General features: G+C 71.9%; 63 protein-coding genes and 1 tRNA gene (1 of these 64 only partly in view). 26 read left to right on the top strand and 38 right to left on the bottom strand.

Features of this window, described 5'->3' with window-relative positions; translation table 11 throughout:
• The 4 genes in view from ACFVTR_RS09270 to ACFVTR_RS09255 are tightly spaced (at most 10 nt apart) and all read right to left on the bottom strand, a layout consistent with a single transcriptional unit that may run on beyond the window.
• Positions 1–262 carry the 5' portion of a MerR family transcriptional regulator gene (locus ACFVTR_RS09270; protein WP_376944775.1) on the bottom strand. It extends 431 nt beyond the left edge of the window, so the window shows 262 of its 693 coding nt (coding positions 1–262); its start codon is at positions 260–262; its stop codon lies off the left edge, out of view.
• Positions 262–777: an FHA domain-containing protein gene (locus ACFVTR_RS09265; RefSeq protein ID WP_387036716.1), complete on the bottom strand. Its 516-nt coding sequence runs from the start codon at positions 775–777 to the stop codon at positions 262–264. Before ACFVTR_RS09265 ends, ACFVTR_RS09270 begins: the two co-directional genes overlap by 1 nt.
• A 2-nt stretch (positions 778–779) precedes the next feature.
• Positions 780–1,403: a CDP-alcohol phosphatidyltransferase family protein gene (locus ACFVTR_RS09260; protein ID WP_376944771.1), complete on the bottom strand. Its 624-nt coding sequence runs from the start codon at positions 1,401–1,403 to the stop codon at positions 780–782.
• A gap of 10 nt (positions 1,404–1,413) precedes the next feature.
• Positions 1,414–1,890, bottom strand: coding sequence for an NUDIX domain-containing protein (locus ACFVTR_RS09255; RefSeq protein WP_387036714.1), 477 nt, complete (start codon positions 1,888–1,890; stop codon positions 1,414–1,416).
• Between the two features lie 55 nt (positions 1,891–1,945).
• On the opposite strand from ACFVTR_RS09255, the gene ACFVTR_RS09250 reads away from it, so the two are divergent.
• The gene (locus ACFVTR_RS09250; protein WP_376944769.1) at positions 1,946–2,317 is read left to right on the top strand and encodes an RNA-binding S4 domain-containing protein; all 372 of its coding nucleotides are present in this window, start codon (positions 1,946–1,948) and stop codon (positions 2,315–2,317) included.
• Positions 2,318–2,385: 68 nt separating this feature from the next.
• Positions 2,386–2,679, top strand: coding sequence for a GNAT family N-acetyltransferase (locus tag ACFVTR_RS09245; RefSeq protein WP_387036713.1), 294 nt, complete (start codon positions 2,386–2,388; stop codon positions 2,677–2,679).
• A gap of 98 nt (positions 2,680–2,777) precedes the next feature.
• On the opposite strand, the gene ACFVTR_RS09240 is transcribed toward ACFVTR_RS09245, so the two are convergent.
• Positions 2,778–3,614, bottom strand: coding sequence for a hypothetical protein (locus ACFVTR_RS09240; RefSeq protein WP_387036711.1), 837 nt, complete (start codon positions 3,612–3,614; stop codon positions 2,778–2,780).
• Between the two features lie 167 nt (positions 3,615–3,781).
• Here ACFVTR_RS09240 and ACFVTR_RS09235 point away from each other — a divergent pair, with 167 nt between their 5' ends.
• Both ACFVTR_RS09235 and ACFVTR_RS09230 read left to right on the top strand, forming a co-directional pair.
• Entirely contained in the window at positions 3,782–4,198 is a 417-nt protein-coding gene (locus ACFVTR_RS09235) for a YchJ family protein (protein WP_387036710.1), read from the top strand.
• 187 nt (positions 4,199–4,385) lie between these two features.
• Positions 4,386–5,030 carry a GTP pyrophosphokinase family protein gene (locus tag ACFVTR_RS09230; RefSeq protein ID WP_387037733.1) on the top strand — a complete coding sequence of 215 codons (645 nt, stop codon included), beginning with the start codon at positions 4,386–4,388 and terminating at the stop codon, positions 5,028–5,030.
• A 63-nt stretch (positions 5,031–5,093) separates the two neighbouring features.
• Here ACFVTR_RS09230 and ACFVTR_RS09225 read toward each other — a convergent pair whose 3' ends face one another.
• The gene (locus tag ACFVTR_RS09225) at positions 5,094–5,765 is read right to left on the bottom strand and encodes an ArsR/SmtB family transcription factor (protein WP_387036708.1); all 672 of its coding nucleotides are present in this window, start codon (positions 5,763–5,765) and stop codon (positions 5,094–5,096) included.
• Positions 5,766–5,829: 64 nt separating this feature from the next.
• Here ACFVTR_RS09225 and ACFVTR_RS09220 point away from each other — a divergent pair, with 64 nt between their 5' ends.
• Positions 5,830–6,645 carry a hypothetical protein gene (locus ACFVTR_RS09220; RefSeq protein WP_387036706.1) on the top strand — a complete coding sequence of 272 codons (816 nt, stop codon included), beginning with the start codon at positions 5,830–5,832 and terminating at the stop codon, positions 6,643–6,645.
• Entirely contained in the window at positions 6,639–7,469 is an 831-nt protein-coding gene (locus ACFVTR_RS09215; RefSeq protein ID WP_387036704.1) for an isocitrate lyase/phosphoenolpyruvate mutase family protein, read from the top strand. Before ACFVTR_RS09220 ends, ACFVTR_RS09215 begins: the two co-directional genes overlap by 7 nt.
• Here ACFVTR_RS09215 and ligD read toward each other — a convergent pair.
• From ligD to ACFVTR_RS09195, 4 genes are all read right to left on the bottom strand, one after another.
• Positions 7,458–8,495: a non-homologous end-joining DNA ligase gene (gene ligD / locus ACFVTR_RS09210; protein WP_387036703.1), complete on the bottom strand. Its 1,038-nt coding sequence runs from the start codon at positions 8,493–8,495 to the stop codon at positions 7,458–7,460. The genes ACFVTR_RS09215 and ligD overlap by 12 nt on opposite strands.
• A gap of 52 nt (positions 8,496–8,547) precedes the next feature.
• The gene (locus ACFVTR_RS09205; protein WP_387036701.1) at positions 8,548–8,826 is read right to left on the bottom strand and encodes a DUF2277 domain-containing protein; all 279 of its coding nucleotides are present in this window, start codon (positions 8,824–8,826) and stop codon (positions 8,548–8,550) included.
• A 94-nt stretch (positions 8,827–8,920) separates the two neighbouring features.
• Positions 8,921–9,418, bottom strand: a complete 498-nt coding sequence (locus ACFVTR_RS09200; RefSeq protein ID WP_387036698.1) for a nitroreductase family deazaflavin-dependent oxidoreductase — start codon at positions 9,416–9,418, stop codon at positions 8,921–8,923.
• Positions 9,419–9,484: 66 nt separating this feature from the next.
• Positions 9,485–10,402 (bottom strand): YihY/virulence factor BrkB family protein, encoded by a 918-nt coding sequence (locus ACFVTR_RS09195; protein WP_387036696.1) that lies wholly within the window; start codon positions 10,400–10,402, stop codon positions 9,485–9,487.
• 96 nt (positions 10,403–10,498) lie between these two features.
• Between ACFVTR_RS09195 and msrA the strand changes: the two genes are divergently transcribed.
• Positions 10,499–11,020 (top strand): peptide-methionine (S)-S-oxide reductase MsrA, encoded by a 522-nt coding sequence (gene msrA, locus ACFVTR_RS09190; protein WP_387036694.1) that lies wholly within the window; start codon positions 10,499–10,501, stop codon positions 11,018–11,020.
• A gap of 82 nt (positions 11,021–11,102) precedes the next feature.
• Here the strand turns inward: msrA and ACFVTR_RS09185 are convergent, their stop codons facing one another.
• Complete coding sequence (locus tag ACFVTR_RS09185) at positions 11,103–11,963, bottom strand: hypothetical protein (protein WP_387036692.1); 861 nt, start codon at positions 11,961–11,963, stop codon at positions 11,103–11,105.
• 392 nt (positions 11,964–12,355) lie between these two features.
• Here ACFVTR_RS09185 and ACFVTR_RS09180 point away from each other — a divergent pair, with 392 nt between their 5' ends.
• Genes ACFVTR_RS09180 through ACFVTR_RS09155 form a run of 6 tightly spaced genes read left to right on the top strand, consistent with a single transcriptional unit; the run spans position 12,356 to position 20,050 of the window.
• Positions 12,356–13,693, top strand: a complete 1,338-nt coding sequence (locus ACFVTR_RS09180; RefSeq protein WP_387036690.1) for a purine-cytosine permease family protein — start codon at positions 12,356–12,358, stop codon at positions 13,691–13,693.
• 49 nt (positions 13,694–13,742) lie between these two features.
• On the top strand, positions 13,743–15,290 hold the full coding sequence (locus tag ACFVTR_RS09175; protein ID WP_387036688.1) for a hydantoinase/oxoprolinase N-terminal domain-containing protein: 1,548 nt from the start codon (positions 13,743–13,745) through the stop codon (positions 15,288–15,290).
• A gap of 1 nt (position 15,291) precedes the next feature.
• Positions 15,292–16,383, top strand: a complete 1,092-nt coding sequence (locus ACFVTR_RS09170) for a DUF917 domain-containing protein (protein ID WP_387036685.1) — start codon at positions 15,292–15,294, stop codon at positions 16,381–16,383.
• Entirely contained in the window at positions 16,380–17,495 is a 1,116-nt protein-coding gene (locus tag ACFVTR_RS09165) for a DUF917 domain-containing protein (protein ID WP_387036683.1), read from the top strand. The genes ACFVTR_RS09170 and ACFVTR_RS09165 overlap by 4 nt, the downstream gene beginning before the upstream one ends.
• A 9-nt stretch (positions 17,496–17,504) precedes the next feature.
• Entirely contained in the window at positions 17,505–18,542 is a 1,038-nt protein-coding gene (locus ACFVTR_RS09160; RefSeq protein WP_387036681.1) for a DUF917 family protein, read from the top strand.
• Positions 18,539–20,050, top strand: coding sequence for a PucR family transcriptional regulator (locus ACFVTR_RS09155; RefSeq protein WP_387036679.1), 1,512 nt, complete (start codon positions 18,539–18,541; stop codon positions 20,048–20,050). Before ACFVTR_RS09160 ends, ACFVTR_RS09155 begins: the two co-directional genes overlap by 4 nt.
• A 3-nt stretch (positions 20,051–20,053) precedes the next feature.
• Here the strand turns inward: ACFVTR_RS09155 and soxR are convergent, their stop codons facing one another.
• Complete coding sequence (gene soxR / locus ACFVTR_RS09150; protein WP_387036677.1) at positions 20,054–20,626, bottom strand: redox-sensitive transcriptional activator SoxR; 573 nt, start codon at positions 20,624–20,626, stop codon at positions 20,054–20,056.
• Between the two features lie 81 nt (positions 20,627–20,707).
• Between soxR and fdxA the strand changes: the two genes are divergently transcribed.
• The 6 genes from fdxA to ACFVTR_RS09120 all read left to right on the top strand — a co-directional run bounded on the left by fdxA (position 20,708) and on the right by ACFVTR_RS09120 (position 24,615).
• Positions 20,708–21,055: a ferredoxin gene (gene fdxA, locus ACFVTR_RS09145; RefSeq protein ID WP_387036674.1), complete on the top strand. Its 348-nt coding sequence runs from the start codon at positions 20,708–20,710 to the stop codon at positions 21,053–21,055.
• Between the two features lie 44 nt (positions 21,056–21,099).
• A complete protein-coding gene (locus ACFVTR_RS09140) occupies positions 21,100–21,594 on the top strand; it encodes a flavin reductase family protein (RefSeq protein ID WP_376945828.1) in 495 nt (164 codons plus the stop codon).
• Positions 21,595–21,648: 54 nt separating this feature from the next.
• Positions 21,649–22,281, top strand: coding sequence for a superoxide dismutase (locus ACFVTR_RS09135; RefSeq protein ID WP_376944727.1), 633 nt, complete (start codon positions 21,649–21,651; stop codon positions 22,279–22,281).
• A 2-nt stretch (positions 22,282–22,283) separates the two neighbouring features.
• Positions 22,284–22,430, top strand: a complete 147-nt coding sequence (locus tag ACFVTR_RS09130) for a hypothetical protein (RefSeq protein WP_387036672.1) — start codon at positions 22,284–22,286, stop codon at positions 22,428–22,430.
• A 68-nt stretch (positions 22,431–22,498) separates the two neighbouring features.
• Entirely contained in the window at positions 22,499–23,791 is a 1,293-nt protein-coding gene (locus ACFVTR_RS09125) for a molybdopterin molybdotransferase MoeA (RefSeq protein ID WP_387036670.1), read from the top strand.
• The gene (locus ACFVTR_RS09120) at positions 23,788–24,615 is read left to right on the top strand and encodes an NTP transferase domain-containing protein (RefSeq protein WP_387036668.1); all 828 of its coding nucleotides are present in this window, start codon (positions 23,788–23,790) and stop codon (positions 24,613–24,615) included. The genes ACFVTR_RS09125 and ACFVTR_RS09120 overlap by 4 nt, the downstream gene beginning before the upstream one ends.
• A gap of 3 nt (positions 24,616–24,618) precedes the next feature.
• Here the strand turns inward: ACFVTR_RS09120 and rlmN are convergent, their stop codons facing one another.
• Positions 24,619–25,848: a 23S rRNA (adenine(2503)-C(2))-methyltransferase RlmN gene (rlmN, locus tag ACFVTR_RS09115; protein ID WP_376944719.1), complete on the bottom strand. Its 1,230-nt coding sequence runs from the start codon at positions 25,846–25,848 to the stop codon at positions 24,619–24,621.
• Positions 25,849–25,958: 110 nt separating this feature from the next.
• Between rlmN and ACFVTR_RS09110 the strand changes: the two genes are divergently transcribed.
• Positions 25,959–26,465 (top strand): O-acetyl-ADP-ribose deacetylase, encoded by a 507-nt coding sequence (locus ACFVTR_RS09110; RefSeq protein ID WP_387036665.1) that lies wholly within the window; start codon positions 25,959–25,961, stop codon positions 26,463–26,465.
• Positions 26,466–26,468: 3 nt separating this feature from the next.
• Here the strand turns inward: ACFVTR_RS09110 and helR are convergent, their stop codons facing one another.
• Positions 26,469–28,670 carry an RNA polymerase recycling motor ATPase HelR gene (helR, locus tag ACFVTR_RS09105; protein WP_387036663.1) on the bottom strand — a complete coding sequence of 734 codons (2,202 nt, stop codon included), beginning with the start codon at positions 28,668–28,670 and terminating at the stop codon, positions 26,469–26,471.
• 191 nt (positions 28,671–28,861) lie between these two features.
• Between helR and ACFVTR_RS09100 the strand changes: the two genes are divergently transcribed.
• On the top strand, positions 28,862–29,680 hold the full coding sequence (locus ACFVTR_RS09100; protein WP_387036661.1) for an alpha/beta fold hydrolase: 819 nt from the start codon (positions 28,862–28,864) through the stop codon (positions 29,678–29,680).
• A 25-nt stretch (positions 29,681–29,705) separates the two neighbouring features.
• Here the strand turns inward: ACFVTR_RS09100 and ACFVTR_RS09095 are convergent, their stop codons facing one another.
• Both ACFVTR_RS09095 and ACFVTR_RS09090 read right to left on the bottom strand, forming a co-directional pair.
• Positions 29,706–30,518: an SDR family NAD(P)-dependent oxidoreductase gene (locus ACFVTR_RS09095; RefSeq protein WP_387036659.1), complete on the bottom strand. Its 813-nt coding sequence runs from the start codon at positions 30,516–30,518 to the stop codon at positions 29,706–29,708.
• Between the two features lie 140 nt (positions 30,519–30,658).
• Positions 30,659–30,892 (bottom strand): hypothetical protein, encoded by a 234-nt coding sequence (locus ACFVTR_RS09090; RefSeq protein ID WP_387036657.1) that lies wholly within the window; start codon positions 30,890–30,892, stop codon positions 30,659–30,661.
• Between the two features lie 40 nt (positions 30,893–30,932).
• Here ACFVTR_RS09090 and ACFVTR_RS09085 point away from each other — a divergent pair, with 40 nt between their 5' ends.
• Complete coding sequence (locus tag ACFVTR_RS09085; protein WP_387036656.1) at positions 30,933–31,478, top strand: hypothetical protein; 546 nt, start codon at positions 30,933–30,935, stop codon at positions 31,476–31,478.
• A gap of 65 nt (positions 31,479–31,543) precedes the next feature.
• Here ACFVTR_RS09085 and ACFVTR_RS09080 read toward each other — a convergent pair.
• The 3 genes from ACFVTR_RS09080 to ACFVTR_RS09070 form a co-directional block, all read right to left on the bottom strand.
• Positions 31,544–31,620 (bottom strand) — tRNA-Pro (locus ACFVTR_RS09080).
• A gap of 97 nt (positions 31,621–31,717) precedes the next feature.
• On the bottom strand, positions 31,718–32,389 hold the full coding sequence (locus ACFVTR_RS09075; RefSeq protein ID WP_387036655.1) for a hypothetical protein: 672 nt from the start codon (positions 32,387–32,389) through the stop codon (positions 31,718–31,720).
• Entirely contained in the window at positions 32,386–32,835 is a 450-nt protein-coding gene (locus ACFVTR_RS09070; protein ID WP_387036654.1) for a MarR family winged helix-turn-helix transcriptional regulator, read from the bottom strand. Before ACFVTR_RS09070 ends, ACFVTR_RS09075 begins: the two co-directional genes overlap by 4 nt.
• Positions 32,836–32,957: 122 nt before the next feature.
• Here ACFVTR_RS09070 and ACFVTR_RS09065 point away from each other — a divergent pair, with 122 nt between their 5' ends.
• Both ACFVTR_RS09065 and ACFVTR_RS09060 read left to right on the top strand, forming a co-directional pair.
• Positions 32,958–33,581, top strand: coding sequence for a GNAT family N-acetyltransferase (locus ACFVTR_RS09065; RefSeq protein ID WP_387036652.1), 624 nt, complete (start codon positions 32,958–32,960; stop codon positions 33,579–33,581).
• A gap of 18 nt (positions 33,582–33,599) precedes the next feature.
• Positions 33,600–33,896, top strand: a complete 297-nt coding sequence (locus tag ACFVTR_RS09060) for an SHOCT domain-containing protein (protein ID WP_387036650.1) — start codon at positions 33,600–33,602, stop codon at positions 33,894–33,896.
• Positions 33,897–33,994: 98 nt separating this feature from the next.
• Here the strand turns inward: ACFVTR_RS09060 and ACFVTR_RS09055 are convergent, their stop codons facing one another.
• From ACFVTR_RS09055 to ACFVTR_RS09040, 4 genes are all read right to left on the bottom strand, one after another.
• Positions 33,995–34,240: a DUF167 domain-containing protein gene (locus ACFVTR_RS09055; RefSeq protein ID WP_387036649.1), complete on the bottom strand. Its 246-nt coding sequence runs from the start codon at positions 34,238–34,240 to the stop codon at positions 33,995–33,997.
• A gap of 99 nt (positions 34,241–34,339) precedes the next feature.
• Positions 34,340–35,848 (bottom strand): ribosome biogenesis GTPase Der, encoded by a 1,509-nt coding sequence (gene der, locus ACFVTR_RS09050; protein WP_387036647.1) that lies wholly within the window; start codon positions 35,846–35,848, stop codon positions 34,340–34,342.
• A gap of 133 nt (positions 35,849–35,981) precedes the next feature.
• Complete coding sequence (locus tag ACFVTR_RS09045) at positions 35,982–36,671, bottom strand: response regulator (protein WP_387036645.1); 690 nt, start codon at positions 36,669–36,671, stop codon at positions 35,982–35,984.
• Positions 36,668–37,930, bottom strand: a complete 1,263-nt coding sequence (locus ACFVTR_RS09040; RefSeq protein ID WP_387036643.1) for a sensor histidine kinase — start codon at positions 37,928–37,930, stop codon at positions 36,668–36,670. The genes ACFVTR_RS09045 and ACFVTR_RS09040 overlap by 4 nt, the downstream gene beginning before the upstream one ends.
• Positions 37,931–37,990: 60 nt before the next feature.
• Here ACFVTR_RS09040 and ACFVTR_RS09035 point away from each other — a divergent pair, with 60 nt between their 5' ends.
• A complete protein-coding gene (locus ACFVTR_RS09035; RefSeq protein WP_387036642.1) occupies positions 37,991–38,848 on the top strand; it encodes a GAP family protein in 858 nt (285 codons plus the stop codon).
• Between the two features lie 51 nt (positions 38,849–38,899).
• On the opposite strand, the gene cmk is transcribed toward ACFVTR_RS09035, so the two are convergent.
• The 15 genes from cmk to ACFVTR_RS08960 all read right to left on the bottom strand — a co-directional run bounded on the left by cmk (position 38,900) and on the right by ACFVTR_RS08960 (position 52,878).
• The gene (gene cmk / locus ACFVTR_RS09030) at positions 38,900–39,571 is read right to left on the bottom strand and encodes a (d)CMP kinase (protein WP_387036640.1); all 672 of its coding nucleotides are present in this window, start codon (positions 39,569–39,571) and stop codon (positions 38,900–38,902) included.
• A gap of 34 nt (positions 39,572–39,605) precedes the next feature.
• Positions 39,606–40,691, bottom strand: coding sequence for a prephenate dehydrogenase (locus tag ACFVTR_RS09025; RefSeq protein ID WP_387036638.1), 1,086 nt, complete (start codon positions 40,689–40,691; stop codon positions 39,606–39,608).
• The gene (locus ACFVTR_RS09020) at positions 40,691–41,503 is read right to left on the bottom strand and encodes a pseudouridine synthase (protein ID WP_387036636.1); all 813 of its coding nucleotides are present in this window, start codon (positions 41,501–41,503) and stop codon (positions 40,691–40,693) included. The genes ACFVTR_RS09025 and ACFVTR_RS09020 overlap by 1 nt, the downstream gene beginning before the upstream one ends.
• On the bottom strand, positions 41,493–42,263 hold the full coding sequence (gene scpB / locus ACFVTR_RS09015; RefSeq protein ID WP_387036635.1) for an SMC-Scp complex subunit ScpB: 771 nt from the start codon (positions 42,261–42,263) through the stop codon (positions 41,493–41,495). Before scpB ends, ACFVTR_RS09020 begins: the two co-directional genes overlap by 11 nt.
• The gene (locus tag ACFVTR_RS09010; protein ID WP_387036633.1) at positions 42,253–43,104 is read right to left on the bottom strand and encodes a segregation and condensation protein A; all 852 of its coding nucleotides are present in this window, start codon (positions 43,102–43,104) and stop codon (positions 42,253–42,255) included. Before ACFVTR_RS09010 ends, scpB begins: the two co-directional genes overlap by 11 nt.
• Positions 43,088–43,975 carry a ParA family protein gene (locus tag ACFVTR_RS09005; RefSeq protein ID WP_387036632.1) on the bottom strand — a complete coding sequence of 296 codons (888 nt, stop codon included), beginning with the start codon at positions 43,973–43,975 and terminating at the stop codon, positions 43,088–43,090. Before ACFVTR_RS09005 ends, ACFVTR_RS09010 begins: the two co-directional genes overlap by 17 nt.
• Positions 43,976–44,032: 57 nt before the next feature.
• Positions 44,033–44,938: a site-specific tyrosine recombinase XerD gene (gene xerD, locus ACFVTR_RS09000; RefSeq protein ID WP_387037730.1), complete on the bottom strand. Its 906-nt coding sequence runs from the start codon at positions 44,936–44,938 to the stop codon at positions 44,033–44,035.
• Positions 44,935–45,609, bottom strand: coding sequence for an NUDIX domain-containing protein (locus tag ACFVTR_RS08995; protein WP_387036630.1), 675 nt, complete (start codon positions 45,607–45,609; stop codon positions 44,935–44,937). Before ACFVTR_RS08995 ends, xerD begins: the two co-directional genes overlap by 4 nt.
• Positions 45,602–47,260 carry a CTP synthase gene (locus tag ACFVTR_RS08990; RefSeq protein WP_387036628.1) on the bottom strand — a complete coding sequence of 553 codons (1,659 nt, stop codon included), beginning with the start codon at positions 47,258–47,260 and terminating at the stop codon, positions 45,602–45,604. The genes ACFVTR_RS08995 and ACFVTR_RS08990 overlap by 8 nt, the downstream gene beginning before the upstream one ends.
• Positions 47,261–47,427: 167 nt before the next feature.
• A complete protein-coding gene (gene recN / locus ACFVTR_RS08985; protein WP_387036627.1) occupies positions 47,428–49,128 on the bottom strand; it encodes a DNA repair protein RecN in 1,701 nt (566 codons plus the stop codon).
• A 24-nt stretch (positions 49,129–49,152) separates the two neighbouring features.
• Positions 49,153–50,067 carry an NAD kinase gene (locus ACFVTR_RS08980; RefSeq protein WP_387036625.1) on the bottom strand — a complete coding sequence of 305 codons (915 nt, stop codon included), beginning with the start codon at positions 50,065–50,067 and terminating at the stop codon, positions 49,153–49,155.
• Complete coding sequence (locus ACFVTR_RS08975; protein ID WP_387036622.1) at positions 50,064–50,873, bottom strand: TlyA family RNA methyltransferase; 810 nt, start codon at positions 50,871–50,873, stop codon at positions 50,064–50,066. Before ACFVTR_RS08975 ends, ACFVTR_RS08980 begins: the two co-directional genes overlap by 4 nt.
• The gene (locus tag ACFVTR_RS08970) at positions 50,873–51,064 is read right to left on the bottom strand and encodes a hypothetical protein (protein WP_387036620.1); all 192 of its coding nucleotides are present in this window, start codon (positions 51,062–51,064) and stop codon (positions 50,873–50,875) included. Before ACFVTR_RS08970 ends, ACFVTR_RS08975 begins: the two co-directional genes overlap by 1 nt.
• 40 nt (positions 51,065–51,104) lie before the next feature.
• Complete coding sequence (locus ACFVTR_RS08965; protein WP_387037728.1) at positions 51,105–52,139, bottom strand: HAD-IIA family hydrolase; 1,035 nt, start codon at positions 52,137–52,139, stop codon at positions 51,105–51,107.
• Positions 52,114–52,878 carry a hypothetical protein gene (locus ACFVTR_RS08960; RefSeq protein WP_387036618.1) on the bottom strand — a complete coding sequence of 255 codons (765 nt, stop codon included), beginning with the start codon at positions 52,876–52,878 and terminating at the stop codon, positions 52,114–52,116. The genes ACFVTR_RS08965 and ACFVTR_RS08960 overlap by 26 nt, the downstream gene beginning before the upstream one ends.
• A gap of 3 nt (positions 52,879–52,881) precedes the next feature.
• Between ACFVTR_RS08960 and ACFVTR_RS08955 the strand changes: the two genes are divergently transcribed.
• On the top strand, positions 52,882–53,716 hold an 835-nt coding region (locus tag ACFVTR_RS08955; protein WP_387036616.1), incomplete at its 3' end, for a hypothetical protein.

The following is a 53,716-nucleotide window of genomic DNA, read 5'->3' as shown; positions in this document are numbered from 1 at the left end:
GGTGGGAACGGATCACCTTGAGCGGCAGGTAGTGGTCGCGCTGCATCGAGAGCACGACCGTGATGCGCTCGACGTCGGCGGTCGAGAACTTGCGGTACCCGGCTGCAGTCCGCGCCGGTGCGACGAGCCGCTGCTCCTCGAGGAACCGCAGCTTCGACGGCGTCAGCTCGGGGAACTCGGGCTGAAGCCTGGCGAGGACCTGGCCGATGCCGAGAAGTGGTGCCTGGCCGCTCGCGCGCGACGACGCAGCGGTGCTCGCCACTAGTCGCTCGCCACCGGAGCCAGGTCGCGTCGGGAGGCGTAGAACGTGAGTCGGAACTTGCCGATCTGCACCTCGGCGCCGTCGGACAGGAGCGCTGTCTCGATGCGGACCCCGTCGAAGTAGGTGCCGTTCAGCGAGCTCAGGTCTTTCACCTCGAATGCGGTGCGGTGACGGACGAACTCGGCGTGCTTGCGCGACACGGTGACGTCGTCGAGGAAGATCTCGGCGTCGGGGTGACGCCCGACCACCGTGACGTCGGTGTCGAGGAGGAAGCGGGCGCCGGTGTTCGGGCCGCGGCGAACGATCAGCAGCGCGGACCCGGAGGGCAGCGCGGCGATCGCCTCGTGCTCCTCGGCCGTGATGTCGGCGTCGATCGCGCCGAGCTGCGCAGCCGCCTCGCGGCTGAACCCGATGGTCGCGTCGCCGACGCCGTCGACGACGGGTTGCGACGACGTGTGCGCCTGCTCGGGCACCTCGTTCGCCCCGTCGGCCTGAGTGTTGTCGGAATCAACCACGGCTAACCTCCCTCTTCAAGCGTATCGGATCGAGCGTCGCCTGCCACCCGCGGCATACGAATCACCCGCGCGGTCTCGATCGCGTAGATGACCCCCGCCCACCAGTAGAGGAACGCGCCCCACAGGGTGATGGCCCAGCCGACGGGTTCGCTCACCGGGGCGACCGCGGGGAACGCGAGTCCCAGCATGATCACGGGCAGCCCGAAGAAGAGCGCGAAGGTCGCGACCTTGCCGAGCTGGTGCACCGGGAGCGGGCCGAATCCGTGGTTCGCGAGCACGATGCCGAGGGCGAGGAGGTACACGTCGCGGGCGACGATGACGACGACGATCCACCACGGCACCAGCTCCTGCGCGGCGAGCCCGACGAGCGCGGCGAAGATGTACAGCCGGTCGGCCGCGGGGTCGAGGAGCTGCCCGAGACGGGTGATCTGGTCGAGCCGCCGCGCGAGATAGCCGTCGAGGAGGTCGGTGAGGCTCGCGACGACGAGCACCACGAGTGCGAGCACGTAGTCGCCGGCGACGATGAGGACGAGGAAGACCGGCACCAGCGCCAGCCTGAGCATGCTGAGGATGTTCGGGATCGTCCAGATCTCCGAACCGCCGCCCCCAGCGCGCTCCCCAGCCACGCTGTCGATCCTATCCGTCGGCGGGGATGCCTCGCGGTCGCAGTCGCTCGGCCAGTCGGGGCCAGGACTCGGAGAATCTCGGGTGCAGCGGCATCCGGCCGACCTCGTCGACGGGCACCCAGCGCAGCTCGATGCTCTCGGGGTCGCTCACCACCGGCTCGAACCGGACGAGCGCGTCGGCGACGACCGTGGTGTACGACCAGTAGCCGAGGTCGAGCACGCTCGTGAAGCGCACCGCGAGCGACTCGGGCGGGACACCCGCCTCCTCCTGGGCTTCGCGCACGGCGGCATCGACCGCGGACTCCCCTTGGTGCCGGGCTCCGCCCGGCAGGCCCCAGGTGCCGCCGAAATGGCTCCACACGGCGCGATGCTGCAGCAGGACCTCGGCACCTGGACTGAGCGCGAGCAGCCCGGCCGCGCCGAATCGACCCCAGTACCGCTCCCCGCCGGGGCCCTCGACCCAGGCATCACCGTTCGCTCCGACCATGAGACCAGCATGACGCACCCGCGCCCGGGTGTCGCCACGGCCGTAGGCTTGGCGCATGGAGGAACAGGCCCCGGTGCGCGTCGACGCCTGGCTGTGGGCGGTTCGACGCTTCAAGACGCGGTCGGCCGCGACGGCGGCATGCCGGGCCGGGCATGTTCGGGTCAACGGCGAGCGGGTGAAGGCGGCACAGCCGGTGCGGCCCGGCGACGAGGTCCGCGTCCGGGTCGCGGGTTTCGACCAGCAGCTCGTCGTGCGGCGCACGATCGCCAAGCGGGTCTCGGCGACGCTGGCCGCCGAGGCCGCCGAGGACCGAACGCCCGCCCCGCCCCCGCGCGAGGAGGTCGCGGCGGTCGTCGTGCGCGACCGCGGCGCGGGCCGCCCGACCAAGCGAGAGCGGCGCGACATCGAGCGCCTCCGCGGACGATGACTCCCCCGCCGCGTGTCGCGGCGGGTCGCCGCGGCCGTCGGCGCCTGCGCCGGGCGTAGCCTGAGGTCGTGCCGCAGGAACTCAGCCATGAACCCGACGCCCGACGATACGTGCTCCGCATCGACGGCACGATCGCGAGCGTGCTCGACTACCGGGTGCTCGGCGATGCGGTCGCCTTCACCCGCACGTTCACGAACCCCAGCTACCGCGGCAGCGGACTGGCCGCAGAGGTCGTGCGGTTCGCGGTCGACGACGTCGAGGCGAACTCCGACCGGCACATCGTGCCGAGCTGCTGGTACGTGGGCGAGTGGTTCGACCGGCATCCAGAACGACGGGCCCTGCTCGACCCGCGGCTCGACTGACGCTCATCGGCGATCGCGGGCCGCTCGGCGAAGCCCGGAGGACGGCGCGAGCCCGACGCGAGGTGCGTCGGGCTCGCGGACGAGGTCGGCTCAGGCGCTCAGTACCAGTTGACCGACTGGGAGTGTCCCCACGCGCTGCACGGGCTGCCGTAGCCGCGCGCGATGTAGTCGAGGCCCCAGGCGACCTGGGTGGCGGCGTTGGTCTGCCAGTCCGCGCCGGCGCTGGCCATCTTGCTGCCGGGGAGCGACTGCGGGATGCCCGTCGCACCGCTCGAGGCGTTGTAGGCGGTGTACGACCAGCCCGACTCCTTCTGCCAGAGCTGCACGAGGCACTGGAACTCGCCCTCGCCCCAGCCGTAACTCGACGAAGCCATCTCGCGTGCGATCGCCTGGGCGCCCTCGGGCGTGTTGGCACGAGCGCGCGCCTCGGCGGCCTCCTGCGCTTTCACGGCCTGGACCCGGTCGTACTCGGCTGCGGCGGCGGTGGCCTTGGCGGCTTCCGAACGGGTCTGCTTGGCGAGGTCGACGATCTCGTCGACCTCGAGCACCTCGTAGTCGCCGAGCGAAGCCACCGAGGCGGCGAGCCCGGCGGTGTCGGTCTTGCCGTCGACCGCGGCGAGCGTCGCATTGGCCGCGGAGATCGTGTCCTCCGCGTCGGCGCGGGTGCGCGCCTCGGCGATCGCGCTGTACGCGCCGAGCTGCTCGGAGTGGACGCCGCTGCCCTGGGTGAGGGCGGTGGTCGCATCGATGCTCGCCTGCGTGGCGACAGCCGACTGGACGGTGAATCCGGTGCCGATCAGCAGCGCGATGCCGGCGACGGCGCCGCCGGCGAGCAGTCGGCGACGTGAGACGCGGCGGCGACGGTTCGCTCGGCGGGCGTGCTCGGGGAGTTCGGCGGCGGTGTTCTCGGGCGTGGGGGAAGTCTGGTTTCGCATAAGTTCTGGAGGCTGCTCGGCATCTGGCTTTCGTTCAGGGGACGGCCCCGAGCACAGGCACAAGTCAGACACTCTGCCTGTCGAATCTGAACAGATCCTCATTTCCACCTGTGCGCTTCATGGGTGGACCTCGGCGAGCGCGGGCCCTCGCACGCGATACTGGGTGGATGCCAGAGGCAGTCCCCGCCCGTTTCCCGTCGCCCGATCCGGGTGAGCGCTGCCCGTGCCTCAGCGGCCTGACGTTCGGCGAATGCTGCCGGCGCCACCTCACCGGGGCGTCGCCCGCACCCACCGCGGTGCAGCTGATGCGCTCCCGCTACACCGCGTTCGCGACCGGCGACGCGGACTATCTCCTGGCCACGTGGCATCCGTCGACGCGGCCGACCGAGCTCGAGCTCGACCCCTCGATCCGGTGGTACCGGCTCGACGTCCTCCGCAGCGAGCGCGGGGGGCCGCTCGACCGCGACGGAGTCGTCGAGTTCGCCGCGTTCTACCGCCACGAGGGCGAGCGAGGCGAGCAGCACGAGGTGAGCCGCTTCGAGCGCACCGACGGAGGCTGGCGGTACGTCGACGCCGTGGCGTGAACCCGCTCCTCCGCTCCCGGCGAACGTCGTCGGGAATCAAAGGGAATGCAGAGTTTCACCGCCTACGGTGAGACACGTGACTCCGCTCGACGGCACTCGTCCCACGAGGCATCCCGACTCCCCCTCCATGCTGACCGCCCGCGCGCAGCGAACGCTCGAGACGATCGACGGCCAGACGCTCGACGAGATGCGGGCGCTGCGCGACGAGACGGAGCGCTTCATGCTGCGCTACAAGTTCGGCATGGACGAGGTGATCACGAAGCTCTCCATCCTCCGGGAGGAGTTCAGCCAGACGCACGACTACAACCCCATCGAGCACATCTCGAGCCGGCTGAAGAGCCTCGACAGCGTGATCGAGAAGATGTCGCGCAAGGGCGTCGAGCCGAGCTTCGACTCGATCCGCGACACGGTGACCGACATCGCGGGCGTGCGGGTCACGTGCAGCTTCGTCTCGGACGCGTACCGCATCTTCGAGCTGCTGACCGCCCAGCGCGACATCCGCGTGCTCAAGGTCAAGGACTACATCAAGGATCCGAAGCCGAACGGCTACCAGAGCCTGCACGTCATCGTCGAGGTGCCCGTGTTCCTCTCGACGGGGCCGCACCCGGTCGCCGTCGAGGTGCAGATCCGCACGATCGCCATGGACTTCTGGGCGAGCCTCGAGCACAAGATCTACTACAAGTACGACCGCCGTGTGCCGCAGGAGCTCCTGGACGGCCTCACGGACGCCGCGCACACCGCCGCGGAGCTCGACGTGCGCATGGAGCGCCTGCACCGCGAGGTGCACGGGGCGCCTCGTCCGGCGCGCGTCCTGCGCGACATCGAAGTCTGATCGGTCGCGGCGCGGCTCCTCGGCTGCCGGTCCGGGCGTCGGCGTGCGCCCCCGTACTGCGGGTCAGCTCTCGAGCGTCGCCCGCAGCTCGTCGCTGACGAGCAGCGATCGGTCTCCCGGTACCCGGGAGACCCATCCGCCGTCGAGCAGTACCTCGAGCACGTGCGCCCCGAGCGAGCCGGCGAGGTGGGGTCGCCGCTCGGTCCAGTCGAGGCATCCCCGCACGGCCGGGCGGCGACCCGCGGCGGGCGCTTCGTCGAGGCGCAGCCGTCGGGCGAGCGGTCCGTCGGTCGCGAGGACCGCGCCGGGCGCACCGGCCTCGAGCGGCGCGATCGCCCGCTCCGCGACGAGTCGGTCGGCGAGGCCGAGCGCGAGCCGACCGGCCAGGTGGTCGTAGCACGACCGGGCCTCGGCGAGCCGCCGGGCGGTGGCGGACTGCGCGTAGGAGGTCACCGGCCGACGCGGCCCGAGCCGCTGGAGCGCCTCGACCGCGTCGGCGACCTCGGACCCCGCGAGCTCGAAGTAGCGGTGGCGGCCGAGCGAGCGGGCCCGCAGGAGCCCGCCGTCGACGAGCCGGGCCAGGTGCGCGCTCGCGGTCGCCGCCGACACCCGCGCGATCTTCGCGAGCTCGCCCGCCGGCAGTGCGCGGCCGTCGAGCAGGGCGACGAGCATCGCCGCGCGCGCCGGTTCGCCCATCAACCGGGCCGGGATCGAGAGATCGGCGTCACCGTCCATGCCTTCACGATACGACGACGACACTTCGACGCCCGACGAACGATCGGCGCCGTAGCGTCGGAGCATGTCCGTCATCCACGATCGTGCCGACGTCGCGCGAATCCTCCACGACCCCGCCTGGCTCGTCCCGGAGGCCGAGCCCGGCGCGAACGCCTTCGAGCGGCTGCGGAGCGGGGCATCCCGGTTCGTCAACGGGCCCGTGCACGACGAGCGCCGCACCTCGATCGAATCACGCCTCGCGGAGCTCGATCCCGCGCGACTCGCCCGCGACGCGGGAGCGCGGGCGCGGGCGGCCCGTGCCGACGGTCGCGACGCCTCCGAGATCGCGCGCCGCATCCCCGTGCTCACGCTCGCCGCCGCGCTGGGCGTCGCCGACGGCGCCGCCGCCCCCGAGGATGCCGCGACCGTGGCGGTGCCCTACGCGGTCGGCGTCGTCGACGACGCGGACGCCGCCGTCGTGAACGCGGCGGCGGAGCGGCTGCTCTGCGCGGTTCCGGCGGGACGCCGTGCGGCGCTCGACGCGCAGCTGCTCGTGCAGGCCCACGCTGCGACCGGCGGGCTCATCGCCGCGGTGCTGCACCGGGCCGCCGAGTCGCCGGAGGCGACGACCGGGCAGCTCATCGACGACGTCCTCCGCCACGCGCCGCCCGTCGTCGCCACCCGCCGCGTCGCACCGACGAACGGAGGCGAGACGCCCGGCGATGACGGCGCGGCTCCCCTCGTCGAGCTCCGACTCGACGGCCCCGATCGCGACGCGACCGAGGGGTCGCCGGCCCGCGTGCTCGCCTTCGGTGCCGGCCCGCGCCGCTGCCCGGCGTCGCCGCACGCTGTCGCGATCGCCGCCGCGGTCGTCGACGCGCTCCGGGAGCCGGCGTGCTGAGCCCGGCCGGGTTCGCGGCGCTGCACCGCGCGGGCGATCCGCTGCTGCTGCCGAACGCCTGGGATCTCGCCTCCGCACGATGGCTCGTCGAGCAGGGGGCCGCGGTCGTCGGGACGACGAGCCTCGGCGTCGCCGTCGCGGCCGGCGAGGAGGACGGAGCCGGCGCGACGCTCGTCCCGACGATCGAGCTCGCCCGTCGCCTCACCGCGGTGGGGATCACCGTGACCGTCGACCTGGAGTCGGGGTTCTCTGACGATCCCGTCGCGGTCGCCGAACTCGTCGCCGAGCTCGCCGGCCTCGGCGTGGTCGGGGTGAACCTCGAGGACTCGACCGCCGACGGCCGGTTCGTCGCTCCCGCGGTCTTCGCCGCGAAGGTCGCCGCCGTCGCCGCTGCCGCGCCCGGGGTGTACCTCAATGCGCGCACCGACGGATTCTGGGTCGACGCCCCCGCCGATGCGGGCGCCGTCGCGGAACGGGCGACGGCGAGCCTCGAGCGGGCACGACGCTACCTCGATGCCGGCGCCTCGGGGATCTTCGTGCCGGGCGCCCTCGACGACCGCACCGTCGCCGAACTCGCGGAGGGCGTCGCCGCTCCCCTGAACGTGCTCGCGCAGCCCGGCCGCAGCGTCCGTGCGCTCGGCGAGCTCGGGGTCGCCCGGGTGAGCACGGGGTCCCTGCTGTTCCGGGCGGCGCTCGCCGCGCTCGGATCCGTGCTGGAAGAGGTCCGCCGAGGCATCCCGCCGGGGTCGACGGCGCTCACGATCCCCGGCTACGCGGCGGTGGCGGAGCTCGGCGGCGGCACCGGCGCCCCGTCAGTCGGCTGAGTCGCCGTCGGGCTTCTTCGCCCGGCTCGGCTGCACCCGCATCGGCTCCCCCGGCATCTTCGGGAAGTCGGGCGGGAACGGCAGCTCGCCGAGCCCGTCGTCGAGGTCGCGCCGCCACCACTCGAGCAGGGTGTCGATGCGCCCCGGCTTGTCGTGCATGCCCGCCCACGGGTCGCCCTGCTCGGCGAGGCGGGCCGGCACGGTGCGGACGGTGTGCACGGTGGGATCGGTGCGCTCGAGCTCGCTCCACTCGAGCGGGCAGGAGACGGTCGCCGCGGGCGTCGGTCGCGGGCTGTAGGCCCCCGCCATCGTGCGGTCGCGGTTCGCCTGGTTGTAGTCGATGAAGATGCGGTCGCCCCGCTCCTCCTTCCACCAGTTCGTCGTCACCTCGTCGGGCAGGCGGCGCTCGAGCTCGCGGCCGAGGGCGATCACCGCGTGACGCACGTCGAGGAACTCGTGCTCGGGCTCGATGGGCGCGAAGACGTGGATGCCGCGACTCCCCGAGCTCTTGACGTACCCCGTGAGCCCGACCTCCTCGAGGAGCTCTCGGAGGGCGAGCGCGACCGGCACGGCCTCCGTGAAGCCGGTGCCGGGCTGCGGGTCGAGGTCGATGCGGAGCTCGTCGGGGAGGTCCGAGCGGTCGGCGCGCGACGCCCAGGGGTGGAAGACGATCGTGTTCATCTGCGCCGCCCAGACCGCGGCGGCGGGCTCATCGAGCACGAGCTGCGGATGCCGGCGCCCGCTCGGGTAGGTGACCGTGACGGATCGCACCCACTCGGGTGCGCCCTTCGGCGGGTTCTTGGAGAAGAACTGCTCGCCGTCGATGCCTCCGGGGAAGCGCTGGAGCGAGACCGGCCGGTCGCCGTTCGCCTCGACGAAGGCGTCGCCCACGGCGACGAGGTACTCGGCGAGTTCGCGTTTCGTGACGCCGGCCTCGGGCCAGATCACGCGCGTCGGACTCGACAGGCGCACCGTGCGGTCGCCGTGCGGTCCTGGGACAGTGAGCTCGATCGCGTCGCCGGCCATGGCTGCGACGCTACTCCGTCGCGGCGGGGAGCGCAGCAGGCGCGCGCAGCGCTCAGGCGGGCACGCGCTGGTACCTGACGGCGGCTCTGGCCCGCGCCTTCGCCGCCTCGACCTCACGATCCTTCGGCGGCGCTTGTGTGACGAGGTCGTCGAGCAGGTGTCTCGTGATGTGGGCGATCTCGACGACGGCCCGGTCGAACGCCTCCGCGTTGGCCTTGGAGGGCTTCGTCGAACCGCTCACCTTGCGGACGAACTGCAGCGCGGCGGCGTGCACCTCGTCGTCGGTCGCGGCCGGCTCGAAATTGTGAAGGGTGTGGATGTTCCTGCACATGGCTCGAGCCTACGCCCTGCTCTCGAGGCTCGCTCAGCTTCGGGACTCGGGGGCCGGGGCTTCGAGACTCGGCGACCGGGGCCCCGAGGGTCGCTCAGCTTCGGGGATCGGCGAGCGGCTGCAGTCGGAACAGGCGCACCACCCGGCCCGACTCGCGCTCGTAGCCTCGGTAGCCCGGCCACTGCGCCTCGATGCGCGCCCAGGCGGTGTCGCGCTCGTCGTCGCCGATGAGGCTCGCCCGGACCCGCATCCGGCGACCGCGCACCGTGATCGCGGCGTCGGGGTCCGCGAGCAGGTTGTACGTCCAGGCGGGATGGCGGTCGCGGGCGAAGCTCGTGCCGGCGACGATGGCCCTCCCGACGCCGTCGGGGGTGTACATGAGCGCCGTCTCGCGCGGCTCGCCCGATCGCGCGCCCGTGGTGTGCAGGACGAGCGACGGCACGAGCAGGGCGCTCAACTGCACCCTGCCGCCGCTCAGTGCCGCGACGACGCGCTCGATCGGCGGCAGCAGCCACGGGGCCGCCCAGCGGAAGGCACGGGTGCGGGTGATCGGCGAGACCACGGAGCGGACGATCTGGAGCACGGACGGCATGCGCCCCATTCTGCAGGGGCGCCGACTCGGACGTCGAGATCGAACCGCGTCGCCGAACGCCGCGACTCAGGACTCGCCCGCGCGCGCGGTGACGACGCGGTGGTCGGCGACGATGTAGGCCCCCGCGATCAGGATGACCTGACTCGAGAGGTTGAGCCAGATGAGGAGGGCGATGAGCGTGGCGAAGGAGGCGAGCAGCGGGTTGGCCATCGCTCCCCCGACGAACAGGCCCGAGAGCACTTGGAGGCCGGTGAGGCCGAGCCCGCCGACGAGCGCGCCCCGCCAGAGCGAGCGGGCGCGCACGCGGATCCCGGACAGCAGCCGGAACATCGCCGCGATCGCGCAGGAGTCGATGGCGAACGCCAGCATCACCGACACGGTGCGCGTGAGCGCATCGAACCAGGGCGATCTCGTCGAGACCCCCAGCCAGTCGAACATCGTGCCGAGGGCCGCGGTGCTGGCCACCATGATGATCGCCGAGACGGCGAACGCGGCGCCGAAGGCGATCGCGAACACGAAGTCGCGGAACATCAGCCAGCCGAAGAACCTCGGATCGTCGGGCTGCTCGGCGAGCTCGCGGAACGCGACCCGGAGCGACCCGATCGCGCCGATCGCCGCGCCGACGAGGCCGCCGAGCGCGAGGACGCTTGCGACGCTCAACGTCACGGGCTGTACGAGCTGGTCGGGGGTGATCAGGCCGTCTTCGCCCACGAGCCCGGGGATCACCGCGTCGAGGGCCTCGACGAGCGCCTCGATGGCCTCGGGCCGACCGGCGAGCCAGACCCCCGCGACGGCGAATCCGAGGAAGACGCCCGCGAACACGGAGAACAACGCACGGTAGGTCACGCTGTCGGCGAGCATCGGGCCGTGGAGGCTGAAGTACCGGACGATCGCCTGCACCGGCGTGAGCCGGAGTGCCCATTGCCAGACGCGTTCGCCCCGGCGGACCACCGCCTGCCAGAATGAACCGGACTCTCGCGCCATCACTATGTCAGGCTAGCGAGTGCTGCGGAACAGCGGCCACCCCGCCGTTGTTGCAGATGATGGCCGCGGACGCGGCCGGAGAGACCAGGAGAGACCATGAGCGAACGTACCGAGACCGCCATCCTCGCCGGCGGGTGCTTCTGGGGTGTGGAGGATCTGATCCGCAAGCGCCCCGGAGTGCTCGACACCCGCGTGGGCTACACCGGCGGCGACGTGCCGAACGCGACCTACCGCAATCACGGCACGCACGCCGAGGCGATCGAGATCGTGTTCGACCCCGAGACGGTGAGCTACCGCGAGCTGCTCGAGTTCTTCTTCCAGATCCACGATCCGTCGACGAAGAACCGCCAGGGCAACGACATCGGCACGAGCTACCGTTCGGCGATCTTCCCGACGAACGAGGAGCAGGACCGCGTCGCGCGCGACACGATCGCCGACGTCGACGCCTCCGGGCTCTGGCCGGGGCCGGCGACCACCGAGGTGTCGCCCGCCGGGCCGTTCTGGGAGGCCGAGCCCGAGCATCAGGACTACCTCGAGCGCTACCCGAACGGGTACACGTGCCACTTCGTGCGCCCCGGCTGGAAGCTTCCGAAGCGCGACGCGGAGACCGTGGCGTAGTCCCACCGATACGCCGAAGGGCCGCGGCAGACGTGAGTCTGCCGCGGCCCTTTCGTGCGTCAGCGGGTCTCCGCGATGCGGGTCAGTACCAGCCGTTCGCCTCCGAGTGGTCCCACGCGCCGCACGGGCTGCCGTAGCGGTCGGAGATGTAGCCGAGGCCCCAGGCGATCTGCGTGGCGGCGTTCGTCGCCCAGTCGGCACCGGCCGAGCCCATCTTCGAGCCGGGCAGTGCCTGCGGGATGCCGTAGGCGCCGCTCGAGGGGTTCTCGGCGTAGACGTTCCAGCCGGACTCACGGTCCCAGAGGGACACGAGGCATCCGAACTGGTCGTCGCCCCAGCCGCGGGCCGCGAGCATGTCGCGGGCGATCGCCTGCGCGCCGCTCGGGTTGGCGGGGCCGCTCGGACGCGACCCGCCGCCCGACGACTCCGACTCCTCGGCGGCCGCTTCGGCTGCGGCGGCCTCGGCGGCGGCACGGGCGGCGGCCTCGGCGGCGGCCTTCTTCTCGGCCTCGACGCGGTCGGCGGTGGCGATGGCCTTCTTCACCGTGGTGGTGTGCGCGACGGTCGTCTCGGCGAGTTCGAAGACCCGCTCCGGCGCGAGCAGGCGGTAGTCGGCGAGCGCGGCGACCGACGAGGCCAGCGCGGTGGCGTCGGCCTTGCCCTTGGCGGCGGAGAGGGTGTCCTGGGCGCCGCTCAAGGTGTCTTCGGCGGTCTTGACCGCGCGCGCCTCGAGGATGTTGGCGTGGGAGCCGAGCTGCTCGACGCGCAGGTCGGTGGCGGCGCTGAGCTCGGCCGTCGCGGCGATGCTGTCGTTCTGCGCGGCCACGGCCGACTGCACGGCGAAGCCCGAGCCGACCAGGGCGCCGACGGCGACGACGGCCCCGGCGGCGATGATCGGGCCCCGGCGCCAGCGGCGGCGCACTCGGCGCTCACGGCGGCTCATGCCGGATTCGGGGGTGGGGAGGTCGGGGGTGTTCGAAGAAGAAGACTGGTTCTGCATGACTTTCACATGGGCGGCCTGCCTGCGCGGACACGGGCTGGCCTTCGGTCGACGTTCCTCGGACGCGGGGGCGCCCGGGCGAAGTGGCCAGTCTGCCGAGAGGTTCTGGACGGAACCTCACTTCTTCCTGTGAAAGTCATCCGAACGACGTGCCGCATCTGGACGATCGGGCACCCGATGTGAGCCCTTCCGCCGACGCTCCTCGACCGACGAATCCGGGCGAGAATTGTGCAGAGTGCTGCATTCGTCGCGCGATTGATGCAATCTGCACATTGGCGCGGCCGAGGCCCCTGACTACCGTGAGCGGAAACCCTCCCCCACGCAGAAGGACCCTCATGGCTCGCATGGCTCACGCAGACGACTTCGCTCTCTCCCGTGTCACCCCATCGGCGCAGAAACCCTGGTTCGGCATCGCAGTGCAGCGATTCGGGCAGGTCTCCGCACTCTCCCAGTTCCTCCTCGGCGCGACGCTCGGCTACAGCATGACGTTCGGGGAGGCGGCACTGGCGCTCCTCCTCGGCTCGATCATCCTCGAGGTGATCATGTGCATCGTCGGCATCATCGGACAGAAGGAGGGCCTCAACACCGCACTCCTCGCCCGGTGGACCGGCTTCGGCGAGATCGGCGCCTCGCTCGTCGGCCTCGCGATCGGCATCAGCCTCATCGGCTGGTTCGGCATCCAGAGCGCAATCTCGGCGGAGTCGCTCGACGTCCTGATGCCGGGCGTGATGCCCACGTGGGCGTGGAGCCTCATCTTCGGCCTCGCCGTGACCGCGATCGTGGCCTTCGGGTTCAAGGGCATGCAGTGGCTCGCGAACATCACGGTGCCGCTCTTCCTCATCCTCGTCGGCTGGTCGGTGATCAGCGAGCTCGCGAACCACGACCTCGTCGAGCTCCTCACGGGACCCGCCCCCGGACCGACCATGACCGTCTGGCAGGGCACCGGCATCGTCGCCGGCGGCCTCATCGTCGGCGCGATCATCACGGCCGACATGACGCGCTTCAACCGCTCGAAGGCGGACGTCATCAAGCAGACCGTGGTCGGTGTCTCCCTCGGCGAGTTCGTCATCGGCCTCGCCGGCGTCCTGCTGGCCCACGCCGCGGCATCCGGCAACATCGTCGCGATCGTGACCTCCTCGATCGGCTTCGTCGGGCTCATCATCGTCATCACCGGCACCCTGAAGATCAACGACTGGAACCTCTACTCGTCGACCCTCGGCCTCGTGAACTTCATCTCCACGGCGTTCAACAAGAACCTGCACCGCGTCACCACCACGATCGTGCTCGGCGTCGTCGGCTCCGTGCTCGCGGCCGTCGGCATCCTCGGCCAGTTCACCGAGTTCCTCATCATCCTGGGCGTCGCGTTCCCGCCGATCGCGGGCATCATGGTCGCCGAGTACTTCGTGGTCAAGCGCTGGCGCGGCGAGCTCGACGAGACGCGCGAGTCGGGTCGCCTGCCCTCGACGGCACCGCGCATCGTCCCCGCGACGATCGTGATCTGGCTCGTCTCCGCCCTCGTCGGCTACTTCGTCACCTGGGGCATCCCGCCGGTGCTCTCGCTCATCGTGTCGATGGTGCTCTACATCATCGCCGGCCGGCTCGGCTGGGTGAAGGGCATCGGCACCGCCCGCACCCAGCAGGACGAGGCTCCCGTCGAGCAGCTCACCGTCTGACGACCTCCTTCTCCTCCGCATCGCACGCACCACCCAGAAAGCGAGAACCATGCATATCGGCATCGACGTCGGCGGCACCAACACCGACGCAGTGCTCATGGACGGCACGCGAGTACTCGCGGGCGTCAAGCACTCCACCACCCCCGACGTCACGAGCGGGATCGTCCAGGCGATCGAGGACCTGCGATCGGGCCACGACTTCGCCGGCGCCGACATCGACGCCGTGATGATCGGCACGACCCACTTCATCAACGCGCTCGTCCAGGCCAAGCGGCTCGCGCCGACCGCCGCGCTGCGGCTGGGCCTCCCAGCCACGAAGGCGCTGCCGCCCCTCGTCGACTGGCCCGAACCGCTCACCGAGGCGATCAGCGCCAAGAGCTACCTCGCGCACGGCGGCTACGAGTTCGACGGACGCCCGATCTCCCCGCTCGACCCCGAGGAGCTCCGCGGGCATGCCGCGGACATGAAGGCGAACGGCATCCGCTCGGTCGCGATCTCCTCCGTGTTCAGCCCGGTCAACCACGACCTGGAGGTCGAGGCGGGGCGCATCCTCGCCGAGGAGCTCGGTCCTGACGTGGCGATCTCGCTGTCGCACGAGATCGGCCGCATCGGCCTGCTCGAGCGCGAGAACGCCACCATCATCAACGCGGCGCTCCGCGAGCTCGCCTCGGAGATCGTGGACGGCCTCACCGCCGCCGTGCGCAAGCAGGGCATCGAGGCGCCGATCTTCCTCAGCCAGAACGACGGCACCCTGATGGACGAGGACTACGTGCGCCTCTACCCCGTCGCCACCTTCGCCTCGGGGCCGACGAACTCGATGCGCGGTGCCGCGGTCACCAGCGGCCTCGCGACCTGCGCGGTCGTCGATGTCGGCGGCACCACCGCCGACATCGGCCTGCTGATCAACGGCTTCCCCCGCGAGACGGCGAACGAGGTGAAGGTCGCGGGAATCCGCACGAACTTCCGCATGCCCGACGTGCTCTCGCTCGGCATCGGCGGCGGCAGCATCGTCGACGTCGAGACCGGAGAGGTCGGCCCCGAGTCGGTGGGCTACCGACTCACGAGCGAGGCGCTCGTGTTCGGCGGCTCGACGCTCACGGCGACCGACATCGCGGTCGCCGCAGGCCGGGCCGAGGTCGGCGATCCGGCGAAGGTCGCCCATCTCGACCCGGCGCTCATCGAGCGAGTGCTCGCGCGCATCGCCGAGCGGGTCGCCGAGGCGGTCGATCGGATGCGCACCTCCCCCGAGCCGATCGCGGTCGCCGCCGTCGGCGGCGGCTCGATCCTGCTGCCCGACGAGCTCATGCTCTTCGGCACCGTCCACCGGCCCGAGAACTACGCCGTCGCGAACGCGATCGGCGCCTCGATCGCCCAGGTCGGCGGCGAGATCGACAAGGTCTACGCGATCGAGCCCGGTCGCCGCGAGCAGGCCATCGCCGAGGTGCGCGCCGAGGCGATCGACAAGGCGGTCGCCGCCGGCGCCGCCCCGCGCACGGTCTCGATCGTCGACTTCGACGAGGTGCCGATCCCGTACCTCCCCGGCAACGCCACGCGCATCCGCGTCAAGGCGGTCGGCGACCTCGACATGGGGGCGTGAGATGAGCTGGACGATCACCGCCGGGGACATCCCCGGCCTCGCGCGCGGCGCCGCCGTGCTCGGCACCGGCGGCGGCGGCGACCCCTACATCGGCGCACTCCTCGCGACGCAGGCGTTGCGCGCCCACGGCGACGTCACGGTCGTCGGGCTCGACGAGCTGCCCGACGACGCGGTCGTGCTCACCGTCGCGATGATGGGGGCGCCGACCGTCATGGTCGAGAAGCTCCCGAGCCTCGACGAGGTCACCGCACCCGTGCACGCGCTCGGCGCGTACCTCCGCCGGCCGGTGACGCACATCGCCTGCGCCGAGGTCGGCGGGGTGAACTCGACGATCCCGATCGCCGCCGCCGCAGCGCTCGGGCTCCCGCTCCTCGATGCCGACGGCATGGGCCGGGCGTTCCCCGAGCTGCAGATGGTGCTGCCCACCCTCTCCGGCATCACCGCCTCGCCGCTCGCCTTCAGCGACGAGAAGGGCAACGTCGGCGTGCTGCACACGGTCGACAACGGGTGGACGGAGCGGATCGCGCGCGTCGCCTGCGTCGAGATGGGCTGCTCGGTGATGATCTCGGGATTCTCGATGTCGGGCGTGCAGGCCCGCGAGGCGCTCGTCCCCGACTCCCTCTCGCTCTGCGTGGAGATCGGCCGCACGATCGCGTCGGCCCGCGACGAGAAGGTCGACCCCGTCGACGCGGTCGTCGCCCTCCTCGGCGGGCGCGAGCTCTTCGCCGGCAAGGTCGTCGACGTGCAACGGGCGACGACGACCGGTTTCGCCCGCGGCCGGGCGCGCATCGACGGGGCGGATGCCTCGCTCGAGCTCTCGTTCCAGAACGAGCACCTGATCGCCGAGCTCGACGGACGCGCGCTGGCGACGACGCCCGACCTCATCATGGTGCTCGAGCACGACACGGGCGAGCCCATCACCACCGAGGCGCTGCGCTACGGCCAGCGCGTGCGGGTGATCAGCGCGCCCAGCGACGAGCGCTGGCACTCGGCCGAGGCGCTCGCCATGGTCGGTCCCGGGTACTTCGGCTACGAGCTGCCTGCCCACCGCTTCGACGGCAGCGTCGACGCGATCGAGGAGGCGGCGGCGTGAGCTGGCAGCTGACGGCCGCCGACCTGCCCGACCTCGCGCGCGGGGCGACCCTGCTCGGCACGGGCGGCGGCGGCGACCCCTACATCGGCAAGATGCTCGTCGAACGGGTGCTCGGCGACGGCGCGATCACAATCCTCGACCCCGACGAGCTCGCGGACGACCTCTTCGTGATCCCGACCGCGCAGATGGGCGCCCCGACCGTCATGGTCGAGAAGATCCCGGCGGGCACCGAGCCGAGCCTCGCGCTGCGCACGCTCGAGGAGCACCTCGGCCGGCGGGCGGATGCCACGATGCCGATCGAGTGCGGCGGCATCAACTCGATGATCCCGCTCGTGGTCGCCGCCGAGACGGGGCTCCCTGTGGTCGACGCCGACGGCATGGGCCGCGCGTTCCCCGAGCTGTCGATGGAGACCTTCGCGGTCTACGGGGTGCACGGCTCGCCCCTGGCGCTCGCGGGCGAACGCGGCGAGCAGGTCATCATCGACACCGGTGACGACGACCGGCAGATGGAATGGCTCGCCCGGGGCATCACGATCCGCCTCGGCGGCGTCGGGCACATCGCCGAGTACGCGATGAGCGGCGCCGACGTGAAGCGCACCGCGGTGCCGCGCACCATCTCGATGGCGCTGGCGCTCGGACGGAGCATCCGGCTCGCCCGGGAGGAGCACCGCTCGCCGTTCGACGCGATCGCGGCGACCCTCGCCCCGACGCTGTACTCGGAGGTGCGCGAGCTCTTCGTCGGCAAGGTGACCGACGTCGAACGGCGAACGACCGAGGGCTTCGCCAAGGGGCGCGCCCTGATCTCGCCGCTCGACCCGGCCGACGACGAGGTGTTCGAGATCTCCTTCCAGAACGAGAACCTCATCGCGCGGCGCGGCGGCGAGGTCGTCGCCATCGTCCCCGACCTCATCTGCGTCGTCGACCACGAGACGGCCGAGCCCATCACGACCGAGGGACTGCGCTACGGCCAGCGCGTGCGCGTGCTCGGCATCTCGACGCCGGGGATGATGCGGACGCCGGAGGCGCTGGCCGCGTTCGGCCCCGCGGCCTTCGGCCTCGACGAGCCCTTCGTCCCCGTCGAGGCCGAGCGGGTCGGCGCCGCCCGAGCCTAGGCTTGGGGCATGGCGACGACCCTCGAGCTGGCGCAGCTGCCCGCGCTCGCGCGGGGGTTCGCGCTGCTCGGCTCGGGTGGGGGCGGCACCACGACGATGCTCGAGCTGGCGCTGGCCGCGCCCGAGCGCTGGCCGATCACGCTGCACGACGTCGACGAGCTCGACCCGAGCACGCCCTGCCTCGGTGCGGCCTTCGTGGGGTCGACCATGCTGCTCGGCGAGCGGCTGCCGGGTGAGGCGCCGTTCGCCCCGCTCGTCGCAGCGGTCGAACGGTGGCTCGGTGTGCGGGTGCCGGCGGTGTGCTCGCTCGAGGGCGGGGGCCTCAACGGGCTCACGCCCCTCGCCCTCGCCGACGAGCGCGTCGTCGTCGACGCCGATCTCACCGGGCGCGCGGTGCCCGGCCTCGACCAGATGTCGCTGCTCGTCGATCGCGTGCCCGGCATCGTCGCCGCGTGCGACACGGGCGCCGGCGGCGTCGCACTCGTGCAGACCGATCGCGCCGTCGACCTCGAACGGGTCATCCGCTCGGCGACGATCCAGGCCGGCGGTGCGGGCGGCACGGTCTTCGCCGGGTTCATGGTCGGCGACCTCGTCGAGCACTCGGTGCTCGGCGGCACGCGGCGCGCGCTCGAGCTCGGGCTCGCGTTCCAGGCGGCCGTGTCGGCTCCGCTCGAGCAGCTCGCCGCGAGCCTCGGCGGCCGGGTGCTCGGCGAGGGGCGGATCACCGCCGTCGACGCCGATGCCCGTGACCCGCACGTGAACTCGGTCGAGATCGCGGGGCTCGGCGGCGAGGTGCAGCGGGTGATCACGAGGTCGGAGTCGCTGGCCTTCGTCTCCGACGGCCGCCTCGAATCGTCGGCCCCGGCGATCATCGTCGTGCTCGACGCGCTCTCCCGCGACATCCTCGAGGTCACCGACCTGATGCTCGCCCGCAACGTGGCCGTGCTCGAACTGCCGGCACCCGAGTGGTGGCATGCCTCCCCCGAGCGGCTCGCGCGCGTCATGCCCTCGGTCTACGGCCTCGCCGAACTGGACGGGGCGCGATGAGCGAACGACTGCGCATGTCCGCGCTCCTCGCGCATCCCGGCGCCGGCGGCGTGCGGGTCGTCGCCGGCGACGAGGATCGCGAGTGGCACGGCGTCGACATCGAGTCCCTCGAGTCGGAGCTTTCGCCCGACGGCACCGACCGGATCGCGATCCTGACGGCGGCGCCCGCGACGACGCCGTGGCAGCAGGACGCGCTGGTGCGGCGCGTGCACGATCGCGGGTACGTCGCCCTCGCGGTCATCGACGCCGAGCGCTTCGGCGCCGGCACGATCCGGCTCGCCGAGCGGATCGGCCTCGTGCTGCTCCACGTCGACCGCCCGGTCGCGCTGGCCAAGGCCTGCTGGCAGCTGCTCGAGGCGCGCGACGCGCTCACGCTCGGCTACGTGCGCAAGGTCGCGCAGTCGATCGAGTACCACGCCGAGGGCCTTCCCGACCTGCTGCGGCACCTCTCCTCGAGCGTGGGCCACGGCATCGCGCTCATCGATTCCGAGGGGGTGCTGCTCGAGGCGGGCGGCTCGCTCCGCCCCGAGGTGCACGCGGCGATCGACTTCGCGCCGTGGGTCGACCTCGCCCGTGCGGGCCGCGGCACCGCGGCCTCGGTGCGGGTCGACAGCCCGAGCCGGGCGGGTCTCCGGGTCGCGTTCTTCGGCGACGGCCTGAGCGATCCCCAACTGGGTGCGCTCGGCGTCGCCGCCGAGGTGGCGATGCCCGCGGTGGCCGCGCGCATCATGATCGACGAGGTCGCCGCCGTCAACGACGTCGCGGTCTCCTCGGGGGTGCTGCGCGACTTCGTCGACCTGCGGGGCGCCCCCGACGCGGACGTCGAGCGGCGAATGCTCGAACGCGGCTGGCGCACGAGCGGCTACCACCTGGCGTTCCGCATGGTGGGCCGGTCCCGAGTGGAGCCGTTCCAGCTGCTGCGCACGGTCACCGGCGAGCTCGGCCGCATCGCCGGCGACTCGCACGCCACCACGACGGGGCGCGGCGTGAGCGGCTGGCTGAGCTTCACCGAGGCGCCGACGCCGTCGCAGATCGAGACGCACGTCGCGGCCCTCCGCGAGCTGCACGCCGCGGTCCGCCGCGGCTTCAACGTCGCGACGGGCGTCGGCTCCCTCGAGAGCGGCGCGGCCGGGCTCACGGTCTCGCTGAGCGAGGCGGCGGATGCCGCACGGATCGCCGTCAACCGCTCGGCGACGGGCTGGTTCGTCCGCGTCGACGGCCTCGGCCTCGAGCAGCTCCTGCTCGCCTGGACGGGCAACGACACCTTCGTGCCCGCCGCGCGGTCGCTGCTGGCCCCGCTCGAGGGGGCCGGGGGCGAGCTGCTGGCCACGCTGTCGAGCTACCTCGACCACGAGTCGGGCATCGCGCCGACCGCGGCGGCGCTGGGCCTGCACCGCAACACGGTGTCGATGCGCATTCAGCGCGTGCAGGAGCTGCTCGGCGTCGACATGGGCGACCCCGAGGTCCGTCTCGCCCTGCACCTCGCCTGCCGCGCGGTGGGTTCCTGACCGTCAGGGCTGCTCGTGATCGCCCTCGGGCACGTCCAGCCGTCGCGGGCCGGCGCCGTCGTCGCCCAGGGCGTCGTCGGGGTTGAGGAGGCCGCAGGCCTTCATCGAGAGGCATCCGCAGCCGATGCAGCCCGTGAGCTCGCGTTCGAGCCGTTCGATGCCGAGGCGACGCTCCTCGAGCCGTCGCTTCCACCTTCGGGAGGCCCGCTGCCAGTCCTCGTGGCTCGGCGTGCGATCGAGCGGGACGTGCTCGAAGGCCTGCTGGACGTCGCCGAGCGGGATCCCGAGGCGCTTCGCGACGACGACGAGCGAGACCCGGCGCAGCATGTGCCGCGGGTAGCGGCGCTGGTTGCCGGCCGTGCGCCGGGAGGCGATGAGGCCGAGCTCCTCGTAGAAGCGCAGCGCCGAGGGCGCGACGCCCGTCCGCCGGCTCATCTCGCCGACGGTGAGGAGCTCGTCGGGCGCGTGCTTCGGGTGGACGGGATCGGCGGGATCGACCGCGTCGATCGACCCGGTCGCGTCTTCGGCGAGCGCGGCGGATGCCTCGACCTCGCCCCTCACCTCGTGCTCCGCCATGCCGTGATTCCCCTCGATTGGACTTCAAGGCTACTTGAGGTTTTAGGCTGGTCGCATGCGTTCCATCCCCGGAGTGATCCTGTGACCTACGTGATCGCCCTCCCCTGCGTCGACCTCAAGGACAAGGCGTGCATCGACGAATGCCCCGTCGACTGCATCTACGAGGGTGAGCGGTCGCTCTACATCCACCCCGACGAGTGCGTCGACTGCGGCGCCTGCGAACCCGTCTGCCCCGTCGAGGCGATCTACTACGAGGACGACCTGCCCGGCGAGTGGGCCGACTACTACAAGGCCAACGTCGAGTTCTTCGAGATCTCGGTCGACGGCCGCGCACCCCTCGGTTCGCCGGGCGGCGCCGCGAAGACGGGACCGTTGCCCTACGACCACCCGATCGTCGCCGCACTGGCGCCGCAGGGCGGGCACGAGTGAACCCCGCCCGGCACACCGCGCTCACCGAACCGGTCGATCCCGCGATCGCCGCGCGGGGCGACGACTTCAAGGCCGCGTTCCGCGTGCATCCGGCCGGGGTCGCCCTCGTCTCCGCGGCGAGCGCGACGGGCCCCGTCGGCCTCACCGCATCGAGTCTCGCGTCGGTCGCGGCCGACCCGCCCGTGCTCTCGTTCTCGGTGACCCGTGCGACGGGGTCTGCGGGTGCGCTGCTCGGTGCGGACACCTTCGTCGTGCAGCTCCTCGCCGACCACCAGGTCGACGTGGCGCGGGCGTTCGCCCGCTCGGGCGCGCCGCGCTTCACGCCCGAGCAGGGGTGGACCCGACTGCCGACGGGCGAGCCCGTGCTCGCTGACGCCCGGGCGGCGTTCCGCTGCCGCGCGCTGCAGCTCGTGCCGGTCGGCAGCTCGACCCTCGTGGTCGCCGAGGTGCTCGAAGTGATCCCCGGCCCGGCCGCTCCCCCGCTCGTCTACCACGACCGCCGCTTCCTCAGCCTCGACCCCGGGGCATCCGAACTCTGAATCACGGCCGCGTGCACCCGCGCGCGGCCATCCCGCGAAAAGGAGACGACTCTCATGTCGACGTACACCCTGCCCGACCTGCCGTACGACTACGCGGCGCTCGCCCCGCACATCTCGGCGACCATCATGGAGCTGCACCACTCGAAGCACCACCAGGCGTACGTGACGGGCGCGAACACCGCGCTCGAGCAGCTCGCCGAGGCGCGGGCGACGGGCAACCTGGCGAACGTGAACAAGCTCGAGAAGGACCTCGCGTTCAACCTCGGCGGCCACATCAACCACAGCGTCTTCTGGCAGAACATGTCGCCCGACGGCGGCGGCGCCCCCGAGGGCGAGCTCGCGGCCGCCCTGGAGGACGCCTTCGGCTCGCTCGACGCGTTCCGCGCGCACTTCGGTGCGACCGCCCTCGGCGTGCAGGGCTCCGGCTGGTCGGTGCTCGCGTGGGATTCCGTGGGCGCACGCCCGGTCGTGTTCCAGCTCTTCGACCAGCAGGGCAACGCGCCCCTGGGCGTCACCCCGCTGCTGCAGCTCGACGTGTGGGAGCACGCCTACTACCTCGACTACAAGAACGTCCGCGCCGACTACGTGAAGGCGTTCTGGGAGGTCGTGAACTGGGCCGACGTCGCCGCCCGCTTCGAGCGCGCCCGCACGGCCACGAGCGGCCTGATCGTGCCCGGTATCGTCTGAGTATGTCCACTGAGCGTGCGAAGAGGCGCCGGCGTCCGCGTCGGCGCCTCTCGCACGCCCTCCTGGCGGTGCAGATCCGCCGTTGGGGCCTCGTCGCGATCATCGCCCTCGTGGCGCTCGGCGCGGTGATCGCCGCCCTGCAGCGCTGAGTCGCCCCGCGCGGGCGGCCCTGGCGCTAGCGTGGGAGCATGTCCCGCCCGTCGGAAGCACCCGCGCGGTGAGCGCCGCCGCACTCGACCTCGACGAGTACCGCGAGCACGTCGCGTCGCGACTGCCGGTGCTCGAGACGGTGCGCCTGCCGCTCGACGAGGCGCTCGGCGCCGTGCTCGCCGAGACGGTCGTCACGCGGTGGCCGATTCCGCTGTTCGACAACTCGGCGATGGACGGGTACGCGGTGCGCGCCGCCGACGCGCAGGCGGGTGCCAGGCTCAGGGTCGTCGCCGACGTCGCCGCCGGCTCCGCCGACGACCCGCCGCTCGCGCCCGGCGAGGCCGTCCGCATCATGACGGGCGCCCCGATGCCGTCGCAGGCCGACACCGTCGTGCCCCTCGAGCACACCGAGCTCGGGCTCGCCGGAGCGCTGCCGGGCAGCGCACCGCCCGCGTGGGTGACGATCACGCGCGCACCGCTCGTCGGCGCGAACGTCCGCAGGGCCGGTGAGGATGCCTCGGTCGGCGACCCCGCGGTCGTGGCGGGCCGTGAACTCGGCCCGTGGCAGCTCGCCGCGATCGCCTCCGCCGGACACGACCACGTCGTCGCCAGGCGGATGCCCCGGGTCGCCGTGCTCTCGACGGGTTCCGAGCTGGTGGCGCCCGGAGCCGACCCCAGGCGCGGTCAGGTCCCCGAGTCGAACTCGGTGCTCGTGACGGCGGCCCTGCGCGCCGCCGGTGCTGCCGTGCTGAGCGCGACCGTCGTGCCCGACGACGAGGACGCGCTCAGGGTCGAGGTCGAGCGGACGCTCGGCGATGCGACCGCACTCGACGGTGAGCGGCTCGGCGACGCGGCGACCGCACTCGACGGCGAGCGGCTCGGTGTGGATGCCGTGGTGCTCACCGGCGGGGCCGCGGTCGGCGCCTTCGACCCCGTGCGCGCGGTGCTCGGCGCGGACGGTTCGGTGCGGTTCGACGCGGTCGCGATGCAGCCCGGCCGTCATCAGGGCTTCGGGATGATCGGCGGAACCCCCGTCTTCTGCCTGCCCGGCAACCCCGTCGCCGTCGCCGTCTCGCTCGAGCTGATCGTGCGCCCGGCCCTGCGCGCGATGGCGGGGCACGCCCAGCCCGAGCGAGCGCGCTTCCGGCTGCCCGCCGTCACCGGGTGGGCGTCGCCCGCCGGTCGCACCCAGGTGGTGCCGGTCGTGGCCGAGGCGCACGGCGTCGCCCCGGTCGCCGGCCGTGCGGGCGGCTCGCACCGGGTGCGCTCGCTCGCCGAGGCGACCGCGTTCGCCATCGTGCCACCCGAGGTCGAGCGGGTCGAGACCGGCGACCTCGTCGAGGTGATCCTGTGCGGATGAACGACGGGCCCAGCGAGGCGAGCAGCCCGCGGGCGGCGATCGTGCTCGCGGGCGGCAGGGCCTCGCGGCTCGGCGGCGCCGACAAGGCCTCGGTCGTGGTCGACGGCCGTGCGCTCGTCGACCACGTGCTGGCCGCACTCGAGGGCTGCCCGCGGCTCGTCGTCGTGGGTCCGCCGGCGCTCGCGCGCCCGGGCATCGAACTGGTGCGGGAGGACCCGCCCTTCGGCGGCCCCGTCGCCGCGATCGCGGCGGCACTCGGCGTGCTCGAGGCATCCGTCGACGAGGTGTGGCTGCTCGCCTGCGACCTGCCGCGCGCCGCGCGAATCGTCGAACTCCTGGCCGACCGGCCGCTGGCGGGCGGTGTCGACGGCCTCGCCCTCGTCGACGCCGAGGGGCGCACCCAATGGCTCGCCGGGCGCTACCGGGTCGCCGCGCTGCGCGACGCGGCCGCCGCGCTCCCGACGGTCGACGGCGCCTCGATGCGCGCGCTCCTCGCCCCGCTGCGGATCGAGACCCTTCCCGACCCCGACGGCGCCGCGCTCGACCTTGATACCTGGGCGGCCATCGAGCACTATCGGAGCATGACCGACACCCCCGAAGGGCTCGACACCTGGGTCGCCGACCTCGCCGCGGAACTGGGGCTCGGCGAGCCCGACGTGCCGACGGCGCTGCTGCTCGATCTCACCCGCGAGGCGGCGCACGGCGTCACCCGTCCGGCCGGGCCGCTCACGACCTACCTCATCGGCCTCGCCGTCGCGAGCGGCATGAGCCCGGCCGACGCCGCCGCGGCGACGCGCCGGGCGATCGCAGACCGCACCGGCTGACGGTCAGCCATCGGCGGCGGCGAGCTGCCCGCAGGCCCCGTCGATCTCCTTGCCGCGGGTGTCGCGGATGGTGGTCGGGATGCCGGCCGCCTCGAGGCGGCGCACGAACTCCTGCTGCACGTCCTTCTCGGACGCGGTCCAGATCGAACCGGGCGTCGGGTTCAGCGGGATCGGGTTCACGTGCACCCAGCCGTGGCCGCGCTCGTTGAGCTTCTCGGCGAGCAGGTCGGCGCGCCAGCCGTGGTCGTTCATGTCCTTGATGAGCGCGTACTCGATCGACACGCGACGCCCGGTCTTGTCGAAGTAGGCGCGGGCGGCGTCGAGCGCCTCGTCGACCTTCCACCGCGAGTTCACCGGGATGAGCTCGTCGCGCAGCTGGTCGTCGGGCGCGTGCAGGCTGAGCGCGAAGGTGACCGGAATGTCCTCGTCGGCGAGCTTCTTGATCGCGGGCACGAGGCCGACGGTCGACACCGTGATGCCGCGGGCCGACATGCCGAGCCCGTCGGGCGCGGGGGCGAGCATCGTGCGCACGGCCGACATCAGCCGGGCGTAGTTCGCGAGCGGCTCCCCCATGCCCATGAACACGATGTTCGAGACGCGGTCGGGCGTGTGGTCGCCCTTCTTGCGCCCGCCGAGCTCGCCGCGGGCGAGTGCCGCGTTCGCCATGACGACCTGCTCGATGATCTCGGCCGCCGACATGTTGCGGGTGAGGCCCGCCTGTCCGGTCGCGCAGAACGGGCAGTTCATGCCGCAGCCCGCCTGGCTCGAGACGCAGAGCGTGATGCGGCCCGGGTAGCGCATGAGCACCGACTCGACGAGGGCGCCGTCGTGCAGCTTCCAGAGGAACTTGATCGTGTCGCCGTTGTCGGTCGCGAAGCGGCGCACCTCGGTGAGGAGCGGCGGCAGCACCGCCGCGACGAGCCCGTCGCGGGAGGCCGCGGGCAGGTCGCTCATCTCGGCGGCGTCGTTCGTGTGGTGCACGAAGTAGTGGGTGGCGAGCTGCGCGGCTCGATAGCCGGGGAACCCGAGCTCGGCGACGTGCGCCTTCCGGTCGGCGGGCGCGATGTCGGCGAGGTGCACGGGCGGCTTGCCGCGCTTCGGCGAGGCGAACTGCAGCATCGGCCGGCCGTCGGGGCCCTTCTTCTGCTCCCAGCCCTCGGTCGCGGGGCGGACCTGGCGGGGTTTGGTGCGGCGCACCGCGTCGGCGGCGGTCTGATCGGTCGAGTTCGTCACCTTGCAAGGGTACGCGGCCCGGCCGTGTGAATGCCGGATGCCGCGTACGGACCGGGACGGAGGGCCCCAACCTCCCGGTCGAATGGGGGCACGGGTGCCACACTTGAGGCATGGCCGATGTCATCGCCGTCCACGGCGACCTGACCGAGCAGCGCGTCGACGCGATCGTCAACGCCGCGAACAACGCCATGCGCGGCGGGGGCGGCGTCGACGGCGCGATCCACCGTGCGGGCGGCCCCGCGATCCTCGACGACTGCGTCGCCCGATTCCCCTACGGCCTCGCGACCGGCGACGCCGGCTGGACGGTGTCGGGCGAGCTGCCCGCCACCTGGGTCATCCACACCGTCGGACCGAACTACGCCGCCGGCGAGCGCGACCGCTCGCTCCTCGTCTCCTGCTACCGGCGATCGCTTGCGGTCGCCGACGAGCTCGGCGTGCGGAGCATCGCCTTCCCGCTCGTGAGCGCCGGGGTGTACGGGTGGCCGCTGCACGACGCGATCGCGGTCGCGATCGAGACGATCCGGGATGCCGACACGCGCGTCGAGCAGGCCGCGATCGTCGCGCGCGACGCGGCGATCTTCGCCGAGGTCGAGGCGGCCCTGCGCGCCGGCGCGTAGGGCTCAGTCGCTCGTGAGGATGACGAGCTCCCGGGTCGCGCGCGTCATCGCGACGTAGCGGTCGACGGCGCCCTCGACGCCGTCGGCGCCGCCCGCGCGGTCGTCCTCGCCGAAGCGCTCGGGGTCGACGAGCACGACGAGGTCGAACTCGAGGCCCTTGGAGAGCTCGGGCGTGAGCGAGCGGACCCGCGCGGTTCCGGCGAATTCGGGATCGCCGATGACGCAGGCGGTGCCCTCGGCGTGCTCGGCGAGCCACGCGTCGAGGATCTCGGGCAACCAGGCCCTCGCACCGTGTCGAACCGGCACGCCGCTGCTCCTGATCGAGGTCGGCACGTTCGCGTCGGGCAGCGCCACCCGGATCACTGGCTCGGCCACCGCCATGACCTCCTCGGGCGTTCGGTAGTTGATGCCGAGCGTCGCGATACTGGTGTTCACGAGGCCGATGCGGGCGAGCCGCTCCTGCCACGACTCGGCGAAGCCGTGCCTGGCCTGGGCGCGGTCGCCGACGATCGTGAAGCTGCGCGAGGGGCAGCGGGCGAGCAGCATCGTCCATTCGGCGTCGCTGAGCTCCTGCGCCTCGTCGACGATGACGTGGGCGAAGGGTCCGGCCAGCAGTTCGGGGTCGGTGCGCGGAGCCGTGATCTCCTCGGCGAGGGTGTTGCGGAAGTCCTGTCCGCCGAGCATCGACATGATCGCCATCTCCGAGTCGTCGGCGGCGACGAGTTCCTCCCTGACCCGTTCGCGCTGCTCCTGCTCGGCGGCGGCCTCCAGTCGCTGCCGACGGCGGCGCCGGGTCGCCTGCGGGTCGCCGATGCGGCGACGCGCGGCATCGAGCATCGGCAGGTCGGCGCTCGTCCACGCGCGCGCGTCGGCCCGCTGCAGCGTCGCGAGGTCGTCGGGGGCGAGCCCGGGCGCACACCGTCCCAGGTAGGCGGGCACGGACCAGAGGTCCGCGACGACGCCGGCCGGGTCGAGCAGCGGCCAGGCCCGGTTGAAGGTGCTGACGAGCTCCTCGTGCTGCTCGAGGGCGCGGCGCAACAGCCCGGGAGGGACCTCGTCGTCATCGTGCTGGTCGATGAGGATCGCGAGCAGCGCCTCCCACACCTCCTCGCGGGCGTCGTTGTGGGGCGTGCCGGGTTCGGGCGACTCGAAGGCCTCGACCCAGTCGGCCGGGCCCAGCAGGAGCTCGCCCGAGGAGGTCTCGACGAGGAGCTCGTCGCGCGGCGGGTTCTCGTACGCCGCCACCGCCCGCTCGACGGCGTCGACGAGCTCGGTCGAGGCCTTCAACCGGGCGACGGCCGGGTCGGGCTCGGGGCGCGCATCGGCTCCCTCGTCGACGAGGTCGCGGAGGGTCGCCATCTGCACCCCGTCCTCGCCGAGGCTCGGCAGCACGTCGTCGACGTAGGCCATGTAGGCGTGGCTCGGGCCGACGAACAGCACGCCGCCACGTCGTGCGTCGAGCCGACGATCGGAGTAGAGCAGGTACGCGGCGCGGTGCAGGGCGACGACCGTCTTGCCGGTGCCCGGTCCCCCGTCCACGACGAGGGCACCGCGGGAACCCGCGCGGATGATCGCGTCCTGGTCCGCCTGGATGGTGCCCAACACGTCGCGCATGCGCGGCGAACGGCTCGAGCCGAGGCTCGCGATGAACGCCGACTGGTCGTCGAGCGCGACGCCGCCGTCGACGGCGTCGGCCGTGAACACCTCGTCCCAGTAGTCGGTGATGCGGCCACGGGTCCAGCGATATCGCCGCCGGCTGACTATCCCCATCGGGTCGGCGTGGGTGGCCCCGAAGAACGGCTCCGCGGCGGGGGCGCGCCAGTCGATGAGCAGCGGTTCGCCGTCGCCATCGCTCAGGCCGACGCGGCCGATGTAGACGATCCCGTCGCCGTTCGCGCCGCCCTCGGCGTCGGTCTCGGGCGCGGCGACCATGCGGCCGAGGCAGAGGTCGAGCCCGAAGCGGCGCAGCAGCCGCAGCCGGGCGGTGAGCCGGTGGATCTCGAGGTCGCGCTCGAGCGCCGCCTGCCCGCCGACGCCCCGCGCCCTGCGCTGCTCGTCGAGGCGGGTCGTCAGCTCGGTGATCTGGCCGTCGAGGCTCGCGGCGATCGCCGCGAAGTGCCGCTCGTCGGCGGCGATCAACGCGGGCTCCGCCTTCGCGGCGAGGCGCTCGGGCAGGGCGAAGGCGGTGGTGCGCAGTGGGGTCAAACGATCAGCTCCAGTCGACGGAAGCGTCAATTCTGCGCCCGTCGGGGGCCCTTGCCGCAAGCCCCCCACCCCGCGATATCATGGAAGTGGCGGGAGGGGTTCCCGCCTTTCGCATGTCCGGGCAGGCGTTCGACGCGTGCTGGCTCGTGCGGCGGGGCCATCCGGGTGCCGATGCGCCGTAGATTCGGATGATGCCGAACCTCGACGCGGAACTCGCCCTGCGCGGCGTCGCCCTGCACTACGCCGACTCGGACGGTGACGGCGAACCGGTGGTCTTCCTGCACGGCGCCGGGGCCGACCGCTCGATGTTCGCGGCGCAGCGCGATGCCCTGGTCGGAGCCGGGTACCGGGTCGTGCTCGTCGACCTCCGCGGACACGGCGCCTCGCGCCCGAACACGGCGCAGCTCACCGCCGAACTGCTCACGAGCGACGTCGAGTCGCTCGTAGCGCACCTCGGCCTGCAGCGGCCCACGCTGGTCGGGCATTCGCTCGGCGGCAACCTCGCGCAGCGGCTCGTGCGCCGTGCGCCCGAGCGCTGGGCGGCGCTCGCGGTGCTCGACTCGACCTGGAACGCCGGTCCGCTCACGCGCCTCGAGCGGCTCGCACTGCGCTCCGCAGCGCCGCTGCTGCAGCTCGTCCCGGCGCGAACGCTGCCACGCATGATGGCGGATGCCTCGGCGGTCACGCCGGCCGCTCGCGCCGAGCTCGCCGGGGTGTTCGCCGAGCAGTCCAAGGCGGAGTTCATCGCAGTCTGGCGGGCGACGGCCGAGTTCGTCGAGCCCGATCCCGGGTACCGCACGCCGCTCCCGCTCCTCCTGCTCCGCGGGGCGGCCGACCGCACGGGCAACATCGCCACGGCGATGCCCCGCTGGGCCGACGCCGAAGCGATCGACGAGGTCGTGATCGACGGCGCCGGGCATGTGGTCACGCTCGACACTCCTGACGCGGTGAACGCGGCGCTCCGCCGATTCCTCGATGGGGTGCCGCGCGCGCCGTCGGGCGGCACCTGAGTTCAGCGCCGCCCGGGCGGGCCGCTCAGCCGAGCAGACTGCCCATCTGCTTCGCGATGAGCGTCGTTGCGTACTTCGGGTTGATGCGAGAGATGCGGTCCATCGCCGCGGCGTCAGGGCCGATCGTGGCGCGGAACCGGCCTTTCACGAGCGCGTCGACGACGACCCTGCCCGCGACCTCGGGGCTCGTCATCTTGTACGAGGAGGACTCGGCGGCCGACTCCTTCGTCTCGCCGCCGGCGAGCGTGACGCCCGAGTTCGCGGCGATGTCGGTGCCGATCGCACCGGGGAAGACGACGGTCACCTGCACGTTCGTGTCGAGGAGCTCGGCGTAGAGCGCCTCGGTGACGAGCTTCACCGCGGCCTTCGATGCGCCGTAGACCGCCTGGCCGGGCACCGGCGCGTACGCGCCCATGCTCGCGACGTTCAGGATCGCCGCCTCGGGACGAGTCAGCAGCACCGGCAGGAACGCCTTGCACATGTTCATGACCCCGCCGAAGTTGACGGCCATGACCTTGTCGATCTCGGAGAACGGCAGCTCGTTCACCTTCACGAACTTCTGGATCACGCCCGCGATGTTCAGGATACCGTCGACCTGGCCGTGCGCCGCTTCGACCGCGGCCGGCAGCGCTGCGACGGCCTCGCGATCGGTGATGTTCACGAGGTGCTGCGAGAACCGGTCGCCGGCGTCGGCCAGACGCGCGGTCTCGGCGAGCCCGGCCTCGCTCAGGTCGACGCCGGCGACCGAGGCGCCGCGGGCGAGCAGCTGGAGGGTGACTTCACGGGCGATGCCGTTGCCGGCGCCGGTGACGACGAAGACCTTGCCGTCGATGTTCATGGGGATGCTCCTTGCCGGCCGGGGCCGTCGAGTGAGGGAAAGCGTGCGGCGGTGGGGATTCGCCGTTGAGCGATCGTATCCGTCGAGGTCGCACGACGCATCACCTCAGTTCGAGGCACGAGCCCGCCGGGCGCCGCAGATCAGAATGCGGTCGACGCCCACCAGACGATGATGAACAGGCCCATCGCGACGAAGACCAGGCCGACGGTGAGGAACATCATCGGGCTCGGGCCGCGGGCTCCCGCCCGCCCGGCACCCGCCTGGCGCTCTGCCGTGATGGCGTCCGCGAGCCACCGGCGACGCGCGACGAGCACGGAGCCTCCGACGAGGGCGATGACAGCCCAGGCGAGGGCGAAGATGAGGCCGGGTTCCACCCGACCAGCCTACCGGCGGCCCGCTGGCTACACTCGCAGCATGCGCATCGTCGTGTCCGGCACCCACGCGAGCGGAAAGAGCACCCTGATCTCGGACTTCGTCCTCGCACATCCCGAGTTCGCGGTGCTGCCCGACCCGTTCGAACTCATCGACGAGACCTGGGATGCCCCGAACACGGCGATGCTCACCGCCCAACTGCGGATCGCGGCGGACCGCCTCCTCAGCGACGAGCACGGCGAGCGGATCATCGCGGAGCGGGGCCCCGTCGACTTCCTCGCCTACATCCTGGCGCTGGCCGAGGTGACCGGCAGGACCTCGGACGACGAGCGCATCGAACGGGCGATGGCGATCACGGCCGACGCACTCCGCGGGGTCGACGTACTGGTGGTCCTCCCGCTCTCTGCGGGCGACCCGATCCACGTCGGACACGATGAGGACCTCGAACTCCGAGAGGCCATGGACCGGATCCTCCTCGAGCTCATCGACGATCCCGACCTCGTCGGCGAGCACCTCAGGGTGGCCGAGATCACCGGAGACCCCGCCGCGCGACTGGCCGAACTCGAGGCCCTGGCCGGGGTGGCGTGAGGCGATCACGAGCCCCGAAGACGACGAAAGCCCCGGCAGATCTTGCGATCTACCGGAGCTTTCTCTGGTCGGGCTGACAGGATTTGAACCTGCGACCCCTTGACCCCCAGTCAAGTGCGCTACCAAGCTGCGCCACAGCCCGATGCTCCGGTGTCTGTCCGAGGCAACTTGACCATCATAGCGGTATCCGGAGGGGTGCTTTTGCACACACGGCGTCGACGGGGTCTCGAAACGCTCCGCTACTCGCGCACCGGCGCGAGATGACGCCGAACCTCGTCCATGAAGGCCGCCGAGTCGTCGACCCAGATCCGCACGGCGGTCACCTCCTGCGCTCCCCCGGACGCGCCATGGCCGGGCAGCCGGACCACGGTGGGCCGCTCGAGTTCGATCTCGATGTCGGTCTCGTTGTTCAGGCGCACGAAGAGCGTGCGCGAGGCATCCTGCTCGACGATCTTCGGCGACTTGGGTTCGTCGACCTGCAGGCGGCGACTGACCGAGGCGATGTCGTCCCAGCTGAGCGCGAGGTCGGTCTCGAGTCCGGCGCGCACGCGGATCCCCTCCGGACCGACCGCGTGCGGCCGCATGAGGTACGCGCACAACAGGCCCAGCATCCACGTCAGCCCCCAGATGCCGAGCACGAGCATCGAGATACGCACCGCCGGCCACCGGTGCACGATGAGATCGATGATCGGGATCTCGACGGCCGACAGCACGATGAAGATCACGAGGATCGTCAGCACCGGCCTGTGGTAGCCGAACCCGACCGCGCCGCGCGGGATCGCCGGCCGCCGCGAGAGGAACCGCCCGATGCTCGCGTAGACCGCGAGCTCCATCGCGAGCGCGCGCTTCGCGACGCGACCGAGACGAACCCAGGCGGATGCCTCCGCGGGGGCGCGCGTCGTCGTGCTCATGTCTCGGCGCCTTCCTCTGCGCCTTCCACGAGCACAGTGAGGCGGTCGGCGATCGCGCCGATGCCGCGTTCGACGGCGGCGCGGTCGGCGGGTGCCACCGCGTCGAGCAGGGTCGCCGAGAGCTCCTCGTGCTCGCGCTGCATCCGCGACATGATGCGGGCGGTGCGCGGCGTGAGCTCGACGAGCACCGCGCGCCGGTCGCTCGGGTGCGGCCCGCGTCGCACATGACCGGATGCCTCGAGCGCATCGACGAGCCCGCTGACGTTGCGCGGGGTGACGTCGAGTTCGACCGCGAGCGCCTGCTGCGTCATCGCACCGTCGTGCTGGAGCACCCACAGCACGCGAAGCCTGGCCGGGGTGAAGCCGGTGCCGGCGAAGGCGCGCGCCATGTCGCGCTGGAAGAGTTCGCCGATCTGCAGCAGCCGGTCGAGGAGGGTCACATCCATATCATGATGATACTTCATTGTTACCTTCATTCATTATTCGCCGGCTGCGAGCGACCGTTCCGCCGCACGCGCCCATTCGCCGCCGGCGCCGCGATGTCAGTGGTCGGCGATACGGTTGGCCCATGATCACCGAGCTCACCGACGATCTCGAGCCCGCTCCGCTGCGGGTCGTCTCCGCCGCCGATGCGCCCTTCGCCGATGTCGAGGCGGTGTTCGGCACGAAGGGCGATCCCGCCCACTGCTGGTGCCAGTGGTACAAGATCCCGGGCAGAGACTGGCGCGGCATCGGCGACGAGGGCCTGCGCGATCGCCTGCACGAGCAGATCGACTCCCCCGGCGCGGGGCCGGGGCTGCTCGCCTACGACGGCGAGGTGCCGGTCGGCTGGTGCGCCGTCGAGCCGCGCGCGAACCTCGTCCGCCTGCAGCAGAGCCGGCTCGTGAGCGGTTCGACGCCGAACCCCGATCTGTCCGATCCGGGCGTCTGGGCGGTCTCGTGCTTCGTGGTGCCGCGCGCCTACCGCAAGCGCGGCGTCGGCAAGGCCCTCGCCGAGGCTGCCGTCGAGTTCGCGCGAGCGAACGGCGCCCGCCTCGTCGAGGGGTACGCCATCGATCCGACCGCGCACCCGAAGATCCCCGCCGCCGACCTCTTCCACGGCACGGTCTCGATGTTCGTGGGCGCCGGCTTCACCGAGGTCGCCCGCCCCAACGCCGACCGTGCGATCATGCAGCGGCGCCTCTCCGACTGACGGGGCTACACTCGCCTCATGCATTCGGGGTTCGTCAGCTGGCACTTCCTCGCCATCATCGGCGTGCTGCTGCTGTTCGCACTCATCATCGCCGCGATCGTCGTGCCGGTCGTGCTCGTCACCCGTCGCTCGACGCCACCCGCCGTGCCGCAGGCCCCTCACGAGGCCGCACCGGCGGTCGGGCATGCGGGCGCGCCCGAGGCACCGCGCACGATCGAAGCACGCCTCCGCGAACTCGACGATCTGCGCGACCGCGGGGTCATCACCGCTGCCGAGCACGAGGCGCAGCGCCAGGCGATCATCCGCGACGTCTGAGCCGGGCGCAGAGCGACCGGCGCGGTTGCCGCCGACGCTCACGCGACCGCCGTCGATCACACGCCGTCGATCACACGCCGTCGATCACACGCCGTCGATCACACGCCGTCGATGCCCTCGACCCGCACGCGCTTCACCCGCGAAGTCAGCCCCCGCAGGATCTCGACGTCGCGACGTGGTACGCCGAAATGCGCCGCGACCGCAGCCACGACGCCGGCGTTCGCCGCGCCGTCGACCGCACGCTCACGCACGAACACCGTCAACGACGCCGCCGGATCATCGGGCGTCGCTTCGACGAGCGGCCCCTTGCGACTGCCGGGCTTCACCCGGATCGTGATCTCCATCGGCGACTCCGAATCGGCGGGCGAGCTCGTCAGCCGGTCGCTGCGGCCAACAGAAGACGAAAGCGGGCGGGCGATCACTCGCCCGCCCGCTTCGAGCGGTCAGCGCTGGCGCTTCTCGCGCACGCGCATGTTGACCACGATGGGCGAACCCTCGAAGCCGTAGATCTCGCGCAGGCGCCGCTGGATGAAGCGGCGGTAGCCCGGGTCGAGGAACCCGGTCGTGAAGAGCACGAATGTCGGCGGGCGGCTCGCCGCCTGCGTGCCGAACAGGATGCGGGGCTGCTTGCCGCCGCGCACGGGGTGCGGGTGCTCCTGGGTGAGCTCGGTGAGGAAGGCGTTGAACTTGCCCGTCGGGATGCGGGTGTCCCACGACTCGAGGGCGGTCTCGAGGGCGGGCACGAGCTTCTCGAGGTGACGGCCGGTGCGAGCCGAGATGTTCACGCGCGGCGCCCAGGCGACGTGGTGCAGATCCTTCTCGATCTCGCGCTCGAGGTAGCGACGGCGGTCGTCGTCGAGCAGGTCCCACTTGTTGTACGCGAGCACGAGCGCGCGGCCCGACTCGAGCACGAGGTCGATGATGCGCACGTCCTGCTCGGAGATCGGCTGCGAGACATCCAGCAGCACGACCGCGACCTCGGCCTTCTCGAGCGCTGCCTGCGTGCGCAGCGACGCGTAGAAGTCGGCGCCCTGCTGCAGGTGCACGCGACGACGGATGCCGGCGGTGTCGACGAAGCGCCAGATCTTGCCGCCGAGCTCGATCTGCTCGTCCACCGGGTCGCGGGTGGTGCCCGCGAGCTCGTTCACGACGACGCGCTCCTCGCCGGCGGCCTTGTTGAGCAGCGAGCTCTTGCCGACGTTCGGGCGGCCGAGGATGGCGACTCGGCGGGGTCCGCCGAACTCCTCCTTGGCGACGGCGGAGACCTGCGGGAGCTTCTCGAAGACGGCCTCGAGCATGTCGGCGACGCCACGACCGTGCAGCGCGGAGACGGGGTGCGGCTCGCCGAGCCCGAGATTCCAGAGCGCGGTGGCCTCGGACTCCTGGCGGGCGTCGTCGACCTTGTTGGCGACGAGGAACACCGGCTTGTTCGTCTTGCGGAGCAGGCGCACGACGTGCTCGTCGGTCGACGTGGCGCCGACGGTCGCGTCGACGACGAAGAGCACGACGTCGCTGAGGTCGATCGCGACCTCGGCCTGTGCGGCCACCGACGCGTCGATGCCCTTGGCGTCGGGCTCCCAACCGCCGGTGTCGACGAGCGTGAAGCGGCGGTCGAGCCACTCGCCCTTGTACGAGACGCGGTCGCGCGTCACGCCGGGGGTGTCCTCGACGACGGCCTCGCGACGGCCGAGGATGCGGTTCACGAGCGCCGACTTGCCGACGTTCGGGCGACCGACGATCGCGATCACCGGCAGGGCGGGGAGGTAGCGGATACCCTCTTCGCCGCCCTCGGAGATCTCGAGGACCTCGAGGTCGTCGTCGTCGAGTTCGTAGTCGCTGAGGCCGGAGCGGAGCGCTGCGGCCCGCTGCTCGGCGAGTTCGTCGTCGACGACCGAGAGGCGCTCGGCCAGGTCGTCGGCGACGTCGTCGTACTCGTCGCGCTGGTCGGTCATGAATATCTCCTGCAGAAAGTCGTGGGCGCGAATGCGCGCGACTCCCAGTCTGCCGTATGAATGCTGAGAACATCGGATGCCGCCGCCCTCGCCGCCCGCCGTCGGACGCCGTCCATGGGATCGGCGGAGCGACTCACGGGCGATCCGGCTCGTCCCCGCGCGCGATCGCGACCGCGTGGGTCCGGCTTCGCGCGCCGAGCTTCGCGAGCACGTTCGAGACGTGCGTTTTCGCCGTCGGCACCGCGATGCCGAGCCGGTCGGCGAGTTCGGCGTTCGACCAGCCCTGCGCCATCGCGACGAGCACGTCGCGTTCGCGAGCGGTCAACCGCGAGATCGCCGCGCCGTCCTGCTCCCCCGACCCGTCAGTCACGAGGTCCACCGCCTCGCCAACCGGCCCGGGTGCACCATCGGCGAGTGCGGCGAGCGCGCGCCGGGTCACCCGAGGATCGAGCACGCCCTCGCCGGCCGCGACACGGTGCACGGCGTCGACGAGCGTGACGGCGTCGGTCGTCTTCAGCAGGAATCCCGCGGCTCCCGCGCGGATCGCGCCGAACACGAGCTCGTCCTCGTCGAAGCTCGTGAGCACGAGCACGTCGCCGAGACCGCGATCGCGGATCTCGCGCGTCGCCGCGACGCCGTCCACTCCGGGCATCCGCAGGTCCATCAGCACGACGTCGGGTCGGAGAGCCATGGCGTTGCGGACCGCAGCGGCGCCGTCAGCTGCCTCACCCACCACGAGGATGCCGTGCGACTCGAGCATGATCCGCAGCGCCTCGCGGATCGCGCCGTGGTCGTCGGCGAGCAGCACCCGCGGCGCACTCATGCGTCCACCGGGAGGCTTGCACGCACCGACCATCCCGCACCGACCGGGCCCGCGTCGAATCGTCCGCCGAGCGCACGCACGCGTTCGCCGAGCATGACGAGACCGGAGCCGTTGCCGGGCAGCTCGGGCCGCTCGAGGGGGCGGCCGTCCCGGGAGTCGACGCGCACCACGAGGGTCTCGTCGTCGAGCCCGATCTCGATCGCGACGCGGCCGCCGGCGGCGTGACGCACGCAGTTCGCGAGCGACTCCTGCACGACGCTCGTCGCCAGCTGCTCGACCGCCACGGGAACCGGCGCCGCCGGCGTCCCGGCGAAGCTCACCTCCAGGCCCGCGCGCCGCGCCTCGTCGATGTAGCCCGGAACCCGATCGAGCCTGGGCGGCACGACGAGCTCGCCGCCGCCCGCCCGCAGCACCCGGATCATCGACCGCAGGGCCTCGTGCGCCTCGAGGCTCGAATCGCGCACGGCGCGCAGCGCGGCGCCGTCGGCGACCGGGTCGCGCCCGTTCGACAACGCCGCCTCGGCCCTGATCGCCATCGCCGAGACGTGGCCGGCGACGAGATCGTGCAGCTCGCGGGCCATCCCGTCCCGTTCGCGCTGCAGCGCGGCATCCCGGTCGCGCTCGGCGAGCCGCACGACCTCGCGCGCCTCGCGGCGATGCAGCTCGGCGAGCTCGTTCGCCTGGGCGACGGCCGTCGCCCACCAGTAGTCGGCGCCGAGGAGCGCACCGAGCTGCAGCCCGATCAGCACCGCGATGCGCAGTTCCCCGGTGACCGCGACGGTCAGGGCGAAGACGGCGGCCGTCGCCGCGGCGCACCCGGCGAGGATGCGACGACGCCCTCCGGGCGAGGCACCGAGCGTGACCGTCCAGAGCAGGTCGAGGAGGGCCACCAGCGTGCCGATGCCGCCGACGGTGAACAGCGCCGTGACCGCGAGCACGGTCGTAACGGCGAGCCCGGTGCGTGGGTATCGACGCTTCAGCGCGACGCAGACGATGGCGGGCATCGCGATCACGACGCCCCACCACGGCGAGACGGGTTCGGGCAGCACGGAGAGGACGTCCCAGATCTCGCCGAGTCCGGCAGCGGCGGAGATCGCACTCACGGCCGCGATCCCGGCGGCGTCGAGGAGCGGGCGGTGCTGCTGCACCCATCCCGCGTCGGCGGCCTCCCGCGCCGTTGCCCCGCTCGCCATCGCCATGCCCTCCATCGAACCATGCACCCGACGGCCGGGGCCTACGCCGAAAGGACGAGTCGGCATGCCGGCCATCTCGTTCATCCGCCCGATCCGCTCCCGCGCTCCCCTCGGCAGACTGCAGGCATGAACCTCCCGACCGGCGCGCCGCTCGAGCTCTCGCTCGCGGTGCTCGCCCTCCTCGACGGACTCAGCATCGGCACCCTGCTCATCCCGGTGTTCCTCCTCCTCGCTCCGCGCGTGCGCGGAGGTCGGATCCTGCTCTACCTCGTCACGATCGCGGGCTTCTACCTCGTCGTCGGGGTGCTCGTGACCCTCGGAATGGTCAACTTCATCGAGGCCGGGCAGGTGTTCCTGAACTCGACCGCCGGGCTCGTCGCACGGCTCGCCGTCGGCGTCGCCCTGCTGCTCATCGGCATCGCGATGCCGACGCGCGAGAAGGCGCGGGCGCGGGTCGACTCCGAGATGGTCGGAGTCACGTCGATCGGGGCGCAGTCGGGCGGCGCCACGGAGTCGCCGGGCGGCCCGGGCGGCGGCGCCTCGAACCCCCATCCGGGCACTGGCCCGAACGCCCCCGGCGGCCGCGTCTCGCGATGGCGCGACCGCCTGCTCTCCGACGCGGTCTCCCCCGCGACCGTGATGGCGGTCGCAGTGGCCGCCGGACTCATCGAGGTCGCGACGATGCTGCCCTACCTCGTCGCGATGGGCATGGTCGCCGAAGCCGAACTCGAACTCTGGATGCGGATCGCGGCCCTGGCAGGCTACTGCGTGCTCATGATCGCGCCCGCGCTCGTGCTGCTCGGGCTCCGCCTGGTCGCCGCGCCGATCGTGACGCGTCCGCTCGAACGCCTCGGTGCCTGGCTCGAGCGCACCGCGGCCGAGAACACCGCCTGGATCCTCGGGATCGTCGGGTTCCTCGTCGCGCGGAGCGCCGCGAGCGAACTCGGCATCTTCACGGCGCTCGAAGAGCTGACCAAGCGCTGACGAGGGCCTCACCAGCACCCATCGGGCACCGACCGAACGCGGTCGTCCCCGCTACGCGGCCGACACCGACTCGACGACCGCGATCACCGCGTCGACGGTCTGGTCGAAGTCGAGCTCGGTCGAGTCGACCACGGTGACCCCCTCGGCGGCGTTCGTGAAGTCGACCACCTTCGAGTCGGCCCGGTCGCGGGCGCGCAGCTGTTCGCCGGTCTTGCCCGCGTCGTGGCCGGTGAGTTCGGCGGCACGCCGAGACATCCGCACCTCTTCGGAGGCGGTGAGCAGGATGCGCACCGGTGCATCGGGGGCGACGACCGTCGTGATGTCGCGCCCCTCGACGACGATGCCCGGGCGCTGCTCGGCAGCGATGATCGAGCGGAACAGCTCGATGAGGTGCGTCCGCACCTCGGGCACCCGCGCGACGAGGCTCACGATCGAGGAGATCTGCGGATCGCGGATCGCGTCGGTGACGTCGGTCGGCCCGACGTGCACGCGATAGCCCGAGGGGTCGGTGCCGATGCCGTAGTCGAAGCTCGCCAGGCACGAGATCACCGAAGCGGCGTCCTCGGGCTCGACGCCGCCGGCTTCGACGTGCCACGCCAGCGCGCGGTACGCGGCGCCGGTGTCGAGGAATCCGTAGTCGAGGCGCCGGGCGACGGCCTTCGACACGCTCGACTTGCCGCTGCCGGCGGGACCGTCGACGGCCACGACGAAGGGGAACTGCACAGATGCCTCCAGATGTTCGAGAGTTCGGGCCGGCTCAGCCGGCGATGCGCCAGCCGCGTTCGGCCAGCTCGTTGGTCAGTCGTTCGGCGGCCTCGGGCACGACCTGCACCTCGGCGAGGCCGACCTGGCGGCCGGGCGAGTGCTCGAGCCGCAGGTCTTCGAGGTTGACGCCGATCTCGCCGATCTCGGCAAGCAGGCGGGCGAGCTGCCCGGGCCGGTCGTCGACCATGACGATGACGGTCGTGAAGCGCTTGTCGGTGCCGTGCTTGCCGGGCAGCCGGGCGACGCCGGTGTTGCCGCCGGTGAGCTCCTCGGCGACTCGGCGGCGGGCACCGGGCGCGACCGGGTCGCCGAGCGCGTCGATGAAACGGTCGAGGTCGTCGCGCAGGGCGACGAGGATGTCGCGCACGGGCGCCGCGTTCGCCCCGAGGATCTGCACCCACAGGTCGGGATCGCTCGCCGCGATGCGGGTGACGTCGCGCACGCCCTGTCCGGCGAGGCCGAGGGCGGCGTTCGGGGCATCGATGAAGCGGCGCGCCATGACGCTCGACACGACCTGCGGCACGTGCGAGATGAGCGCGACGCCCCGGTCGTGCTCGTCGGGGGTCATCTCGACGAGGGTGGCGCCGAGATCGAGGATGAGGTCGTCGATCGCACCCGCCCGCTGGTAGCTGATCGCGTCGTGGGCGGCGACCACCCAGGGGCGACCGGCGAAGAGGTCGGCGCGCGCGGCGAGCGGGCCGCCGCGCTCGCGCCCGGCGAGCGGGTGCGAACCGATGTAGCGTGCGACGTCGGCACCGGCGGCCTCGAGTTCGGCGAGAATGCCGGCCTTCACGCTCGCGACGTCGGTCACGATCGCGTCGGGGAACGACGCGAGCTCCTCGGCGACGACGCGGGCGGTCACGTCGGGCGGCACGGCCACCACGACGAGCTGGGGTGCGTCGCCCGGCTCGGCGGGCCGGCCGGCGCCGAGGTCGACGGCGAGCGCGACGTGGGTGGGCGAGGCATCCGCCAGGATCACATCGATGCCGCGAGCCCGCAGCCCGAGCGCGACGCTCGTGCCGAGCAGTCCCGCCCCGACGACGCGCACCGGGCCGGTGAGCCGTGACTCGACGACCATCAGTTCTCCTCGTCCGCTCGGGACTCACCCCGGGCGGCCCTCGCCTCGCGGGCGATCGTGAGCAGCAGGCCGCGCTCGGTCTTCGTCAGCTCACGCAGCTGACCGGCCCTCAGTGTACCGAGGTGCAGCGGCCCGAACTGGCGGCGCACGAGCTCGACGACGGGGTGGCCGACGGCCTGCAGCATGCGGCGCACGATGCGGTTCTTGCCCGAGTGCAGGGTGAGCTGAACCATCGAGTGACGGGAGTCGCCCTGCGCCTGGAGCAGTCGGGCCCGATCGGCCTTGATGGGGCCGTCGTCGAGCACGATGCCGTTCTTCAGCTGCTGGAGTGTCTGCGGGGTCACGCGCCCGCGCACCTTCGCGATGTAGGTCTTCTCGACGCCGAACGACGGGTGCGCGAGCACGTGGGCGAGCTCGCCGTCGTTGGTGAGCACGAGCAGCCCGCTCGTCTCCGCGTCGAGCCGGCCCACGTTGTAGACGCGCTCGTCGAGCTCGTCGGTGAAGCGGCGCAGGTCGGGCCGGCCCTGCTCGTCGCGCATGGACGAGACCACGCCGACCGGCTTGTTCAGCATGTAGTAGCGCTTCGCAGTGTCGAGCTGCACCGCGACGCCGTCGACCGACACGAGGTCGGTCTCAGGGTCGACGCGGGTACCGAGCTCGGTCACGACCTCGCCGTTCACCTCGATACGGCCCTGCACGATGTACTCCTCGACGACGCGGCGCGAGGCCACGCCCGCCGCGGCGAGCACCTTCTGCAGGCGTTGACGGTTTCCGTCCGGGCCGTCGTTCACGGGGCCTCGTTCATCGGTCAAGGTCGAATCCTTCCTGGCCGTCGTCGAGCAACGGTGAGATCGGCGGCAGTTCGTCGAGCGAGTTGATGCCGAGGTTCGTGAGCAGCAGCTCGGTGGTTCCGTACAGGATCGCGCCCGTCTCGGGGTCGCTCGACACCTCGGTGACGAGGCCCCGGCCGAGCAGCGTGCGCACGACCGAGTCGACGTTCACGGCACGGATCGAGGCGACCTGCGAACGCGAGATCGGCTGCTTGTAGGCGATCACCGACAGCGTCTCGAGCGCGGCCTGCGAGAGTCTCGTCGACGATTGCGTGACGACGAACGAGGTGACGAGCGCGTCGTAGTCGGCGCGCACGTAGAAGCGCCAGCCGCCGCCGACCTCGCGAAGCTCGAAACCACGTCGGATGCTGCGTGCCGCGCCTTCGTCGGCGGGCACATCGGTGCGGGGCTCCCCCGAGACGGCCTCGCCGTCGTAGTCGGCACGCAGGCGGGCGATCGAGGCCCGCACCTCGGCGACCGGGCGGGCGACCGCCGCCGCGAGGTGCACGACGCTCTGGGGCTCGTCGGCGATGAAGAGGATCGCCTCGATCGCGCGGTCGAGGTCGAGGTGGGGCTGCCCGGGTACGTCGAGCGGCGTCGCCACCGAGAGCTCGGGGCCGGCGCCTGCGGCTTTGTCGGGCACGGTCACTGCGTCGTGGTCATCGGGTTCGGCGACATCGACCGCCTCAGCGGCCCCGTCGATCGGCTCGAACGCCTCCACGGTGTCGGCGTCATTCGTCATAGTCGGCCCCCAGGCTCTCGAGGTTCGCGTCGGACCAGCTCTCGGCGGCCCAGTGCAGGGTCAGCTCGCCGAGCGGTTCGAGCTGGTCGAAGCCGATCGCGGCATGCCGGTACAGTTCGAGCACCGCGAGGAAGCGGGCGACCACGACGCCCGGCTGCCCCACTCCGGCGATCAGCTGTCGGAAGGTCACCGGCTCGCCCCGGCGCAGGATCGCGACGACCTGCGCCGCCTGCTCGCGGATCGACACGAGCGGCGCGTGCAGGTGATCGAGCCCGACCACGGGGATCTCTCGCGGCGTGAGCGCGAGCGTCGCGAGTGCGGCGAAGTCCTCGGCCGAGAGCGACCACACGAGTTCGGGCGCGCGCTGGCGGAACTGCGCTTCGAGCCGCACCGTCCGTGCATGGCGCGACGCCTCGGCGTCGAGGTTGCCGCTGAACCAGCGCGCCGCCTCCTTGAAGGCGCGATACTGCAGCAGGCGGGCGAAGAGCAGGTCGCGCGCCTCGAGGAGTGCGACGTCCTCGGCGTCGACGAGCTCGCCCTGCGGCAGGAGCCCGGCGACCTTGAGGTCGAGGAGGGTCGCCGCGACCACGAGGAACTCGCTCGCGCGGTCGAGCTCCTCTTCCGAGTCGAGGCCCTTCAGGTACGAGATGAACTCGTCGGTCACCTTCGACAGCGACACCTCGGTGATGTCGAGCTCGTGCTTCGCGATGAGCGAGAGCAGCAGGTCGAACGGGCCCTCGAAGTTGGTGAGCGCAACGCGGAACCCCGGCTCCGAGCCGCCCTCCGGGGCATCCGTCGCCGGCTCGTGCGCTGAGGCCGACGCCTCAGGCGACCGCGCCACGGAACACCAGCTCCCTGGCGAGCTGCCGGTACGCCTTCGACGCCTGGTGCTCGGGAGCGAACTCGGTGATCGGCGTCGCCGCGACCGTCGCATCGGGGAACTTCACCGTGCGCGTGATGACGGTCTCGAGCACCTTGTCGCCGAATGCGTCGACGACGCGCTCGAGCACCTCGCGCGAGTGCAGCGTGCGCGAGTCGTACATCGTGGCGAGGATGCCGTCGAGCTCGATCGCCGGGTTGAGACGGTCGCGCACCTTGTCGATGGTCTCGATGAGCAGCGCCACACCGCGCAGGGCGAAGAACTCGCACTCGAGCGGGATGATGACGCCGTGGCTCGCCGTCAGGGCGTTGACGGTGAGGAGGCCGAGCGAGGGCTGGCAGTCGATGAGGATGACGTCGTAGTCGGCGGAGACGCGGCGGAGCACGCTCGCGAGGATCTGCTCGCGCGCGACCTCGGTCACGAGATGCACTTCAGCGGCCGAGAGGTCGATGTTCGCGGGGATCACGTCGAGGCCCTCGACGCTCGTGTGCTGGATCGCGTCCTTCGGTTCGAACTGACGCGAGAGCAGCAGGTCGTAGATCGTCGGCACGTCATGCGTCTGCACGCCGAGTCCCGCCGACAGCGCACCCTGCGGGTCGAAGTCGATCGCGAGCACGCGGCGGCCGTACTCGGCGAGCGTCGCGCCGAGGTTGATCGTGGTGGTCGTCTTGCCCACGCCGCCCTTCTGGTTGCAGAGGGCGATGATGCGCGCCGGGCCGTGCGAGGCGAGCGCCGCAGGATCGGGGAATTCGCGAGACGGCCGACCCGTCGGACCGAGCTCGGGCTCGGGCGAGGTGGTTCCGACCGCCGAGTCCTGCTGGTGCTGCGTCACGTGTCGTCTTCTCTCCTCGGGCGGCGCGGTGCCTGTTCGGTCTGGGCTTGGTCGATTCTAGCGAGCACGCGGGTGTGCTGCCGTGTACATCTCCCGGAGTGTATCGGCTGTGACCAGCGTGTAGATCTGCGTCGTCGCGACCGAGGAGTGCCCGAGGAGCTCCTGCACGACGCGAACGTCGGCGCCGCCCTCGAGGAGGTGCGTCGCGAACGAGTGCCGCAGCGTATGCGGCGAGACGGATGCCTCGAGGCCCGCCTTCTCGGCGGCCGCGGTGATCGCGTCCCACGCCGCCTGCCTCGACATGCGACGGCCGCGGACCCCGAGGAAGAGCGCCGGCGTCGCCTGGCCGCGAGCGGAGAAGATCGGCCGCGCCCGCACGAGGTAGGCGTCGATCGCCCGGCGGGCGTAGCTGCCGAGCGGCACGATGCGCTGCTTGCCGCCCTTGCCGAAGAGCCGCACGACCTCCTCGTCGATGAGGTCGTCGACGTTCAGCGAGACCGCCTCGGAGACGCGCGCACCCGTCGCGTAGAGGAGCTCGAGGAGGGCCTGGTCACGGAGCTCGACGGGCTCCTCCCCGCCGGCGGCGGCGATGAGCGCCTCGACGTCCTCGACGGGGATCGCCTTGGGCAGCCTGGTCGGCAGCTTCGGCGGCCGGAGCTCCTTCGACACGTCGGAGGCGATCTCGCCCTCCTCGACGAGGAAGCGGTGGAGTCCGCGCACCGCCGAGAGGACCCGGGCGATCGACGACGTCGCGAGCACGGGCTCGCGGTCGGCGCCGAGGAAGCGCACGAAGTCGGCGAGGTCGCCCTCACTCACCCCACCGGGATCGGCGACCCCGCGGGTGTCGAGCCAGTCGGCGTAGATCGCGAGATCGCGTCGGTACGAGGCGATCGTGTTGCGCGAGAGTCCGCGCTCGACGGTCAGGTGCCGCAGGTACCCGTCGACGAGCGCGGCCGTCGTCATGAGTCCGTCGCGCCTCGGACCGGCGGCGTGCGGTTCGGCCACGGGGCATCCGCCTCGCCGAGCCCCTGCCAGCCGCGAGCGCGCGCAGCCTGCGCCGCGAGCACGGCGATCGAGAGCGGGCCGTTGTGGATGCGCCGGGCGAGCACGGCGTCGACGCAGTCGTCGAGCGGCACCCAGCGCACCTCGATGCCGGCCTCCTCCGCCTCGCGCGCGTGCACCTCGGGCGCAGCGCGCAGGCCGCGGGCCAGGTACACGCGGATCACCTCGTCGCTGCCGCCCGGCGAGGTCGCGAAGTCGGCGAGCACCGCCCACTCGGATGCCTCGAGGTCGGCCTCTTCGGCCAGCTCGCGCTGCGCGCCGAGGAGCGGGGCCTCTCCGGCGACGTCGAGCAGCCCGGCGGGGATCTCCCAGTCGCGCATACGGATCGGGTGCCGGTACTGCTTGATCAGCAGCACCCGATCGTGCTCGTCGAGGGCGAGCACGCCGACGGCGCCGGTGTGGTCCATGAACTCGCGGACGATCTCGTCGCCGTCGAGTTCGAAGCTCTCGCGCCGGATGCTCCAGACCCGGCCCTCGAACACGCGTTCGCTCGAGACGAGCGGGAGCTCGACGCGGTCGTCGGCGAGCAGGTCTCCCTGATCGCCGACGACCGCGTCAGTGGCTTCAGCCATTGTTGACGTCGAACAGCCGGCTCGCCTGCTGGCGCTCGATCGCCGCGCCGACGAGGCCGCGGAACAGCGGGTGCGCGTCGTTCGGGCGGCTGCGCAGCTCGGGGTGCGCCTGGGTGCCGACGTAGAACGGGTGCACCTCGCGCGGCAGCTCGACGAACTCGACGAGGTTGCGGTCGGGCGAGAGGCCCGAGAAGACGAGGCCGGCCTCGGCGATGCGGTCGCGGTACGCGTTGTTCACCTCGTAGCGGTGGCGGTGACGCTCGCTGACATCGGTCGAGCCGTAGAGCTCGGCGGCGATGGTGCCCTCGCCGAGCGTCGCGGGGTAGAGACCGAGGCGCATCGTGCCGCCGAGGTCGCCGCCGGCGATGATCTCGACCTGCTCCTCCATCGTCGCGATGACGGGGAACTGCGTGTCGGGGTCGAACTCGCTCGACGAGGCACCGGGCAGCCCGGCCATGTTGCGCGAGTACTCGATGACCATGCACTGCAGGCCGAGGCAGAGGCCGAGCACCGGCAGCCCGTTCTCACGCGCGAAGTGCAGCGCACCGAGCTTGCCCTCGATGCCGCGCACGCCGAAGCCGCCGGGCACGCAGATGCCGTCGAGGTGGGCGAGGTGCTTCTGCGCCCCCTCGGGCGTCTTGCACTCGTCCGACGGGATCCATTCGATCTTGACCTTCGCATCGTTCGCGAAGCCGCCGGCGCGAAGCGCCTCGGTGACCGAGAGGTAGGCGTCGGGCAGGTCGATGTACTTGCCGACGAGGCCGATCGTGACCTCGTGCTTCGGGTCGTGCACGACGCGGAGCAGGTCGCTCCAGCCCGACCAGTCGACCGCATCCGACTTCTCGTCGAGGCCGAGCGAGTCGATGATGTAGGCGTCGAGGCCCTGATCGTGCAGCATCGTCGGGATCTCGTAGATCGACGGCACGTCGACCGCGTTCACCACGGCGCCCTCGTCGACGTCGCACATGAGCGCGATCTTGCGCTTGTTCGCCTCGGTGACGGGCCGGTCGCTCCGGAGCACGAGCGCGTCAGGCTGGATGCCGATCGAACGGAGCGCGGCGACGGAGTGCTGCGTCGGCTTCGTCTTCTGCTCACCCGAGGCGCCCATGAACGGCACCAGCGACACGTGCACGAAGAACACGTTCTTGCGGCCGAGCTCGTGACGGACCTGACGGGCCGACTCGATGAACGGCTGCGATTCGATGTCGCCCACCGTGCCGCCGATCTCGGTGATGATCACGTCGGGCTTCGGAGTCTCGGTCGCCTGCAGGCGCATGCGTCGCTTGATCTCGTCGGTGATGTGCGGGATCACCTGCACTGTGTCGCCGAGGTACTCGCCACGGCGCTCCTTCGCGATCACCGTCGAGTAGATCTGGCCGGTCGTGACGTTCGCCGCCTGGCTCAGGTCGATGTCGAGGAACCGCTCGTAGTGCCCGATGTCGAGGTCGGTCTCGGCGCCGTCGTCGGTCACGAAGACCTCGCCGTGCTGGAACGGGTTCATCGTTCCGGGATCGACGTTCAGATAGGGGTCGAGCTTCTGCATGACCACTCGGAGTCCCCGAGCCGTCAGAAGATTGCCCAGGCTCGCTGCCGTGAGGCCCTTGCCCAACGAAGAAACGACACCACCGGTCACGAAAATGTGCTTGGTCATGTCGTTCGAAATGTCTGCGCTGTTCAGCGCGCTGCCGCGTTCATCCACCACGGGCTTATATTCTAAGCCACGTTCCTGACCGGTCGTCCCGACATGCCCCACGCGTTCCCCCTTCGTTCGTTCGAGACCTCTCCGGTCTCGTCGTTCCCGGCCTTCGGCCGCCCTCGTCAGGCCGCGCGCTCCGACGCGATCTCGAGCAGTTCGCGTGCGTGTGCGAGTCCGCTCTCGGAGTCGGCGAGACCCGAGAGCAGGCGCGCCATCTCCGCCTCGCGTTCGGCGCCGACCAGTTGCTTGACGCTCGATGCGGTCACCGCACCGTCGGTGCCCTTCACCACGCTCAAGTGGTTCGAGGCGAACGCGGCGACCTGCGCGAGATGCGTGACGACGATGACCTGCGAGCGCTCGGCGAGTCGTGCGAGGCGTCGGCCGATCTCGATCGCCGCGGCGCCGCCGACACCCGCGTCGACCTCGTCGAAGACGAAGGTCGGCACCGGATCGGTGCCGGCGATGACGACCTCGATTGCGAGCATGACCCGCGAGAGCTCACCGCCGGACGCACCGCGCGAGACCGAGCGCGGCTCGGCGCCGGGATGCGGGCTCAGGAGGATCGCGACCTGGTCGCGACCGTGCACGGACGGCTCGGCACCCGGGTCGACGCTCACCGTGAGCACGGCGTCGGGCATGGCGAGGGCGGCGAGCTCATGGGTGACCGCCTCGGCGAGGCGGGCCGCGGCCTCCGTGCGCTGTTCGGTGATGCGGGTCGCGAGCCGGTCGACCTCGGCGGCTGCGGCCTCGACCGCGGCTTCGAGGACCGTGATGCGGTCGTCGTCGCCGTCGAGCTCGACGAGCCGCAACCCGCCGTCGCGACGGAACGCCAGCACCTCGTCGAGTTCGCCGCCATGACGCCTGATGAGCGCACCGAGCAGCGCCCGTCGCTCCTGCACGACCTCGAGTTCGCGGGCGCCGTCGGCGTCGAGACCGGTGAGGTACCCGGCGAGTTCGGCGGCCGCATCGGCCAGGAGGAAGCCCGCGTTCGTCAAGATCTCGGCGATCGGTGCGAGGCTCGCATCGTGCGCGACGACCCGCTCGAGGTGACGGCGGGCCGCCTCGACGAGCGTCACCGCGTCGGGTGCATCGTCCACGACCTCGTCGGCGGAGAGGAGGGCGCGCGCCTGCGCCGCCTCGATCCGGAGCTCTTCGAGGTTCGAGAGCCGATCGGCGCGCTCGGCGAGCTCGGCGTCCTCGCCGGGCTGCGGATCGGCCGCCTCGACCTCGTCGAGCTCGGCGCGCAGTGTCTCGGCCTCGCGCGCCCGGGCCTCGTGGTCGTCCCGGAGACGGGTGAGCTCAGTCGAATCGGCACGCCACGCCTCGAACACCGCGCGGTACTCGTCGAGGGTCGCCGCAAGCGCCGAGCCCGCGAATCGGTCGAGGGCTTCTCGCTGGGCGACGGCCGACCGCAGTCGCTGCTGGTCGGCCTGGCCGTGCACGACGACGAGTTCGTCGCCGAGGTCGGCCAGCACGCCGACGGGCGCGCTGCGGCCGCCCACGACGGCACGGCTGCGCCCCTCTGACGACACGGAGCGGCCGAGCAGCAGTTCGCCGGCCTCGATCTCTCCCCCGGTGTCGGCGACGCGTTCGGCGATCGCACCCTCGTCGGCAACGAGCCAGCGCCCTTCGACCCAGGCCTGCTTCGCGCCGGAGCGAACGGCCCCTGCATCGGATCGGGCGCCGAGCAGCAGACCGAGCGCGGTGACCACCATGGTCTTGCCCGCGCCGGTCTCCCCGGTGACCGCGGTGAAGCCCGCCCCGAGCGGCAGTGTCGCCTCGGCGATCACGCCGAGGTCGCGAATGCCCAGTTCTTCGATCATCGGGCTCCCTCGCTCTTCGAAAACTCACTCACGGCCGGCGGGCCCCCTCCAGCCCGTCACGGGCAGCTGGAACTTGTTCACGAGCCGGTCGGTGAACGGCGCCTCGTGGAGGCGCGCAAGGCGCACCGGCACATCGGACTTGCGGACGATCACCCGCGCCCCGGCCGGCAGGTCGAAGGTGCGTCGGCCGTCGCACCAGATGACCGCCGAGGTCTCGGTGCGCTGCAGGATCTCGACGGCGAGCGAGGACTCGGGTCCGACCACGAGGGGGCGGGCGAAGAGCGCGTGCGCGCTGAGCGGCACGAGCAGCAGCGCCTCGAGGCTCGGCCACACGACGGGGCCGCCTGCGGAGAACGAGTACGCCGTCGACCCGGTCGGCGTGGACATCACCACGCCGTCGCAGCCGAACGACGAGAGCGGCCGGCGATCGACCTCGATGACGACCTCGAGCATGCGCTCGCGCTCGGCCTTCTCGACCGTCGCCTCGTTGAGCGCCCAACTCTCGTAGACGACGTCGTCGCCCACCTTGGCGCGCACCGACAGCGTCATGCGCTCTTCGACGCTGTAGTCGCGGGCGAGCGCCCGCGAGACGGTGTAGCCGAGGTCGTCGCGTTCGCTCTCGGCGAGGAAGCCGACGTGCCCCAGGTTGACCCCGAGCAGCGCGACCGGGAAGTCGCGCATCAGTTCGGCCGCGCGCAGGATGGTGCCGTCGCCGCCGAGGACGATGACGAGCTCGATGAGGCCCGGATCGATGTCTTCGAAGCGGACCACGCCGCCGTTGAGCCCGGGGACGAACGAGTGCACGTCGTCCCAGTGCTCGGCGGCGATCACGGGGATCGCGCCGGCGTCGAGCAACTGCGTGCAGACCTCGCCGGTGGCCTCGAGGGCGGCCTGCCGCCCGGTGTGGGAGACCACGAGGAAATGCCGTGCGTCGTTCACCCGTGCCCCCCTCCCGTCAGTTCGTCGACCCGCCTCGACCATTCTGACGGATCGGACCCGGCCGACGCGCTGAGATGCACGAGGAACTCGCGGTTGCCGTGCGAGCCGGCGATTGGGGAGGACGAGACGCCCGCCGTGCGCAGCCCGAGATCGTGCGCCGCCCACAGCACGTTCATCACGGCCTCCGAGCGCAGCGAAGCGTCGTGGACGATGCCCTCGCGCACTCCCCCGCGACCGACCTCGAACTGCGGCTTCACGAGCAGTACGAAGTCGGCCTCGGGCACGGCCGTCTCGCGGAGCGCAGGAAGTACGGTCGTGAGCGAGATGAACGAGAGGTCGGCCGTGACGAGCGACGGCCGCTCCGCGACGCCCGTCGACGCCGCGAGCGACTCGGCGGTCAGATGACGTACGTTGCAGCCCTCGACGAGCACGAGCCCCGGTGCATCCGCGAGCTCTGGCGCGAGCTGACCGTGCCCGACGTCGACGGCGAGCACCGTGCTCGCGCCGCGCTCGAGCAGCACCTGGCTGAACCCGCCGGTCGACGCGCCGGCGTCGAGCGCCACGCGGCCGCCGGGATCGACCCCGAACTCGTCGAGCGCCGCGATCAGCTTGTGCGCGGCACGGCTCACATAGTGATCGGATGCCGCGACCGCGAGTTCGGCGTCGGGTGCGACCTTCGTGGAGGGCTTCACCACGGGCTTGCCGTCGACCGTGACGATCCCGCCCGCGATGAGCGTCGCCGCATGAGTGCGAGATCGGGCGAGACCCCGGCTCGCGAGTGCGGCATCGAGTCGCTGTTCGGCCATCACCGGGGCGCGACGCGCGACGGGTCGGACTGCTCGAGCTCCTCACGCAGGCGCGCGACGAGCGCGTCGTAGGCGGGGGCTCGTTCGGCGAGCGGCAGGTCGTCGATCTCGGCCAGCGCGACGCGCGCCTCGTCGCCGAGGTCGGGCCCCGCGTCGTCGGCGCCGAAATCGGTGTCGTCGTCAGTGCTCACGAGTCCACGGTACCCCGGGCCGCCCACACCGGCGCGACCATCACGAATACAGGCGCGTCGGCACGTCGAGCGCGTGGATCGCGGTGCCCGAGCTCCAGATCGCCGCGCACGCCGCCCGCAGCAGGTCGAGCGCATCGCCGCCCTCGGACAGGATCTCGACGCGGTTGGCCTCGACCACGACCTTCGCCTCGCGCACGCGGATCGCGCCGCCGCGACGCTGCTCGACGACCGGGTACGGCTCGTGCAGCCCCCGGAGGTCGGCGAGGATGAAGTCGGGACGGCTCTTGGCATCGGCGGCGAGCAGCTGCTTCGCACGATCGATGCCGGTCAGCACGATGGCGCTCGCCATGCCGGCGCGGTTCGCCCCGAGGATGTCGGTGTCGAGCCGGTCACCCACGACGAGCGGGGTCGTCGCCGCGAAGCGACGGCGCGCCTCCTCGAAGATCGGCGTCTCCGGCTTTCCGGCGACGAGCGGGAACCGCCCGACCGCGGTGTGCACCGCCGAGACCAGGGTGCCGTTGCCGGGCGCGATGCCGCGTGCCACCGGAATCGTCCAGTCCATGTTGGTCGCGATCCACGGGATGCCCGGCGTCGAGGCATCCGGGCCGCCGTGCGCATTGAGCGCGAAGGCCGCCTCGGCCAGGTCCTTCCAGCCGATCTCGGGCGTGAAGCCCTGCACCACCGCGTCGGGTGCGTCGTCGGCCGACCGGGTCACGCGGTACCCGCGCTTGCGCAGCTCGACCTCGATGCCCTCGCCGCCCACGACCATCACGAGCGCGCCCGGAGCGACCTGGCCCTCGAGGAGCTGCATCGCCGCCTGCGGCGAGGTCACGACCTCCTCGGGCACGACGTCGAGCCCCAGCTCCGCGAGATGCCCCGCGACGGAGGCGTCGCTGCGCGACGCGTTGTTCGTGATGTAGCCGAGCGAACGATCGGGCTTGATCTGGTTGAGGCTCTCCACCGCGTGCGGGATCGCACCGGCGCCGGCGTAGACGACCCCGTCGAGGTCGGCGAAGACCGCGTCGACGCCGTCGAGCGGGGTCGACGGCTCAGTCTTCGTGCGGAACAGCGCCATCGGCGTCGTCCTCATCCGACTTCGCTGCGGCCTCGGCCTCGAGCGCCTCGCCCTCGGCGAGCACTGCGGCCACATCGTCCTCGAGCACGGCGCCCGGGTCCTCGAGTTCGGCGAACTCGGGCGTCTCGTCGACCGAGTCCACGACGTCGTCCGTTGCCGCATCCACGGTTGCAGCCTCGGCTGCCGCGGTCTCGGGGGCCTCGCCGGCGACCTCGGTCGCCACCTCCTCACCCTCGATCTCGATCTCGAAGATCTCGACGAGCTCCGCCTCGGCGGGACCGCCGAGCGCAGCCTCCGCGCGCGCCGCACGGGCGCGCCAGTCGGCGGCCTCGGTGTCGCGGCCGAGCTCCTCGAGCACCTCGGCGTAGGCGGAGAAGAGCGCGGGGCTGTACGAGAAGGCACGGTCGGGATCGAGCTGCGGGATCTCGAGCTCGGAGAGCGCGAGTTCGGGCTGCTCGAGGTCGAGCCGCGCACCGGACATCGCGATCGCCAGGGCGACCTGCACCGCCGCGGGCAGCTCGTTGCGGTCGACAGCGCGGCCGACCTCGAGCGCCCGATCGGGCCGCCCGACGCCGCGCTCGCTGTCGACCATCAGCGGCAGCTGGTCGTTGCTGCCCGAGATGCGTCGGTAGGTGCGGAGCTCACGGAGCGCCAGTGCGAAGTCGCCGGTCGCGTACGCGGTGATCGCGAGCGTCTCGCGCACGACCGCGATGCGGCCGGCGCGTCGAGCAGCCGACATCGCGTGACGGTGCGCCAGTTCGGGGTCGGTCTCGAGCAGCTCGGATGCCGCGACGAGGTGCCGTGCAACCCAGTCGGCATTCTCCTTGCTGAGCGTCTTCAGCTCGGCGCGTGCACCCTTGTCGAGGTCGCGCGGGTCGATGCGCTCGGGAATGAAGGGGTCGTCGTGACGGGGACGAACGGCGAGGTCGGCCGCGCCGTAACGCTCGCGCGGCGCTTCTTCGTCGTGTCGACCACCCGAGCGCGGAGCGTCCCGGCGGTCCCCATAGGGCTTGCGGTCGCCGCGATCGCCGTACGGCTTGCGGTCGTCGCGAGCACCATAGGGCTTGCGGTCGGTGCGGTCGCCATACGGCTTGCGGTCGTCACGAGCACCATAGGGCTTGCGCTCTCCACGGTCACCATAGGGCTTCCGGTCATCGCGAGCACCGTGCGAGCGCTGACCATCGCGGTCGCCGTAGGGCTTGCGATCGCCGCGATCGCCGTACGGCTTGCGGTCGTCACGATCGCCGTACGGCTTGCGGTCGTCGCGAGCACCATAGGGCTTGCGGTCGGTGCGGTCGCCATAGGGCTTGCGGTCACCACGGTCGCCATACGGCTTCCGGTCATCGCGAGCACCGTGCGAGCGCTGACCATCGCGGTCGCCGTAGGGCTTGCGGTCATCGCGAGCACCATAGGGCTTGCGGTCACCACGGTCGCCATACGGCTTCCGGTCATCGCGAGCACCGTGCGAGCGCTGACCATCGCGGTCGCCATACGGCTTCCGGTCATCGCGAGCACCGTGCGAGCGCTGACCATCGCGGTCGCCGTAGGGCTTGCGGTCATCGCGAGCACCATAGGGC

Source organism: Agromyces sp. NPDC058126, from assembly GCF_042884595.1.
Classification (GTDB): Bacteria; Actinomycetota; Actinomycetes; order Actinomycetales; family Microbacteriaceae; genus Agromyces.
The sequence above is the reverse complement of the archived record's forward strand: the minus strand, read 5'-3'. Positions and strand labels throughout refer to the sequence as shown.

Coding starts and splice junctions, on each gene's coding strand:
- ACFVTR_RS09220 (WP_387036706.1), top strand. CDS start 5,830: ATGTCCGTCATCCACGATCGTGCCGACGTCGCGCGAATCCTCCACGAC.
- ACFVTR_RS09175 (WP_387036688.1), top strand. CDS start 13,743: ATGCATATCGGCATCGACGTCGGCGGCACCAACACCGACGCAGTGCTC.
- ACFVTR_RS09255 (WP_387036714.1), bottom strand. CDS start 1,890: ATGGTCGGAGCGAACGGTGATGCCTGGGTCGAGGGCCCCGGCGGGGAG.
- ACFVTR_RS09025 (WP_387036638.1), bottom strand. CDS start 40,691: ATGGTCGTCGAGTCACGGCTCACCGGCCCGGTGCGCGTCGTCGGGGCG.
- ACFVTR_RS09235 (WP_387036710.1), top strand. CDS start 3,782: ATGCCAGAGGCAGTCCCCGCCCGTTTCCCGTCGCCCGATCCGGGTGAG.
- ACFVTR_RS09180 (WP_387036690.1), top strand. CDS start 12,356: ATGGCTCGCATGGCTCACGCAGACGACTTCGCTCTCTCCCGTGTCACC.
- ACFVTR_RS09070 (WP_387036654.1), bottom strand. CDS start 32,835: ATGGATGTGACCCTCCTCGACCGGCTGCTGCAGATCGGCGAACTCTTC.
- der (WP_387036647.1), bottom strand. CDS start 35,848: ATGACCGACCAGCGCGACGAGTACGACGACGTCGCCGACGACCTGGCC.
- ACFVTR_RS09200 (WP_387036698.1), bottom strand. CDS start 9,418: ATGCCGTCCGTGCTCCAGATCGTCCGCTCCGTGGTCTCGCCGATCACC.
- ACFVTR_RS09035 (WP_387036642.1), top strand. CDS start 37,991: ATGAACCTCCCGACCGGCGCGCCGCTCGAGCTCTCGCTCGCGGTGCTC.
- ACFVTR_RS09100 (WP_387036661.1), top strand. CDS start 28,862: ATGCCGAACCTCGACGCGGAACTCGCCCTGCGCGGCGTCGCCCTGCAC.
- ligD (WP_387036703.1), bottom strand. CDS start 8,495: ATGGCCGGCGACGCGATCGAGCTCACTGTCCCAGGACCGCACGGCGAC.
- ACFVTR_RS08990 (WP_387036628.1), bottom strand. CDS start 47,260: ATGACCAAGCACATTTTCGTGACCGGTGGTGTCGTTTCTTCGTTGGGC.
- ACFVTR_RS08995 (WP_387036630.1), bottom strand. CDS start 45,609: ATGGCTGAAGCCACTGACGCGGTCGTCGGCGATCAGGGAGACCTGCTC.
- ACFVTR_RS09195 (WP_387036696.1), bottom strand. CDS start 10,402: ATGGCGCGAGAGTCCGGTTCATTCTGGCAGGCGGTGGTCCGCCGGGGC.
- ACFVTR_RS09040 (WP_387036643.1), bottom strand. CDS start 37,930: ATGCCGACTCGTCCTTTCGGCGTAGGCCCCGGCCGTCGGGTGCATGGT.
- ACFVTR_RS09170 (WP_387036685.1), top strand. CDS start 15,292: ATGAGCTGGACGATCACCGCCGGGGACATCCCCGGCCTCGCGCGCGGC.
- ACFVTR_RS09160 (WP_387036681.1), top strand. CDS start 17,505: ATGGCGACGACCCTCGAGCTGGCGCAGCTGCCCGCGCTCGCGCGGGGG.
- ACFVTR_RS09060 (WP_387036650.1), top strand. CDS start 33,600: ATGCATTCGGGGTTCGTCAGCTGGCACTTCCTCGCCATCATCGGCGTG.
- ACFVTR_RS09065 (WP_387036652.1), top strand. CDS start 32,958: ATGATCACCGAGCTCACCGACGATCTCGAGCCCGCTCCGCTGCGGGTC.
- ACFVTR_RS09075 (WP_387036655.1), bottom strand. CDS start 32,389: ATGAGCACGACGACGCGCGCCCCCGCGGAGGCATCCGCCTGGGTTCGT.
- ACFVTR_RS09135 (WP_376944727.1), top strand. CDS start 21,649: ATGTCGACGTACACCCTGCCCGACCTGCCGTACGACTACGCGGCGCTC.
- msrA (WP_387036694.1), top strand. CDS start 10,499: ATGAGCGAACGTACCGAGACCGCCATCCTCGCCGGCGGGTGCTTCTGG.
- ACFVTR_RS08965 (WP_387037728.1), bottom strand. CDS start 52,139: ATGGCGCTGTTCCGCACGAAGACTGAGCCGTCGACCCCGCTCGACGGC.
- ACFVTR_RS09240 (WP_387036711.1), bottom strand. CDS start 3,614: ATGCGAAACCAGACTTCCCCCACGCCCGAGAACACCGCCGCCGAACTC.
- ACFVTR_RS09085 (WP_387036656.1), top strand. CDS start 30,933: ATGCGCATCGTCGTGTCCGGCACCCACGCGAGCGGAAAGAGCACCCTG.
- ACFVTR_RS09225 (WP_387036708.1), bottom strand. CDS start 5,765: ATGGACGGTGACGCCGATCTCTCGATCCCGGCCCGGTTGATGGGCGAA.
- ACFVTR_RS09250 (WP_376944769.1), top strand. CDS start 1,946: ATGGAGGAACAGGCCCCGGTGCGCGTCGACGCCTGGCTGTGGGCGGTT.
- soxR (WP_387036677.1), bottom strand. CDS start 20,626: ATGGCGGAGCACGAGGTGAGGGGCGAGGTCGAGGCATCCGCCGCGCTC.
- ACFVTR_RS09230 (WP_387037733.1), top strand. CDS start 4,386: ATGCGGGCGCTGCGCGACGAGACGGAGCGCTTCATGCTGCGCTACAAG.
- ACFVTR_RS09055 (WP_387036649.1), bottom strand. CDS start 34,240: ATGGAGATCACGATCCGGGTGAAGCCCGGCAGTCGCAAGGGGCCGCTC.
- ACFVTR_RS09095 (WP_387036659.1), bottom strand. CDS start 30,518: ATGAACATCGACGGCAAGGTCTTCGTCGTCACCGGCGCCGGCAACGGC.
- ACFVTR_RS08960 (WP_387036618.1), bottom strand. CDS start 52,878: ATGTCGGCTGCTCGACGCGCCGGCCGCATCGCGGTCGTGCGCGAGACG.
- scpB (WP_387036635.1), bottom strand. CDS start 42,263: ATGACGAATGACGCCGACACCGTGGAGGCGTTCGAGCCGATCGACGGG.
- ACFVTR_RS09130 (WP_387036672.1), top strand. CDS start 22,284: ATGTCCACTGAGCGTGCGAAGAGGCGCCGGCGTCCGCGTCGGCGCCTC.
- ACFVTR_RS08975 (WP_387036622.1), bottom strand. CDS start 50,873: ATGGCCGAACAGCGACTCGATGCCGCACTCGCGAGCCGGGGTCTCGCC.
- ACFVTR_RS09120 (WP_387036668.1), top strand. CDS start 23,788: ATGAACGACGGGCCCAGCGAGGCGAGCAGCCCGCGGGCGGCGATCGTG.
- xerD (WP_387037730.1), bottom strand. CDS start 44,938: ATGACGACGGCCGCGCTCGTCGACGGGTACCTGCGGCACCTGACCGTC.
- recN (WP_387036627.1), bottom strand. CDS start 49,128: ATGATCGAAGAACTGGGCATTCGCGACCTCGGCGTGATCGCCGAGGCG.
- ACFVTR_RS09110 (WP_387036665.1), top strand. CDS start 25,959: ATGGCCGATGTCATCGCCGTCCACGGCGACCTGACCGAGCAGCGCGTC.
- ACFVTR_RS09155 (WP_387036679.1), top strand. CDS start 18,539: ATGAGCGAACGACTGCGCATGTCCGCGCTCCTCGCGCATCCCGGCGCC.
- ACFVTR_RS09185 (WP_387036692.1), bottom strand. CDS start 11,963: ATGAGCCGCCGTGAGCGCCGAGTGCGCCGCCGCTGGCGCCGGGGCCCG.
- ACFVTR_RS09205 (WP_387036701.1), bottom strand. CDS start 8,826: ATGTGCAGGAACATCCACACCCTTCACAATTTCGAGCCGGCCGCGACC.
- ACFVTR_RS09045 (WP_387036645.1), bottom strand. CDS start 36,671: ATGAGTGCGCCGCGGGTGCTGCTCGCCGACGACCACGGCGCGATCCGC.